A 55,883-nucleotide genomic window follows, 5' to 3' on the forward strand; every position below is an offset into this window, starting at 1 on the left:
CTCCGCTCGTTTTTGCAGGCGAGGCGCGGCGTCTGAAGGCCTCGCTCGCCAAGGTTTCCGAAGGTCAGGGTTTCCTGCTCCAGGGCGGTGATTGCGCCGAGAGCTTCGCCGAGCATGGCGCCGACACGATCCGCGACTTCTTCCGCGCCTTCCTGCAGATGGCCGTCGTGCTGACGTTCGGCGCACAGCAACCGGTCGTCAAGGTCGGCCGCATTGCCGGCCAGTTCGCCAAGCCGCGTTCGTCCGGCATCGAGAAGAAGGGTGACGTCGAGCTGCCGAGCTACCGCGGCGACATCATCAACGGCATTGAATTCACACCCGAGGCCCGCATCCCGGATCCGGAGCGCCAGATCATGGCATATCGCCAGTCTGCCGCGACGCTCAATCTGCTGCGCGCCTTTGCGATGGGCGGCTATGCCAATCTCGACAACGTCCACAAGTGGATGCTGGGCTTCGTCAAGGACAGCCCGCAGGGTGAGCAATACAAGAAGCTCGCCGACCGTATCTCCGAGACGATGGATTTCATGGCGGCGATAGGTATCAATTCCGAAAACAACCACGCGCTCCGCGAAACCGATTTCTTCACCAGCCACGAGGCGCTGCTGCTCGGTTACGAGCAGGCCTTCACGCGCGTCGATTCGACCTCGGGCGACTGGTATGCCACGTCTGGCCACATGATCTGGATCGGCGACCGCACACGTCAGCCTGACCATGCCCATGTCGAATATTGCCGCGGCATCAAGAACCCGATCGGTCTCAAATGCGGCCCTTCGCTGACAGCCGACGGCCTGCTTGAGCTGATCGACATCCTCAACCCGGCCAACGAACCGGGCCGGCTGACGCTGATCTGCCGCTTCGGCCACGACAAGGTCGCCGAGCACCTGCCGCGCCTCATCCGCGCCGTCGAGCGCGAAGGCCGCAAGGTCGTCTGGTCCTGCGATCCGATGCACGGCAACACGATCACGCTCAACAACTATAAGACCCGACCGTTCGACCGGATCCTCACGGAGGTCGAGAACTTCTTCGCGATTCATTACGCGGAAGGCTCGCATCCCGGTGGCATCCATATCGAAATGACCGGCAACGACGTGACGGAATGCACCGGCGGCGCCCGCGCGGTTTCGGCCGAGGATCTGCAGGATCGCTACCACACCCATTGCGACCCGCGCCTCAACGCCGACCAGGCACTCGAATTGGCCTTCCTGCTGGCCGAGAAGCTCAAGAGTGGCCGCGACGAGCGGAAGCTTGCCGTCAACGCCTGAGCGTCACGCAAACCAACGAGAGAAAGGCGCCTCTGGGCGCCTTTTTTGTTTCATCTCTTCCGTCGCGCTCAGTGGAAAACGGGTGGCGGGTTGAGGATGAAGTAGAAGCCCAACGCATGGACGGCTGCGACCACGGCGTAACCTGCTGAAATCAGCAATGTCTCATGGGTCGTGAGCTTGGGAAGCCGCGAGCGGGTGTTCAGCGATCTGAGCGAGATGAGCGCAAAGAGCGCGAGGATGATGCAGGTCTGGTAGTAGCCGGCATAGCCGATCGCCGCGATGCCGGCGACCGAGAAGGTCATCATCAGCGTCGGCACGTCGTTCGGCCGATAGGTCCGGAGGAAGGACTCGACCGCGTGACCGCCATCCAGCGGATAGATCGGCAGCAAATTGAGCAGGTTCAGCGCCGCGCTGAAATAGAGGGTGCGCCAGGCCCAGTCGGAAACGATGGGATTGTCCGTCCAGTACCACAGCCCGAAAGCGGCGGCTGTGACCGGCGCGCAGATGCCCGGGCCGGCCAGAGCGCAGAAGGCGCGCTCGAACTCATTCTTGTGCGGCGCGCCGGCGACCGCGACGCCGCCGAGGAACGGAACCAGCATCATGGAATTTCCGCGCCGTCCCGTGAGCTGATAGGAAAGCAGATGGCCATATTCATGCCAGAGGATCACGGCTGCCAGCACCACCGCGGACTGCCAGGAAAACTGGATGAGCAGGATTGCGAATGCGATGAGCGACATCGCCGCGTCACGCCCGAAATTGCCGCCGTTGAAGCCACTGCCCGGACGTCGGCGGGGTGATGGTCCTCCGGAAGTCGGGGGCTCATTCCGATCGTAGGCATTGACTATTCGGTATTTCAGCATGCTGTGAATCTCGATTTTTTGGTCGCAAGCGTGCACGACTAAGCGACTATGAAGTGAAACAACTTTCGAAAGAACAACATGGAGTCGTCCTGATCTGTGTCCCCGAGTGACGATCGGGCTTCTCGTCATACTCGCCCGTCCGGCCTCGCGGCGCGTCAACATTCAGCCATGCTGATTGTCTTCAGAAATATTGAATCGACTTTGATGGCAATTCATTTGACCTCAAGCGTCGGCCGAAGCAAATCCTTTGGAAACTGGAGGGTTTGGATATGGGTGAAGTTCATACGGGGGCGTGTCTCTGCAGTGCGGTCAAGTTTAGGGTCGACGGGCCGATGCGCGAGATCGTCTTCTGTCATTGCGGTCAGTGCCGGCGCCAGACGGGGCTCTATTACGCCTCGACCAACGTAGCTGACACGGATCTGACGATTGAAGGCGCGGAGAATATTACCTGGTATCAATCGAGCAAGGAAGGCAGGCGCGGCTTCTGCAAGCATTGCGGCTCGGCGCTGTTCTGGAAATATGACGGCCAGGAGCAGATTTCCATTCAGGCCGGCTCGCTCGACAAGCCGACCCAGCTGACGCCCGGCTATCACATTTTCTGCGCGGACAAGGGCGACTTCTATGAGATCAATGATGGCCTACCGCAGCACGCGAAGGGAACGCCTGCGCTGGTGACGAACACCGACTGAGCCGTCGCTACAGCCGGCTTCGAGCGCTTAGCAATGAAGCGCTCTAGGGCCGAAGCAGGATCTTTCCCGCACGGCCGGCTTCGGCGCTTGCAGCAGCTGCTTCGGCAATACGCTCCAGCGGGAATATGCCGCCGGTCTGCAAAGCGACTTTGCCCGACGCGATCAGCCGCACGAGTTCGCCCATCCAGCGGCCTATATCTTCGCGCTTGGCGGTCTGCATGATCTTGGCCAGCCAGAAACCCTTGACGACGGCCTGCTTGAAGACGAGATCGCTTCCGGAGATTTCGAGCGGCTTGCCGGACATGGCGCCGAACGAAACCAGCGTTCCGCCTTCGCCGACAAGCGACATCAGAGCGCCGGCCGAGGCGCCGCCGACACCATCGACGGCGGCAGCGATGGGGGCGCCTGCCGTGATCGCCCGCACCGCGTCCTCCCACCCCGCACTGGCGGATGATACCGCATTGCCGATGCCAAGTGCCTTGAGTTCCTCGATGCCGGCGTCCCGCCTGACAACATTGACGACATTGATACCACGGCTCTGTGCAATCATCGCCAGCACTTTTGCGACTGCTCCGGTGGCCGCGTTCTGGATGACCCATTGGCCTTGCTCAACCCCGAGAAACTCGAGCAGGACAAGTGCGCTCAACGGCATGGCGATCATCTGCGCTGCCGTCTCGTCACTGATGGAGTCCGGCAGTGGTACGACGGACGCAGCGGACGTAATGAAAAACTCGGCCCAGGCACCGCGCAGGCCGCTCGCAGCCACTCGCTGGCCGGTCTTCAAGCCCTCGACCCCGGGACCGAGTGCGTCCACTATTCCCATCGCCTCCGAACCGCCGATCGCGGGCAGATCGGGTTTGTAGCCATAGAGACCCGCCACCGTGAGGAGATCGTGGTTGTGGATAGCCGACAGTCCCATACGGATGCGGACCTCGCCCGGTCCCGGTTGCGGGGTGGGGCTTTTGCTGACCTTCAGGACTTCGGCAGGGTTTCCGAACGTGTCGTGGACGGCACTGCGCATTGGGGCGCTCCTTCATGCTCTTTGTCTGGCGAGGCCGCCTTTGACCTCCGGCGAGCGGCAATGTAGGCCGTGTTTGATAGCGGTGTAAGTGCTCTCGGAGGAATTCGTGGCGCGCGCTGCCTAAGACAGTTATATGAGCCTCGCCGATCCACAAATCTGCCGGAAAGAACCAGGACCCGATGAACTCCACAGACGAAAGCGTCGGTCTGATGTCCCGCACCGGCCTGCCCGACGATCTCAGGGTATTGTATGCAAAATATCCGCGCGGCGAGTGGAACACCGTCCACACGATCGGGCAGCTCGGATCCTTCTGGCTCCAGCGTCACGACATGTTCCGCGACTTTGGAGCGGCACTTGTCGAGGGTATCGAGCACCTCAAGAACGGCGAGGTGGCGGCGGAGCGGTTTGCCCGATGGTTTGCGCCGCGGCTCAATCATTTCCTCGGCGATCTCGAGGGCCATCACCAGGTCGAGGATCACCAGTATTTTCCGCTGTTTGCTGCGGCCGACCAAAGGCTTGCCTCTGGCTTCGAACTGCTTGAAGAAGATCACCATCAGATCCATGCCTTGCTGGAGCGCAATGCGGAGGCGGCCAATGCCTTCCACGAGGATCTGATGTCCGGCAGCGATCGCATGCCGTTTACGCGCGACGCCTATGCCGTGGAAGCAGGATCATTGCTCAAGGGACTGATGCGCCATCTCGAGGATGAAGAGGATTTGTTGATCCCGTTGCTTCTCGATCAGGGCGAACGCAAGTTCGGCGGCTATTGAGCTCCACTACCGCGCTTCACCTCCTCCGACAGCCTTGCTACATCAGCCCGCAGCCCCTGCAATTCCTTGAGCACGGCCTCGTCGATCTTGTGATGAAGCGCCATGACTTCGATTTCCGCCTTGAGGTTCACCTCATAGTCCTTGGCGGCGAAGAAGCGGTCGCGTTCGGACTGGCGGTTCTGGCTCATCATGATGATCGGCGCCTGGATGGCTGCGAGCATCGAGAGGATGAGGTTGAGGAAGATGAAGGGATAGGGGTCGAAGGCATCGCGTGACAGCAGGATCGCGTTGGCGATGACCCAGAGCGCGAGGAAGGTGAGGAAGCCGATGATGAAGGCCCAGGAGCCCCCGACCCGGGCGATCGAGTCGGCCAGGTGCTGGCCGTAGGTGGCTCCGGACTGGAAATCCTCGTGAACGTTGCTCGATACGATGCGATGCTCATGGGCGTGTTGCAGGACGCGCCGCTCGGCTTCCCCGAGCTCCTCGCGCGAACGGCCAAAAATGCGCTTCACAAATTCCGGCTGCATGACGGTTTCCTCGGGTCTTATTGATCCTCTCGTTCCATATAATCCCGGCACCTGCAATGGGTGCGGAAGTATGATCGAAGCGATCGGAAAGTTTGATGATTCCCGCATTGCAAGCCACAATTAGCCGCGCTACTTCTCAGCCATCATGACCCCGATCAAAGACACGCTCCGCATCGCCGTCGCCCAGCTCAATCCGACCATGGGCGATATAGCCGGAAACCTGGCGAAGGCCCGCGAGGCGCGCGCCGATGCTGCGCGCCAGGGTGCCGACCTGCTGCTGCTCACCGAACTCTTCGTCTCAGGCTATCCGCCCGAGGATCTTGTGCTGAAGCCGGCTTTTCTGGCCGCCTGCCTGTCAGCGGTCGAGACCTTTGCCGCTGAGACCGCCGATGGCGGCCCTGGCGTGGTCATAGGCTTCCCTCGGCAGGGTGAGACGGGGCGACACAATGCGGCGGCGGTGCTGGACGGCGGCAGGATCGTCGCGGTCTGCGACAAGATCGATCTGCCGAACTACGGCGAGTTCGATGAGAAGCGCGTCTTCGTCTCCGGCGGCACGCCGAAGGCCGTGGATTTTCGCGGCGTCCGGATCGGCGTGCCGATCTGCGAGGATATCTGGAACGATGCCGGCGTCTGCGAAGCGCTGGCCGCCGACGGTGCGGAGATTTTCCTGCATCCGAACGGCTCGCCCTATTATCGCGGCAAGATCCATGTCCGACACGATGTGGTGCTCCGCCAGATCGAGCTGACCGGCAAGCCGTTGGTTTTCGCCAACCAGCTCGGCGGCCAGGACGAACTGGTCTTTGATGGCGCGAGCTTCGCCTACAATGCCGACAAGTCGCTGGCGCTGCAGATGAGCCAGTTCGAGGAAGCCATCGTTCTCACGACCTGGAAGCGGCGCGGCAACACCTGGCATTGCGAACGCGGGCCGCACATTCCGCTGCCCTCGATCGACGAGGCGGACTACCGCGCCTGCGTGCTGGGCTTCAAGGATTACGTCAACAAGAACGGGTTCAAGAACGTGGTGCTCGGCCTCTCGGGTGGTATCGATTCGGCGCTCTGCGCGGCAATTGCCGTCGATGCGCTGGGCGAAGAGCGCGTCCGCACCGTGATGATGCCCTATCGCTACACCTCGAAGGACTCGCTCGTTGACGCCGAGGCCTGCGCCAAGGCGCTTGGCACGACCTATGACATCGTCGCGATCGAGGAGCCGGTGACGGGGTTCCTGTCGGCGCTGGCGGATATGTTCGAGGGCACCGAGTCCGGGATCACCGAGGAGAACCTGCAGAGCCGTGCGCGCGGCGTGATCCTGATGGCGATCTCCAACAAGTTCGGCTCGATGGTCGTGACCACTGGTAACAAGTCGGAAATGTCGGTCGGCTACTGCACGCTCTATGGCGACATGAATGGCGGCTTCAATCCGATCAAGGACCTGTACAAGATGCAGGTCTACGGTCTCTCCCGTTGGCGCAACGACCATGTGCCGCCGAATGCACTCGGGCCGTCGGGCGAAGTGATCCCGAAGAACATCATCGACAAGGCGCCGTCGGCGGAACTCAGGCCCAACCAGACCGACCAGGATTCGCTGCCGCCTTATCCCGTGCTCGACGATATCCTGGAATGCCTGGTCGAACATGAGATGAGCACCCAGGAGATCATCGCCCGCGGCCACGATACGACGACCGTGCATCGGGTCGAGCACCTGCTCTACATTGCCGAGTACAAGCGCCGGCAATCCGCGCCGGGCGTCAAGATTACGCGCAAGAATTTTGGTCGCGATCGGCGCTATCCGATCACCAACCGCTACCGCGACCGGGGCTGAGGCGCAGAACTGCGTCAAAAATAGTCGGTTCGACGTGGCTGTCTGTTTACGGACCTCCTACCGCTTCCTATGTTCAGGTGGACAGGAAGCGGAGCGGGCATGAAATTCGGAGAAGTGGCAATCGACGAGGCGGCCGGTGCGGTGCTGGCGCATTCGGTGCGCAGGGCCGAGGGAAGGTTCTCGAAGGGCCACTGTCTCTCTGCCGAGGATGTTGAAACGTTGAGGGCGATGGGGATCGCTTCGGTGATCGCCGCGCGCCTCGCACCTGATGATCTGATGGAGGACGAGGCGGCGAGCCGACTGGCAGCAGCCGTTCCGCCCGATCATCTCAGACTCTCTCCGGCGACGACTGGGCGTGTGAATTTATTCGCATCGGTGAATGGCCTGTTCCGGGCGTCGCGCGATGTCGTCGATCGCTTCAACCGCATCGATCCGGCGATCACGCTGGCTTGTCTCGCCGATCGCAGCGACGTCAAGGCCGGCGACATGGTCGCCACGATCAAGATCATCCCGCTCGCCGTCGCCGGCAGTGCGGTGGAGCGCGCAGCGGCACTGTTGACTGAGGGATCGTCCTTCGCGGTGAAACCCTATGGCGCGCGCAAGGTCGCGCTGATCGCCACCGAACTCCCATCGCTCAAGCGCTCGGTGATGGACAAGACTCGCGCCATCCTTGAAGCGCGACTGTCGTCATCGGGCAGTCTGCTCGCCGCTGAAGAGCGGGTTGCCCACAGCGCGACGGCCGTGACCGAGGCCATCCGCTCGCTCGTGACTGGTCATGACATGCTGATCGTCTTCGGTGCATCGGCCGTGGCGGATGCCGAGGATGTCATTCCCGCAGCGATTCGGGCGGCCGGCGGCGTGGTTGATCAGGTCGGCTTGCCGGTAGATCCCGGCAATCTGCTGGTGCTTGGTCATGTCGATGGCAAGCCGGTGATCGGTGCTCCGGGCTGTGCGCGAAGCCCGAAGGAAAATGGCTTCGACTGGGTGCTGAACCGGATCCTTGCCGGCGAGGCGCCGACGTCGGAAGAACTGACCGGCCTCGGCGTGGGAGGCCTGTTGATGGAAATTCCGACGCGACCGCTGCCGCGCCTGGGCAAGACGACAGCAGAGGAATTGCATGTCGCGGCAGTGGTACTGGCGGCCGGCAGCGCGAGCCGCATGGCCGGATCCGGACATCACAAGTTGCTCGCCCAATTCGATGGTGTGCCGCTCGTGCGGCAAAGCGTGGAGACGGTGCTCCGGTCGAAAGCCGACCGTAGCGTCGTCGTGACCGGTTATCGCTCCGAGGACATCGAAAAAGCGCTCTCGGCGCTCGATGCCGAAATTGTGATCAATACCGAATTCGCCACCGGCATGGCCTCGAGCCTTAAGGCAGGGCTCGCCGCCATGCGCGACGGCGCGGATGGATTGCTGGTCGTCTTGGCGGACATGCCGGGTATCCGCCGCGAGCATCTCGATGAGATGATCGCGGCTTTCCGCCGCGAGCAGGGCAGGGCGATCATACGCGCCGTCTCCGGCGGCAAGCGCGGCAATCCTGTGATCCTGCCGGCCTCGACATTTGATGCGATTTCCAAGCTCACCGGCGATATCGGCGCGCGGCCGGTGATCGAGCGCAGCGGCCTGGCGGTCGTCGATGTCGATATTGGCGAGGCGGCGCATATTGACACCGATACGCCGGAGGAAATCATTGCCGCGGGCGGCGTTCTGTCCGGATGAAATTTCCCCGGTTCGGATCAAGCCATTGAGTTGGTTTATAACTTGACATGATAAGTCAAGTTCTTCATTCGTAACTTCGCCTGGGAGCATCAATCCCGGGCATTTGTCCGCCACCGCCAGCGCATCGCGACGCAAGCCAGGCACGGGCCAGTATCGTGAATTTGGCGGGGGTATGCCGTGAAGCTGCATGTGGCTTTTGCCGCGGTGCTGATGTCGGGGACGACATCGGCATTGGTTCTGTCCGTTCCTGCAATGGCGCAGGAGGACGAGATGATCGTTCTCGATGACGACAGCGCTACCGACGTCAGCCCGGCAACGACGGACGCGGCAGCGGATAACGCAGCTGCGACCGACAGCGCTTCGACGCAGGATACGGCTGCCGATGATGCAACACCTGCCGCACCGGGCGAGACTAAGCTCAAACGCATCGTCGTTGGTTCCGATACTGCAGCACCTGCCGATATCGTCGACAAGCCGGCTGCCGTTTCGGTGATAGACGCCGAGACCGTGCGAGAGCGCATGACCGGCAAGATCGATACCGCGATCCGTATGACTCCCGGCGCATTTACCCGCCAGCTCGACGAGCAGCCGGGGGTCACCGTCAACATCCGCGGCATGCAGGGCATGGGCCGCGTCAACCAGATGATCGACGGCGTGCCGCAGACCTTCCGCAATCTGTCCGGTCATTCCGGGACGATGGACAACATGGTCTATATCGACCAGAACCTGCTGGCGGGCGTCGATATCACCCGCGGCGCAGCGCCCGGCGCCGACGGGATGGGTACGCTTTCCGGTGCCGCCAACTTCCGCACCCTCGGCATCGATGACGTTCTGCTGGCGGGCAAGGACTATGGTGGCATGGTCACGTTGCAGGCCGGCACCAATGGCTATGACTTCTCGCGCCTGACTGCAGGCGGCTGGCGCACCAATATCGGTATTGACGGCTCGTTTTCCGTGATGGGAGCGATCAGTGGCACCGACCAGTCCAACTTCAAGAACGGTGATGGCATCTGGTATCCCTATGATGCCTCGCAACATCCGCGTGGCGGCCTCTTCAAGGTCAATTACGCGCCGGATGCCGAGCAGACGCTCGAGCTCGGCGGGATCTTCTACAACAACGCCTTCGCCGTCGAGAGCGCAGGCTACAACTGGCAAATCAACAACCAGACCTATACGCTGAAATATGCCTACCAGCCGGGCGACAACCTGATCGATCTCAAGATCAATGCTTATGCCAATATCACCGATATCAGCATGGAAGGCATTGAGGACGATGCCGTGTCCGATGGTCGGCAAGGCACCAATACCGGGCTCGGCTTCGATATTTCCAATACCAGCACGGCACAGCTGAACGATTCGATGTCGCTCAAATTCTTTTATGGGGCGGGCATCAATTCCGATCAATATGAGAGCAATGACCAGCGTGGTGCCAATCCGCCCGGCCAGTTGATCAAAAGTGGCGCCTTCAACGACACGACCTTCACCTGGGGCATTCTCGGCGTGACGGCGGGTATGCGTTACGACTACTGGAATATCAACGGCAATAGCTGCCCGGAACCCGTCCTCGACTGCAAGCCGCGCCCGTTGGCGCGCGATGGCGGCGACTGGAATCCGAAGCTTGGCGTCACGGTCGATCCGACGCCCTGGATGCAGCTTTACGCAACCTATGCCCATTCGATGCGCCCGCCGACAGTGTCGGAAATGTTCTATCCCGGCGGTCACAATTTCGATGGCACGCTCGCGCCGATCGAGAACAATCCGAATCTCGTGCCTGAGCGCCAGAAGAGCATCGACGTCGGCATCAACCTGCGCGGCGACGGTCTGATCACGGCCGAGGATCTTGCCTATCTCAAGGTCGGCTATTTCAAGAACCGGATCGAAAACTACATCACCTATGCCACTGATCCCTTCGACGGCAAAACGCGCTGGGTGAACCTGCCCGGCACCACCACTATGGACGGCATCGAACTCGAAGGCGGTTATGACGCCGGAATGGTCTATGGCAAATTCGCACTGACGATCGCCGACACCAAGCAGCCGCTCGCCGAATTCGCCGGGATCGGCAACGATGTCGGCCGCCTGCCGGACGACTACGCCACTCTCGACGCCGGCATGCGCTTCTTCGAGCAGAAGCTGACGCTTGGTGGACGTGTCCGCTACACCGGTGAGAGCTTCCAAGTCTACAATGAAGATTCGATCAAGCGGCCGTCTTATACGTTGGTCGACTTCTACGGCTCGTTCAAGGTGACGGAGAATGCCAAGCTGTTCTTCACCGTCGACAACGCTTTTGACAAGCCTTACTTCGTCGCCGGTTCGGGTACGGCCAGCCTCACTGACATCACCAATGGCCGCGGCCGCACCATCATGATCGGGGCGACCACGCGGTTCTGATCGCTTGCCCAGCTTGACAGTCTCCGGACAATATTCCTAGATTGCATGGAATAATTTCCGGAGGCTTCCATGGATCCCGACGATATCCAGGATCTGTTCCGCGCCGTGGGACCGGTCGACATCAGGCGCATGTTCGGCGGCAAGGGCGTCTATGTCGATGGCCGCATCATTGCCGTGGAACTGCGCGGCGAGATGATGCTGAAGGGTGATGCTGAGGCCGGACCGCTCTATGAAGAGGCGGGCGGACGGCATTGGCGCTACAGCCACAGGAAGACAGGCAAAGAAGTTGCCATGCCTTATTGGACCATGCCCGAAAGCGCCTTCGACGATCCTGACGAGGCGGAGAAGTGGGTGAAGGTTGCCATCGGTGCGGCGATCCGGTCGGGGAAATAGAGCGTCAGGAAGCTTTGAGTGCCTTGACCGCATCAACGGTGAAGCGTGACAGCGGAGCAGGCAAGTCATCGAGCGGGAACCAGCCGAATTCCGGAAGCTTTTCCGGCTCGGTTACGCGAGGCTCGCCATTTATATCTCCGGTCCGGTAGATGACCGACACCCAATGATGCCGATCGGCTTCGAAGATCTGTTCTGACAGCGTGAGGAAGTGGATGCCGCCGATGGTCAGGCCGGTTTCTTCCTCCGCCTCGCGGCGGCAGGCGTCGGCCGAATGCTCCATATGGTCAACCTTGCCGCCGACAATATTCCAGTGGCCGGCCTCGGGCGGACGTGTGCGCCTGTACAAAAGCAGTTTGCCATCCCGAAGGATGGCAAGACCTGTTCCCACGCCGGGAAAATCTATGCCGGGCGTACCCTGCATATTATTTCAGGGCGGCGCTTGTCAGCATGAAAGCGGGCACATCATCGCCGAAGCCGACAGGCGTCGGGCCATCATCATTTTGATGATAGCGGCGATTTTCGCGTCTGCGATTGTCGTCGTTGGCAGGGGAATGCGGCCGGCGATCCGGGCGCGGCGCTTCGGTCTTCTTGGGGGCCTGGGCGGCTCTGGGCATTTCGGTCTCCGTCGCTTCGACTCGTTCGCGCACCGGTGCTTCTACATCGGTCGCAATGTCACTTTTATGAAGCGAGGCACCCTCGCGTCTGTTCCCACGGTCACTCGTGGTCTTGCGGCTCCGGTCGCGCTCGCGTCCCTTGGGGGCGGGACGGCGATCTCGGCGGCTGCTGTCTTCGCTCTCCACGCGCTCGGGCAGGGCCGCGATATCGCCGTGGTGCCATTCGATCTTTTCGCCGATCAGTTTTTCGATCGCGTCGAGATGCTTGCTGTCACGCTTGGTAACCAGCATGAAGGCGGCACCCAGGCGGCCGGCGCGGCCGGTTCGGCCGATGCGGTGGACATAGTCCTCGGCATGGATAGGCACGTCGAAATTGAAGATATGGCTGACGTCGGGGATGTCGAGGCCGCGGGCGGCGACATCGGAGGCGACCAGAATCTTGAGGTTTCCATCGCGGAAGCCCTGCAGCATGTTGGTCCGCGAGCGCTGGTCCATGTCGCCATGCAGGGCGCCGACTTCGAAGCCGTGGCGTTCGAGCGAACGGAACAGATCGGCGACATCCTTCTTGCGATTGCAGAAGATGATGGCGTTCTTGATGTCGGGCTCGACCTCGCGGATCAGGTCGCGCAGCGATGCGCGCTTTTCCCAATCCAGTCCATGGCTGGCGACCAACCGCTGGGTGATGGTCTTGGTGGTGGAGGCGGGTGCGGAGACTTCCACCCGTTCCGGATTCTGCAGGAAGGCGTCGGCCAGTTTCTGGATTTCCGGCGGCATGGTGGCCGAGAAGAACAGCGTCTGGCGGGTGAAGGGGATCATCTTGGCAATGCGCTCGATGTCAGGGATGAAACCCATATCGAGCATGCGGTCGGCTTCGTCGATGACGAGAATCTCGACGCCGGTCATCAGAAGCTTGCCGCGCTCGCAATGGTCGAGCAGGCGGCCCGGCGTGCAGATCAGCACATCGGCGCCGCGTTCGAGCTTGCGATTCTGGTCTTCGAACGAGACACCGCCGATGAGGAGGGCGACGTTCAGCTTGTGGTTCTTGCCGTATTTCTCAAAATTCTCGGCGACCTGGGCAGCAAGTTCGCGGGTTGGCTCGAGGATCAGCGTGCGCGGCATGCGAGCCCGGGCGCGGCCCTTTTCCAGAAGCGTCAGCATTGGCAACACGAAGGAGGCAGTCTTGCCGGTACCCGTCTGGGCAATACCCAGGATATCACGGCGCTGAAGTGCAGGGGGAATTGCACCTTTCTGGATCGGCGTCGGAATGGAGTAGCCGGCGTCAGTTACGGCATCGAGGACTTTTTGGCTCAGGCCAAGGTCTTGAAATGTGGTCAAAGGAAAGAGGTTTCCGGTTGTTCTGGTCGGGAAATACAGAATCGAGCGGAAGCAAAGCCGCGCAAGATTGGCGCAGCACTTAGGGCCTTACGGCTGAGAAGTCAAGAAAATCACCGGATTGCGGCGAATTACCACTACTGTTGGTAAATCTGCCACGCTTGGCTTTGCGAAGCTTTCGATTCCTCTCACAAGTAAGAGGTAAGCTTCAGCCCCGCATTAAGAAAACGCATTGGATCGATGGCACTGCCGTTGCGGCGCACCTCGTAGTGCAGATGCGGTCCGGTCGAGCGGCCCGTCGAGCCCGACAGCGCGATCAGATCACCGGCATCGACCACGTCACCTTCCTTGACTAGTATTTTGGAGAGGTGGCCGTAGCGGGTGGTGATGCCGTTGCCGTGGTCGATCTCGACCATCATGCCATAACCGCCGGCGGTACCGGCATGGATGACGACACCTGCGCCCGTTGCCTTCACCTCGGAGCCGGTCTTCTGGCGGAAATCGATGCCAGCATGCATGGCGAGCTTGCCGAAGAACGGGTCCATGCGGTTGCCGAAGAGGGATGTGATCTTGCGGTTCGGTGCGGGATTGGCAAAGGGGAACTTGAGTGCGAGTGCCTTGACGTGCTCGAGTTTGTCCAGCGCTATGTCGAGGTTGGCAATCGAATTCTCGAAGTCGGTCGCCGATTCGGGCTCCAGATAGGGGCCGCCGATCGCGTTCTCGTCATCCTCATCCACGCTGATATCGGCAAGCTTGCTCGGGAGCTTGAACCCGGTGTTGGTCAGGATCTTGCCGATATTGCGGGTTCGATCGTCGGCGTCTTCGGTCAGGCTGCGGATATGGGCAAGCTGCTCCTGCTCTATCCCTTTGAGCGACAGCGTCACATTGGAGAAAAGCTTGTCGGCCCGATCGGCGATCGTGCCTTCGGTCACCAGGTCGTCAACCGGCGCAAAGGCGAGCGCGCGCATTTTCGGCGCCTTGTCCTTGGTCTTGCCGAGCAGGGTGTCGAAACTGTCGATCGCGGCGCGCTTGTCGCTGCCTTCCTCGACAGCGTCGAGCGGCTGTTCTTCGGTTGTGTCGAGCGTGCCAGTGTCGAGGCCTGAATTCTCGGCGCGTTCGAGCACCGAGCCGAGCTTGCCCTGGCGATTGGTCAGCGCCATCTGCTGTTCCATCAGCTTCTCGACCTTGTCCTCCACGACCTGCTGGTCCAGGAGCTGGCGCGAGGTGATGCGATCGAGCTGTGCGCGGAGCGCTGCGATCCGGTCCTCGTATTCGTGCTGCATGCGGGCCTGTCGCGCCATGGACGCGCCGATCAGGTCATCACGAAAGACGAGATAGGCCGTCCCAGTGAGATAGCCGACGGTAAAGAGGCCGAAGAGAGAAACGGCAATCGCTGCCATCCAGGGGCGGATTGTCATGTGGCGTACCCTCTCGCCGCAGGCGAGAATGAGAACGTGGCTTTCCTTCCGTTTTCCGAAACTCCGGCTCGCTCTTACGCCTGACAACTCGATATCCTCCACGGGACCGTGCGAAATCGGGGGACTCGGACGTCCTTCACCGATGGAGGCGATTACAATCCATTAAGGTTAATAAAGCTTCTACGTCGAGATTTTCAGGCATTCGAGATGGAGGAGAGCGAGCGGTAGAAGCTCGGCGTCAGGCCGGCAGCAGCGCGAGCGAGATCGTTGAAGGGCGGCTTCAGCCCGCCGCGGAAATTGGTTCGGACGAGCGATCGGAAAGCTGCGGCCGGATCCTTGCGTTCGCGGGCGCAGAGGAAACGGAACCATTTGGCGCCGACAGCGACATGGCCCTTCTCGTCCTCATAGATCACCGAAAAGATCTCGGCGCTCTCGGTATCGCCGAGTTCCATCAGCTTGTCGCGCATGGATGGCGTGACGTCGAGGCCGCGGGCTTCGAGGATCAAGGGCACGACAGCGAGGCGGGCGGTCAGATCGTTTCGCGTTGAATGAGCTGCTTCCCAGAGGCCGTCATGCGCCGGCAGGTCACCGTAGTCGGCATTGAGATCCCGCAGCCGCTGGCGGACCATACCAAAATGCTTGGCCTCTTCCGATGCCACGAGCATCCAGCCATCGAAGAAGGAGCGCGGCACCGGCTGATCGGCGAAGCGGGCGACGATGTCGAGCGCCAGGTCGACCGCGTTGAGCTCGATATGGCAGATGGCATGGAGTAGCGCGATGCGGCCGTGCTCGGTGTGTAGCGAGCGCTTCTTCATCTTGTTCGGCGGCACCAGTTGCGGCTTCTCCGGCCGGCCGGGCCGTACAGGCAGCGGCGGATCGAGCGGCGAGCGCAGCGACAGCATGCGTCCATACCAGGCTTTGGCAGTTGCTTTCGTCAGGCGCACCTTCTCGTCGAGGTCGGCGGCAGAGACAGCGGCGATGGCCGCAGAGCGCAGGGTCGAATAGGGGAAATCGCCAGTCATCGGAATCGGTTAGCCTGATTTCTGCAGAAAATGAATCTGTTTTCTCAGAGAGCCTTCACGGCATCGAGCACGCCCTGGACATGCCCCTTGAGCCGTACATTGTCCCAGATGCCGGCGATCTTGCCATCCTTGTCGATCAGAAAGGTCGAGCGCACGATGCCCATATACGTCCGGCCGAATGTGGTTTTCTCGCGCCAGACGTCATAGGCGTCGATCGCCTTGTGCTCCTCGTCGGCGAGCAACGGAATGGTCAGATCGTGCCTGGCACAGAATTTTTCGTGCGACTTGACGCTGTCGGGTGAAATTCCGATCACGACGGCTCCCGCTTTCTTGAACGCCGCGGCCTTGGCGGAGAAATCGATGGCCTGCAGGGTACAAGTCGGCGTATTATCCTGCGGGTAGAAGTAGAGGACCACTTTTTTGCCCCGATAATCGCTAAGAGACAGCGCCGCCACGCCATTTCCGGGCAGCGTGAATTCCGGGGCTGGATCGCCGATCTTAAGTTGGGTCATATTGTCAATCGATCCCGTGTCTGGATAACTCCGCGCAAGTCGGAGGAATCATGGTCCCTGATGGGTCCTTCATAAGGGGTTCAGTCGTCAAGGGTATGCGTTGAATGGTCCATCACGTCCGCGGGGAAAAGGTCGTCTTCGGCAAAGGTGATTTCCGTCACCTCGATGCCATGCCGTCCTGCGAGCATGACGAGGCCACGGTGCTCGCCGCTCCACGACGCAAGAACTGGACCATGCGGCTGTTCAAGCTGTTCTTCCTGCTTTTCTTTCTTGCAGTTCTGAGCATTGGCGGGTTTTGGGTCGCACTTGAGAACGGCAGTCTCGACGAGACGCTGACGTCGCAGGCCGAGGCGGCGATGGCGCGCTCGCTCGGCAGCGATTTCTCGCCCGAGGTCAAAGCCGTCCGGCTCCGGTTCTCGAGCGACTGGATGCTGGCGCTCGAGGCGGCGGATGTCGAGATCACCCATGTGCCCTCGGGCGTGAAGGCGCTGAAGACCAATTCCATCAAGGCCGTGCTCGATCCCGTCGCACTCGCAGGCGGTAAATTCGTGCTGGCGCGCGCCGAGATCGATTCTGCGGAGGGAGACCTGAGCTTCCTTCCCGAGGGGCCGGGGATCGCGATCGCCGCGCCCCGGGTAGATTCCTTTCCCGTGCTGCTGGGCATCCTTTACAGTCGCCTCGATCAGGCAGCGGTTCAGCTTGACCGTGCGGGCACGCGGGCGGTCACTGCGCAGAACCTGTCGCTCAAGCTGCCGGGGCCGACGTCGCGGACCGTCAAACTCACCGGCTTCGACTTCAAGAGGGACGACGGCAGCTATCATCTTGCGACCAAGCTCGGCTTCGACCGAATCTCGCCCGACATTGCCTTTAGCTTCACGACATCGGGCGGCAAGGCACAATCGATCGAAGCCAAGATCAGCGGCGTCCAGACCGAGCCCTTTGCGATGAAATATAGCCGCGCAACCGGTGAGCGCCGCCAGGGCATCGATGTGCCGCTGACGTTCGCGCTCTCCTCCACGCGCGACAAGTCCCTGCGGCTGCTTGTCACCGCCGCGCAAGGCACCTTCCAGGCCGATGGCTCGGCGCAGCCGGTCAAGTCGGGCAGGGCGCTGTTCGATTATGACTTCGCCGAAAGCAAATTCGAGATCCGCGAGGGTGGGATCGATCTCGGCGAGACGATGATCCCCTTCGACGGCGCGATCACGGATCTTGACAAGGTGACGCCCGGTTCGCTGCCCGGCTATGCTTTCGAAGCGGTCGTCGAAAACGGTATCGCCACTGCGGAGAAGGCGGGCGAGGAGCCGCAGCCCTATAATGCCAAGCTGGCTGGCAGCTTCATTCCGTCGACGAAGGAAGTCCTGTTCGATACCATGTCCGTCGCGACCGACAGCGGCAGCATGACGGGATCGCTGAAGCTGGTCTTTGCCCAGGACAAGTCGCCCGCGATCACGTTCTCCGCGTCGTCGCAATCCCTTTCGACCAAATCGGTCAAGCAACTCTGGCCTTTCTGGTTTGCGGCCAAGCCGCGCGACTGGGTGCTCTCACGCATCCGCGGCGGCACGGTGAGCAATGCCGAAATCGGCGTGTCGCTCGTCGCCGGGCGGTTGCCGGAACATCCCGACCCGTTCCACTTCCAGGAAAACGAATTCACCATGAATTTTGATGCCGAGGGACTCGACATCAACTATCTCGGCGAATTGCCAGCGTCGACGTCGACGTCGGGCAAGTTCCGGATGAAGGATCGGCATCTCGTGATCGAGATCACCAAGGGCGAAATCCCGCTGCCATCGGGCAAGCTGCTTTCGGCAGCCAACGGGAAGTTCGAGATCGCGGATACGGCCCAGAAGCCGCTCATGGGCTCGCTCGACATCAAGGCCGGGGGCGACGCATCCGCCGCGTTGGAATATGTCAGCTTCAAGCCGATCGACGCCACCGCCAAGCTGCCGTTCACACCCGCCGACCTCAAGGGCAAGCTGACAGCCGATGTCTCGGCCGTGTTCGGCCTGAACCCATCCCAGAATCCGCCTAAACCGACGTGGGACGTGTCGCTTGGGCTCAACAATGTGGACGTCGGCAAGCCGATCGAGGGCCGCAAGATCGGCAAGATCAACGGAACGCTCAAAATCGACAACGCGGTGGCGGCGCTTGACGGCAAGGCCGACATCGACGGCATGGGTTTCGACGTCAAGCTCTCGCAGCCGGTAACCGGCGACACGACGGCGCGGCAATGGGAAGCCGAAGGCGACCTGAGCGAGGCGGAGATTCTGAAACTGGCGCCGACGCTGAAGCCCTATGTCCAGGGCGGGATCAAGCTCAAGCTCGAAGCGGCCAAGCAGGGCCAGCACGCGACCGTATCGCTCAGGAATACGACGCTCTCCATTCCCTTCATCAACTGGCGCAAGGGATCAGGCGTGCAGGCGACGGCCGAATTCGTCATGCTGGTGAAGGACGGCCAGACTCGCATTACCGACTTCACGCTCGACGGTGACGGTTTCGGTGCGAAGGGCGAGATGCTGCTCGACAAGCGCGGTCTCGTGTCCGGGAAATTCAATCGGGTCAAACTCTCGCCGGCCGACAATTTTTCGATCACGCTGCAACGCAGGAGTGGTGGGCTCTCGATCGATGTCACTGGCAACTCGATCGATGCGAAACCCTTTATTGCGCAAGCAAAGTCCACGGACAGCAATGAAGAGGGCGAGAAGGCATCCAACATCATCACTGCGCAGATCGACAAGGCGGTCGGCTACAACAAGGAATCGCTACGTGGGCTCGATCTCAGGCTGGTGACATCGTCGGGCCGGATTTCGACGCTCACCTTGTCTGCCGTTACAGCCAGCGAACAGGCGCTCGTCATCCGCAAGGATACCGACAGCGGCGCCATGGAAATCACCAGCGGCGATGCCGGGGCCGTTGCGCGTTTCGCCGATCTCTACCGAAACATGACGGGCGGCTTGCTCAACATCACGCTCAAGGCGCGCGATGCCGATTCATGGCGCGGCTCGATCGATATCCGCAATTTCGCGCTGATCAACGAAGCTCGCCTCAAGGCCATCGTCTCGGCGCGCGGTGGCAAGGATGGACGTAGCCTCACTGATGCGCTCAAGACGGATATCGATACGAGTTCGCAAAAGTTCCGCCGCGCCTTTGCGCGTCTCATCCTGGATGGCGGCACGATCAAGGTCGAGAACGGCATCGTGCGGGGCGATCAGTTGGGGGCGACATTCCAGGGCACCGTGCGGTCGCGTCGCGGCAATATGGATATGACCGGCACTTTCATGCCGGCTTATGGCATCAACAGCCTGTTTGGACAGTTGCCGGTCATCGGTGCGATTCTCGGCAACGGCCGCGACCGGGGCCTGCTCGGCATCACGTTCAAGCTGGAGGGCCCCTATGAAGGGCCGAAAATGACAATCAACCCGCTCTCGCTGATCGCGCCGGGCGTGTTCCGCAATATCTTCGAATTCGGTGAATAGCGTTCAATCGCGGCGCCGGGTCACCAGAATTATCTCGCGCGAGGTTTCGGCGTCGAAGGGGGATTGGTCCCAGTCGCCGTAGAGGGACTGCGTTTCGAGGCCGGCATCCTCGAGGAACTCCGTCAGGCGATCGAGCGGCAGGAAGCGCAGAGTGCTTTCCGAGATGCGCTCTCCATCAGGCAGCTTGTAATGGGTGTCGAAGCGCACCAATTCGCCCCGCCGCCAGAGAACGCGCCATTCGACCGGCACCGGACCGGTTTCGGTCTGCAAAGTCTCTGCGCTCTCGAAGATCGTCTCCCAGGGTAGAGCGGGATTGCGAGTCTCGAAGGCGAAAATCCCGCCGGGTTTGAGATGGCGGCGGATATTTGCGAGGGACTGGCTGACGTCGTCGTCCTCGAGCAGCACCTGGAAGGCGTGGCCCGTCACGAAGATAAGGTCGAAGCTGGTTTCGATCGCGAAATCCTGTGCTGTGCCCTTCAGCCAACGGATACGGTCGCCGAACTGTGAGTGCCTGCCGACGGCGAGCATGGCGGCTGCGGGATCGATCCCGGTGACATCATGCCCGGCCTTCGCCATGGCGCGCGCGACCAGACCAGTGCCGCAGCCAATCTCCAGCACGCGGATCGGTTCGGTTCCCGCGAGCTTCAGATAGAAATCGCGATCATCCGACCACTCGCTCTCGATATCATAGAGGGCCGCGAGTTCCGGAAGCTCATAATGGGCGTCAGGCATCGCGGCACCTTGTAGGTCAGATCGGCTTCACAAGAACGTGCTTCTTCTTGCCAAGCGAGAGCTTTATCACGCCGTCGGCATTGACGTCGGCCGAACCGATCACGCGCTTCTCGTCGGAGACCGCGGCGTCATTGATACGCACGGCGCCACCCTGGACGTGTCGGCGCGCTTCGCCGTTTGACGCGGCAAGGCCGGCCTTGACGAAGAGTACGAGAACGCCGACGCCAGCTTCGATCTCACTTGCAGCGACCTCAACCGTGGGCAGGTTGGCGTCGATTGCCCCTTCTTCGAAGACTTTTCGGGCGGTTTCGGCCGCCTGGTCGGCAGAGGCGCGGCCATGCAGGATCGCGGTGATTTCGGTGGCCAGCAACTTCTTGACCTCGTTGATCTCGGAGCCGGCGAGCTTTTCGAGCCTGATGATTTCGTCCATCGGCAGCGTCGTGTAGAGCTTGAGAAAGCGGCCGACATCGGCATCTTCCGTATTGCGCCAGTACTGCCAGAAGTCATAGGCCGAGAGCATGTCCGGATTGAGCCAGACGGCACCGGTCGCCGACTTGCCCATCTTGGCGCCGGAGGATGTTGTCAGCAGCGGTGACGTCAGCGCGTAGAGTTGTGGCGTGCCCATGCGGTGGCCGAGGTCGATGCCGTTGACGATGTTACCCCACTGGTCCGAACCGCCCATCTGCAGGCGGCAGCCGTAGCGCTTCGATAGTTCGACATAGTCGTAGGCCTGGAGGATCATATAGTTGAACTCGAGGAAGCTCAGCGACTGTTCGCGGTCGATGCGCGTCTTCACGCTGTCAAAGGACAGCATGCGGTTGACCGAGAAGTGGCGGCCGACATCACGCAGGAATTCGAGGTAGTTGATCTTGGTGAGCCAGTCGGCGTTGTTGACCATCAATGCATCGCGGGAGCCGTCGCCGTAGGTCAGGTAGTTCGAGAACACCTGTTTGATCGAGTCGATGTTGGACTGGATCGTGTCGACGGTCATCAGCTGGCGCGCCTCGTCCTTGAAGGACGGGTCACCCACCATGCCGGTGCCGCCGCCCATCAGCGAGATCGGACGATGGCCGGTCTTCTGCAACCAGTGCAGCATCATGATCTGGATCAGCGAGCCGGCATGGAGCGAGGGCGCGGTCGGATCGTATCCGATATAGGCCGTCACGGTCTCCTTCGACATGAGGTCGTCGAGGCCGGTCTCATCCGAAATCTGGTGGATGAAGCCGCGCTCGCTGAGCGTGTGGAGGAATTCGGACTTGAAGCTTGCCATGGAGGATACTCTCGGACATATCGGATGCGAAACTGGCGCGCCTTTAGCAAAGTTTTCGCGCGCGTGCACGTCCTTCAACGACGAATGTTTGAAATGGGACCCATCAATGGCTGAGCTCAAGACTGCGATCGGTTTGATGAGCGGCACATCGATGGATGGGATCGACCTTGCGTTAATTCGGACGGACGGCGAGGGGCTCGTTGAGCGAGGGCCGGCCATGGGGGTCGCCTACGACGCAGCTTTCCGCAGGGTTCTGGCGGAATCGCTCGAGACGGCCAAGTCGATCCGCAAGCGCGAGGAGAGACCGGGCAATCTCACCGAAATTGAGCGGGAACTGACGTTACGTCATGTCTCGGCCGTGCAGGATTTCCTTGGCAAGTTCGAGGTCGCGGCAAAAGATGTTGATTTCATTGGATTTCATGGGCAGACGGTGTTGCACCGGCCGCTGGAAGCACTGACGGTACAGATCGGCGACGGGAGGCTGCTCGCGCAGGAGACCGGCATTTCGGTCATCTACGATATGCGTGCCAACGACATGCTCCATGGCGGGCAGGGTGCGCCACTGGTGCCGGTCTATCATGCGGCGCTGGCGGCCGGGATTACCGACTTTGCCGGCAAGCCGGTCATGTTCGTCAATATCGGCGGTATATCGAATCTCACTTTCATTGGATCGGAAGGCGAAATCATCGCGTTCGATTCCGGACCAGGGAACACGCTGATCGACCAGTGGGTCGAGGCGGAGGCAGGCGTCCCTTTCGACGCAGGTGGTTCGATCGCCTCCGAGGGCGGTGTGATCGCGTCACTCGCGTCACGATACCTCGGTCATCCCTTTTTCACCTCTGAAAAGCGCATGTCGCTCGACCGCAACGATTTCCGGCCGCCAGCGCCAGGCGAGGTCGGATTGCACGACGGGGGGCGGACACTGGCGCATGTCACCGCGGCCGCGATCGTGAAATCGATGCGGCACCTGCCCGAGAGACCCGAACTGATCATCGTCTGCGGCGGCGGTCGGTTGAATCGGGTTGTTATGGCTGATCTCGCGGACTTGGCTGATGGCGCCCGCGTGGAGCCGGCGGAAACCTTTGGCTTCAATGGCGACTCGATGGAGGCTGAAGCCTGGGCCTATCTCGCCGTCCGCTCGTCCAGGGAACTGCCTCTGACTTTTCCGGGTACGACCGGCGTCCGTGAGCCGGTCACTGGCGGAGTGTCGGCGAAGGCGCCGTTTCTGACCACGGCCAGGCTCGCGCTGCATGAATGGCAGCCGGGTGATGCCGAGCATGTCGCCGCCCTGCATTCGAGCTTCGAATCATCACGCTATGTCAGCACAGGAGAGGTGTGGTCGGCGGACTATGCCGCAGAGCGCATCAGCGGCTGGATGGCCGACCTCGAGCGCCGCGGCGTAACAAAGCTCAAGATCCTTGCCCGCGACGACGGACGCTTCATCGGCCGCGCCGGCTTCACGCTGATGGAAGAGCAGAATGTCTTCGAACTCGGCTATGCAATCATGCAGGAGGAGTGGGGCAAGGGCTTTGCGACGGAGATTTCGGAGGGGCTTGCGCGCTGGTTCTTCGCGAACCGGCCCGAACCACGTTTCGTCGCCTTTGCCTATTCGGAGAACGAAGCCTCGATCAAGGTCATGCTGAAAATGGGCATGACGGAGATCGAGTCGCGCGACATTCCGCGTGGCCGGGCGAGGTTCTTTGAGAAGAAGCGCTGATCAGAGACGGTCTTCGGCGATTGCCAGCTTTGCGGCCTTGAGCAACAAGCCAGAGCGCGACAGCCCGTGTGACTGTGCATAGGCGTCGATTGCTTTCAGTTCCTTCTCGGGAATACTGACATTGATCCGAATAGCACGTTCGGCAATCTTCGCCTCGACCAGGAAGGCGACCGCGTCCTTGTTCTCCCGAACCTTCATGATGTCGTCTAGAGGCGAGGGAGGTGGAATGGCTTCATTGTCTTCGACCATGCCCTCAATGTGCATCGCCAGCGCCTCATTGGCCACAAGCCGCGCTTCGTCGAGCGTCTCTCCGGCGGTGACACAACCCGGAAAATCGGGAAACGACACGCTGAAGTCGCTGGAAGCGTCTTTATGGATGAGAGCGACATAATGGGTCATGGCGACTATCTCAACTTCACCCCGGATTGCTGTTCAATGCTGCGAAGAGTACCGATAGCCAGATCCCGCTTAGGATGAGGCAATGTCACCCGACCGGACTTGTTGGGGTGCTTCAATTGAAGATGCGAACCCTTCTGAGCCACTTCGACCCAGCCGTCCGCTTTCAGCAATCTCAGAACCTCGCGACTGTTGATGCTGAGTGTGTATCACACACACTCAAGTCCAACAACCAAGAGCGTTTGAGGCAAGTTACCGAATCCGCTTGGCCGCTGGTTCCGGCACCAGTTCGCCGGCCATGCGGCGATCGAGGTAGTCGCCGCATTCGTCGATCAGAGTGTCCATCTGGCCGGAGAAGAAGTGGTTCGCGCTCGGGATGACGCGATGGGTGATCAGGATGCCCTTCTGCTGCTTGAGCTTATCGACCAGGCCGGAGACATCCTTTTCCGGCGCGACCTTGTCGGTGTCGCCGTTGATGATCAGGCCGGAGGAAGGGCAGGGGGCGAGGAAGGAGAAGTCGTAGGTATTCGGCTGCGGCGCGACAGAGATGAAGCCCTCGATCTCCGGGCGGCGCATCAGGAGCTGCATGCCGATCCAGGAGCCGAAGGAATAGCCGGCGACCCAGCAGCTCTTCGAGTCCGGATGCAGGCTCTGCACCCAGTCGAGCGCGGATGCGGCATCGGAGAGTTCGCCGGCGCCGTGGTCGAACTCGCCCTGGCTGCGGCCGATGGAGCGGAAATTGAAGCGCAGCGTCGTAAAGCCGCGCTTCTGGAACATGTAGAACAGCTGATAGACGATCTGGTTGTTCATCGTGCCGCCAAACTGCGGATGCGGATGCAACACGATGGCGATCGGCGCGCTCTTCTGCTTGGACGGCTGATATCGGCCTTCCAGCCGACCGGCCGGACCGTTGAAGATGACTTCAGGCATTCTCACTCCAGGGTAATCGAGTCATAAAATCCGGCTCCTGACGCAAACGAGTCTTGACGAAACCAGTCAGCTTTTCTAAGAGCTAGTTTAGAACCATTCGAAAGTTTGGCCCGATATCGATCCGACAACGTCGATCTGACCTGGGCCGGCTTTGATGCGTGACGCTTCATAGGACAGGCAGGGCCGGAATTTCAAGGAAAATGCGATTCCGGCGCATGACCAAGCAAAGAACCCAGACGAGCAAATGGAAAAGTCCCGCGCCTATATGGACTGGAACGCCACCGCGCCGCTTCTGCCCGAAGCGCGCGAGGCGTTCCTGCGCGTCGGGCTGATGGCGGGCAATCCGTCCTCCGTTCATCGCGAGGGCAGGGCTGTCCGTGCCGAAATCGAGGCTGCTCGCCGCAAGCTGGCGGCAGCGGTCGGCGCGAAGCCTGCCGATATCATCTTTACATCGGGCGCGACGGAAGCGGCCAATCTGGTGCTGACACCGGATTTCCGCATGGGTCGTGCGCCCCTTCGGATCGGGAAACTCTACGTCTCGGCCATCGAGCACAAGGCCGTGTTCGAGGGCGGACGCTTCGCCAAGGCCGATATCGAGACTATCCCGGTTCACGCCGATGGCACTGCCGACATGGCGGTCCTGGCTGCAATGCTTGAAGGTCATGACCGGTCGCTCGGCTTGCCGATTGTGGCGCTGATGTCCGCCAATAACGAGACGGGCGTCGTTCAGCCGATCACGGCGGCCGCGAAGCTCGTTCATGGCGCCGGGGGCATTCTCGTCGTCGACGCAGTGCAGGCCTTTGGCCGTATTCCCCTTGATATCGCAGAGCTCGATGCTGACTTTATGATCGTCTCCTCGCACAAGATCGGTGGCCCAAAAGGTGCCGGCGCGCTTGTTTCGCGCGGCGAGGCGATGATGCCCTCGGCGCTCATCCATGGCGGCGGCCAGGAAAAGGGTCACCGCTCGGGGACCGAGAACGCGGCTTCCATCGCGGGCTTCGGCGCAGCGGCTGAGGTGGTCGCTAGCGACGTTGCCGCCCGCGCGGATAGGCTTCGAGGCGTCCAGCAAACGATCGAAGCGCGGATGCGCGAGATAGCGCCGGAACTGGTGGTTCACGGCATCGACAGTGAACGCCTGCCGAACACGACTTTCTTCTCCCTGCCTGGCCTCAAGTCGGAAACCGGTCAGATCGCCTTTGATCTCGAGGGCGTGGCGCTGTCCGCCGGTTCGGCCTGCTCTTCGGGCAAGGTTGGCGAGAGCCACGTGCTGAAGGCCATGGGCCTCGATCCGCGCATGGGCGCTTTGCGCATTTCGATCGGGACTTCGACGACGGAACGGGATATCGAGCGGACCATTGCGGCCTTTGCCAAGATTGCCGGGCGGCTCCGGGCGTCGCGCGCCGCATAGACAAAATTGCGGAAAAGCATTTTTCCGCTTGCCAGAACAACGGAAATCCGGTTCTGGCGCACCTATATGAAGATGGCGCAAGCTATCAGGAAGACGACAAGCTGCCGGCCTTGACCCGGCGAGATTGGAGACGAGAATGCCTGCGGTTCAGGAAACCATAGAGCAGGTCCGCGCAATTGACGTGGACCAGTACAAATACGGCTTCGAGACCGACATTGAGTCCGACAAGGTCCCGCCGGGCCTCAATGAAGACGTCATCCGACTGATCTCGGCCAAGAAGAACGAGCCTGAATGGATGCTCGAATGGCGGCTCGAGGCCTACAAGCGCTGGCTGACCATGGAAGAGCCAGCTTGGGCGCGCGTCGAATATCCGAAGATCGATTTCAATTCGATCAGCTACTACTCGGCGCCAAAGGGCACGTCCGGTCCGAAATCTCTCGACGAAGTCGATCCGGAACTTCTCAAAGTCTACGAGAAGCTCGGCATTCCGCTGCGCGAGCAGGAAATCCTCGCCGGCGTCGAGAACCGACGCGTCGCCGTCGATGCCGTGTTCGATTCCGTGTCTGTCGTGACCACCTTCAAGGAAGAGCTCAAGAAGGCAGGCGTGATCTTCATGTCGATCTCGGAGGCTCTCCAGGAGCATCCCGATCTGGTGCGGAAATATATCGGGACCGTCGTTCCGGCCACCGACAATTACTACGCCACACTGAACACGGCCGTGTTCACCGACGGCTCATTCGTCTTCGTGCCGAAGGGCGTGCGCTGCCCGATGGAGCTGTCGACCTATTTCCGCATCAACGAGAAGAATACCGGCCAGTTCGAGCGGACGCTGATCATCGCCGAGGAGGGCGCTTACGTGTCCTATCTCGAAGGCTGCACCGCGCCGCAGCGTGATGAGAACCAGCTTCATGCTGCGGTGGTCGAGCTCGTTGCGCTCGATGATGCCGAGATCAAGTATTCGACAGTCCAGAACTGGTATCCTGGTGATAAGAACGGCAAGGGCGGCATCTACAACTTCGTCACCAAGCGTGGCGATTGCCGGGGCAGGAATTCCAAGATCTCCTGGACGCAGGTCGAAACCGGTTCGGCGATCACCTGGAAATATCCGTCCTGCATCCTGCGTGGCGACGGCTCGCAGGGCGAGTTCTACTCGATCGCCGTTTCCAACGGCTATCAGCAGGTCGATAGCGGCACCAAGATGATCCATCTCGGCAAGAACACCAGGAGCCGGATTATCTCCAAGGGCATCTCGGCCGGCCACTCGAACAACACCTACCGCGGCCAGGTCTCCATGCACCGCAAGGCGGAGGACGCGCGCAACTTCACCAATTGCGACTCGCTGCTGATCGGCGACAAGTGCGGTGCGCATACCGTGCCCTATATCGAGGTGAAGAACGCCACCGCCAAGGTGGAGCACGAGGCGACGACGTCCAAGATCTCCGAGGACCAGAAGTTCTACGTGATGCAGCGTGGCATTCCCGAAGAGGAAGCCATCGCGCTGATCGTCAATGGCTTCGTCCGCGACGTGATCCAGCAGTTGCCGATGGAATTCGCTGTCGAGGCCCAGAAGCTGATCAATATCAGCCTCGAAGGAAGCGTGGGCTAGGCCCACTTCGGAGTAGAGCGGGTGATCATTACAAAGATCAAGCTGGTAAACTGGCGGAACTTTAAGCGCGCGGAGGCTTCTTTGCGCGAGACCAGTTATATTCTCGGAATAAACGCTTCTGGCAAATCAAATTTCCTGGACGCTTTCAGGTTTCTTCGTGACATTGCCAAACCCATTGGTGGGGGATTGCAAAAGGCTATCAAGGATCGGGGTGGGTTAAAGAAGTTGCGTTGCCTGCACGCACGGAACCATCCGGAGGTTTCAGTTGAGATCGAGGTATCCAATTCAGTAGGAGATGAACATCCCGCGTGGCGGTATGAACTCGAGTTTTCTTCGGAGGGAAAGGGAGCGCAGCGTCCGATCTTGAAGAAGGAGAGAGTGAGCCGCTTCAATGCAGACGGAGATATCGATTTTTCATTCACCCGTCCTGATGACTTGGACGGAAAGGACCCTGAACGTCTGACTGCTACGGCTATTGAACAAGTGCAGGCAAATCGCGATTTTCGTGTGCTAGCAGAGTTTCTTGCGAATACGACTTATCTGCACGTTGTTCCACAACTTCTTAAGTTTGGCGACTTGATTGGCGGTCGCACGATAGAGAACGATCCTTTCGGGCAAGCATTTATGGAACGATTGGCAAAGACGCCGGAGAAAACGCGAAATTCTCGTCTAAGAAAAATAGAGGCTGCTCTCAAAAAAATTGTTCCGCAATTGAATGATTTAAGTTTTTCGCCGGATGAGACAGGAAGACCTCATCTGGAAATTCGATATGAACATCATCGACCACACGGTGCACGGCAACTTGAGGATCAGTTTTCTGACGGCACGTTGCGTCTAATTGCGCTTTTCTGGCTTTTGCTAGATGGCGATTCTCTTCTTTTGCTGGAAGAGCCAGAACTCTCGCTCAATGAAGAAATAGTTAACCAAATTCCCTATTTGATAAGTTCGATCTATCGCGGTAGCAAGAAAAAGCGGCGTCAAATCCTGATTACGACACATAGTAAATCGATGCTCGACAATGCTGGAATAGACGGTCGTAGTCTGTTTGTTTTGGAACCATCTGATGAAGGGACCATCATTCGCGGAACGAACACAGCTGAAGATGTTGCGTTGGAAGCGGGCTTAACTCCTGCGGAAGCTGTCCTTCCCAACGCACAAAGAATAGGTAGCGCGAAAATACAGCTGGAGCTCAGCTTATGAGTTTTATGTATCTAGCGGTGGAGGATGAATTAAGCGAGGCGGTTGGCATCAGAATCATACGCGAGACATTGGGGAGCGATGTCGGGGTCCACGTCCTACGGAAAGGTGGTTTCGGCTATCTCAAATCAAAACTCCGCAGCTTCGCTGACATGTCGAGGCGCTTTGCGGTTTTAATGATTACCGACCTTGATAGGGAGTCTTGTGCACCTAGCTTGAAGACCAAGTGGTTCGCGGGCATCGAACAGCCCGAGAAATTCGTATTTAGGGTCGCGGTTCGCGAGGTTGAATCGTGGCTCCTCGCCGACACTCGGAAATTGGCGGGATTCTTGGGCGTCCAAGAGGCTGTTATCCCTCGCAATCCGGATTCTGTTGATGATCCTAAAGCTTCGTTGATCCAGATCGCTAGAAAGGCGAAACGCGAGCTTCGAAACGACATAGTTCCGGATCGGGGTGTCAAAGCAAAGCAGGGGTTGGGCTACAACAAGGCACTTTGCCCGTTTGTTGTAGCTGATTGGAATATTCAACAGGCTGCTAAGAACAGCGAAAGCCTGAGGCGAGCTTGCCATAGAGTGGCCGAACTTGCCGACCGGATCTAAAGGAAGAATGAAATGCTTGAGATCAAGAACCTGCATGCCCGCATTGCCGAAGACGGCACCGAGATCATTCGCGGCCTGAACCTGACCGTGAACAAGGGCGAAGTCGCCGCCATCATGGGACCGAACGGCTCGGGCAAGTCTACGCTCTCCTACATCCTCGCCGGCCGCGAGGATTACGAGGTGACTGAGGGCGAAATCCTGCTCAACGGCGAGAGCATTCTCGAACTCGATCCGTCCGAGCGCGCTGCCAAGGGCGTGTTCCTGGCGTTCCAATATCCGGTCGAGATCCCGGGCGTCGCCACCATGCAGTTCCTCAAGGTCGCGATGAACGAGCAGCGCAAGGCACGCGGCGAGCCCGAACTCCTGACGCCTGATTTCATGAAGCGCGTCAAGGCCGCTGCCACCGAACTCAAGATCAATCCGGACATGCTGCGCCGGCCGCTCAATGTCGGCTTCTCCGGCGGCGAGAAGAAGCGGGCCGAGATCCTGCAGATGTCGCTGCTCGAGCCCTCGCTCTGCGTCCTCGACGAAACCGATTCCGGCCTCGATATCGATGCGCTGAAGGTCGTCGCCGATGGCGTCAATGCGCTGCGGTCGCCGGACCGTGCGATCGTCGTCATCACCCACTACCAGCGTCTGCTGGACTATATCGTGCCGGACTCGGTGCACGTCCTCTACAAGGGCCAGATCATCAAATCGGGAAGCAAGGAGCTCGCGCATGAGCTTGAGGCCAATGGCTATGCCGACGTCATCGGCCAGGCAGCCTGAGCGGAGGTGACGCCATGACCGTTCATACCCTCCTTAAGCCGACCAATGCCGAGCAGGCATTGCTCGACACGTTCGGGCAGAGTGTTGGCATGCTGCCCGGCGACGCTGCGGTGACCACGCAACGCTCGACGCTGCTCAAGGGCCTGCGCGAGATCGGCCTGCCGACCCGCCGCCGCGAAAGTTGGCACTATACCGACTTGCGCTCGCTGCTTCGCACCGTGCCGGCCAATCAGGCGACTGCCGCCAAGGGCGTCGATCCATTGGTCAGCGGCTCGCGCGTGTTTTCGATCGTCAATGGCGCTGCGCAGGACGCAGATGGGACCGCTGGCGTATCGGTTCGCTCCTATGCGGAAACACTGAGCGACGGTTCCGCGCTGAAGGGCCTGTCGCTGCGCGACAACGACGATCTCGTCGGCCGCCTCAATGGCAGCTTCGTTCGCGATGGTTTCGTGATCGATGTCGCCGATGGCGCCGAGGTCGCAGACATGATCGAGATCCAGTCCGTGCAGGGTGGTGGCCAGCACCACAATCGCTTCCCGGTTCGTTTCGGTAAGGGCTCGAAGGCGACCGTCATCGAACGCCATGTGGCGGCATCGGAGACGGCGGCGCTCGTGTCCTCGGTAAGTGACATCACGCTCAACGAAGGCGCCCAGGTGACCTGGATCGTCATGCAGCAGCAGGGCAGGGATGACACCCATTTCGGCCAGTTGCGTGTGAAGCTCGGCCGCGACGCCAAGCTAACCCTCTATGTCATCAATGCCGGTGGCCGGCTCGTCCGCCAGGACCTCTATATCGATGTCGATGGCGTCAATTCCGAGCTGATGCTTCGCGGCATCAACCTGCTCGGCGGCGACAGCCACACGGATGTCACCCTGGTGCTGGGCCACAATGTCGAGCACACATCGTCGACCGAGACCATTCGCAATGTGGTGTTCGACAAGGCCAAGGGCGTGTTCCAGGGCCAGATCCGCGTCGCCAATGCCGCGCAGAAAACCGACGCCAAGATGGCCTGCAACACGTTGCTGCTGTCGGACGATGCGGAATTCTCTGTGAAGCCCGAACTCGAGATCTTCGCCGACGACGTGATCTGCGGTCACGGCGCGACGGTGACGGATATCCATCCGACTCATCTTTTCTATCTCAGGTCGCGCGGCATCCCGGAGAATCTTGCGCGGCATCTGCTGGTGCAGGCCTTCGTTCAGGAGACGGTCGAAGAGCTGGAGGATGAGGCGCTGATCGAGGCGCTGGAGGCGGTGATCCAGGCGTGGCTTGAGAAGCACGCCTAGAACTTAGAACCCCTCATCCGGCCCTGCAGGCCACCTTCTCCCCAAGGGGAGAAGCGGGAAATCGCGGGACCGGATCCATCTCGATCCGACCATACTTGGTTGAGGTGAAGACGCGAGGGTGCGGCAAGACTCTTCTCCCATTGGGGAGAAGGTGGCCCGCAGGGCCGGATGAGGGGTTCCCCTCGCGAATACGGAAAGATGGCCTATGTCCACCAATGCCACTTATGACGTCGAAGCGATCCGCAAGGATTTCCCGATCCTGTCCAAAACGGTCTATGGCAAGCCGCTGGTCTATCTCGACAACGGTGCCTCGGCCCAGAAGCCGCAGGCGGTCATCGACGCGGTCAGCCACGCCTATTCGAACGAATATGCCAATGTGCATCGCGGGCTGCATTTCCTCTCCAATGCCGCTACCGACGCCTATGAGGCGGCGCGCGAGAAGGTGCGGAAGTTTCTCAACGCTGGCTCGGTCGACGAGATCATCTTCACCAAGTCCTCGACAGAGGCGATCAACACCGTCGCTTATGGCTGGGGCATGCCCAATATCGGCGATGGCGACGAGATCGTCATCTCGATCATGGAGCACCACTCCAACATCGTGCCATGGCACTTCATCCGCGAGCGGCAGGGCGCCAAGCTCGTCTGGGCGCCGGTTGACGACGAAGGTGCGTTCCATCTCGACGATTTTGAGAAGTGCCTGACGGACAAGACCAAGCTTGTCGCCATCACGCACATGTCGAATGCGCTCGGCACTGTGGTCAATGTCAAGGAAGTCTGCCGGATCGCGCATGCGCGCGGCATTCCGGTGCTGATCGACGGCAGCCAGGGCGCCGTGCATATGCCGGTCGATGTTCGCGACATCGATTGCGACTGGTATGTCATGACCGGCCACAAGCTCTATGGGCCGTCTGGCATAGGCGTGCTCTATGGCAAGATGGATCGCCTGAAATCCATGCGGCCGTTCCAGGGTGGCGGAGAGATGATTGCCGAAGTCACGATGGACGAGGTCACCTACAACGATCCGCCGCATCGTTTCGAAGCTGGAACGCCGCCGATCGTGCAGGCGATCGGGCTCGGTTATGCGCTCGACTATATCGAAGGTGTCGGACGGGCGGCGATTGCCGAGCATGAGGCAGGGCTGGCACAATACGCCGCAGACCGCCTGCGCTCAGTGAACTCGCTCAGAATCATCGGCAACGCGCCGGGCAAGGGCGGCATCTTTTCCTTTGAACTCGAAGGCATCCACGCCCATGATGTCTCGATGGTGATCGACCGGCAGGGTGTCGCGGTGCGCGCCGGCACGCATTGCGCCCAGCCGCTCTTGAACCGCTTCGGCGTCACCTCCACATGCAGGGCAAGTTTCGGCCTCTATAATACCAAGGCCGAGGTGGATGTGCTGGTCGAGGCGCTGGAACACGCTCGCAAGTTCTTTGCGTAGGAGAATGGATCATGGCTGATAGCGATATGGCTGTCGAAAAGGTGGATGTCCGGACAGGACTGGTTCAATCGGCGATGTCGTCCGACGAGATCGCGCGTCTCTCCGACGATATCATCGCGGCGCTGAAGACCGTCTACGATCCGGAAATTCCGGCCGACATCTATGAACTCGGCCTGATCTACCGCGTTGACATCGAGGACGACCGGACGGTGAAGATCGTCATGACGCTAACCGCGCCGGGCTGCCCGGTTGCCGGCGAGATGCCAGGCTGGGTCGAAAATGCCGTTGGTGCGGTGGAAGGCGTGATGGGCGTTGAGGTCGAAATGACCTTCGACCCGCCATGGTCGGCCGATCGTATGAGTGAAGAGGCTCAGGTAGCCCTCGGCTGGTATTGAAGGTTTAACCGACCGGAATTACATTCGATTCGAAACATTGGGCCTTGAACCCGGTCGTGGAAGGAGAATGAGCCCATGGGCTTTGCAGTGATGACCATGACGGATGCCGCCGCGGAGCGCGTCCGAGAGATAGTCGAGAATGGCTCCGGGGAAGCCCTGGGCATTCGCGTCGGCATCAAGAAGGGTGGCTGCGCGGGGATGGAATATACCATCGGCCTGGTCACCGAGCCGAATGCCAAGGACGACCTGATCGAGCGCGATGGCGCCAAGGTCTGGGTCGAGCCTGCTGCGGTTCTTTATCTGCTTGGTACGCAGATGGATTTCGAGGTGAGCACGCTGCGCACCGGCTTTACCTTCAACAATCCCAACCAGACTTCGGCATGCGGCTGCGGCGAAAGCGTCGAGCTGAAGCCTGCCGATCTTGCGGCGTTGGCTGCACGTGGCGACGCTGTCGTGCGCGCCTGATCCAATTTCGTTTTGAGTTGAATGAGAACGGGCGCCTTCGGCGCCCGTTTTCGTATGAACTGACGAGAGACGACGTTCAGTCGATACTGTCTTCCGGCTTCGGCTCGTTACCGCCGAAGCCATGCATCCGGGCAGCCCATTGCAGGCCGATGACGGCACCCTTGATCGGTTGGATCGTCGCGAGGGCGAGCAGAACCGTGAGCGGTGTCCAGATTGCCAGATGCGTCCAATTGGAAAGCGTCCAGACCATATCGGTCATCATGAAGCCGCCGACCACGATATGACCGACCACGACGATCGACAGATAGGCGGGCAGGTCATCGGCACGCTGGTGCGTGTAGTCGGCGTTGCAGTTTGCGCAATGGTCGACCGGCTTGAGGAATGCCCGAAAGAGCTTACCCTCGCCACAGTTCGGGCAGCGGCAGAACAAGCCACGCTTCATCGCCTTGGCGACGTCGCGTTTCTCGCTCCCGTCTTCCGCTGGAGTCTTCCATTCTATCGGCATCGATTGAGCCTGCATCATATCCATCCTGGCGCCTTCCGATGGGGTATAGCGCTGTGTGATGGAAGGTTCATCACCTGCGCCCGCGCGGCGGTCTGGTTCCGGGTTTCTTGCGCACCGCATCACGCGAGCTACGGCGGCCGGACTTGTGGAAGGATCGCGTTGCCGGCGGCAGCTTGCGTCCTTCGCTCAAGACATCGAAACGGAGAGCACCCGCAAGCGGGATGGCATCGGCAAGACGAACCCGGACAGAGTCTCCGAGCCTGTATCCAAGACCGGATTTCTCTCCGGTCAATGCCTGATGCGCTTCGTCATAGATGTAATAGTCGTTGCCCAACGTAGATATGGGAACGAAGCCGTCGGCGCCATACTCCGGCAGTGAGACAAATAGTCCCGACTTGGTGACACCCGAGACGCGACCATCGAATTCCTGGCCGATCCGGTCGGCGAGGTGGTGGGCGATCAGCCGGTCGACGGTCTCGCGTTCCGCGGCCATGGCGCGACGCTCGAAGGTCGAGATCTCGGCGGCGATGTCATCGAGCTGGCCTTCTTCCTCCGGCGTCATTCCGCCGGGCCCGAAGCCGAGCGACGCCACCAGCGCGCGATGGACGATCAAGTCGGCATAGCGACGGATCGGCGAGGTGAAATGGGCATATTTCAAGAGATTGAGGCCGAAGTGCCCGATGTTCTCCGGGCTGTAGATCGCCTGGCTCTGCGAGCGCAGCACCATCTCGTTGACCATCGTCTCGTAGGGTTTGCCGACGACGCGGGTCAGGATCTGGTTGAAATGGTTAGAGCGAAGGTTGCCATGCGCCAGCGACATTTCGAGCGTGCCGAGGAATTCGCGCAGCACCTCCTGCTTGGCCAGCGACGGCGCATCGTGGACGCGGTAGATCAGCGCCTGCTTCTTCTGTTCCAGTGTCTCCGCGGCCGCGACATTGGCCTGGATCATCATCTCCTCGATCAGCTTGTGCGCATCGAGGCGAGGGGGGACGACGACCTTGTCGACCGTGCCATCGGATTTGAGCAGGATCTTGCGCTCGGGCATGTCGAGTTCGAGCGGCTGTCGTTTCGCCCGGCCCTCGCGCATCAGACCATAGGCGTGCCACAGGGGCTTCAGGATGGGCTCCAGCATCGGGCCGGTCTTGTCATCCGGTTGGCCGTCGATCGCTGCCTGTGCCTGCTGGTAGCTCAGCTTGGCGGCACTCTTCATCATGATGCGGTGGAAGGTGTGGCCAGCCTTGCGGCCTTCCTTCGAGAACACCATGCGGACGGCGAGCGCCGGGCGGTCCTCGCCTTCGCGCAGCGAGCAGAGGTCGTTGGAGATACGCTCGGGCAGCATCGGCACGACGCGATCGGGGAAATAGACCGAGTTGCCGCGCTTCAGTGCCTCGCGGTCGAGCGGCGAGCCGGGGCGGACATACCAGGAGACGTCGGCGATCGCGACGACGACGATCACGCCGCCGGGATTATCGGGCGACGGGTCAGGTTCTGCATAGACTGCGTCGTCGTGGTCCTTTGCGTCGGCCGGGTCGATGGTGATCAGCGGCAGCTTGCGCCAGTCTTCGCGATGCGCCATGCCGGCCTGTTCGGCGGCGTCGGCCTCGCGCAGCACATGCGGCGGGAAGATGTGGGGAATGCCATGGGCATGGATCGCGATCATCGAGATCGCTTTCTCGGTCGCTACCGAGCCAACGACCGAGAGCACCTTGGCGCGCTGCAGGCCATACTGACCGATGCGCACGGTGTCGACCTCGACGAGATCGCCGTCCTTGGCATCGCCGCGGAATTCGGGATCGACTTCCATCTCGATACCGCGCCGTTCGATCGGCAGGATTCGGCCTTTGCCGTCCTCCATCTCGCGATAGACACCGAGGCCGGCATTTTTGCGCTTGTCGATGATCTTGATGATCCGACCGGTATAGGCGGGGCCGCCGCGCTCCTTGTTGGTGAAGATCTTGGCGACGACGCGGTCGCCGATGCCACCGATCGGCGCCTTGGTTTTCGAGCGGTCCGAACCGGAGGACTGCTTGATCAGCACTGCCGGCGCGACACCATTTTCTTCGAGCCACTCCGCCGGCCGGCCGATCAACTGGCCGTCGACGTCGCGCGTGGTGATGTCGAGCACTGTCACGGGCGGCAGGGCGCCGGGGCGCGTCAGCGACTTCCGGCTTCTTTCGAGCAGGCCATCTTCTTCGAGCGAGCGGAGTGCCGCCTTAAGCTCGATGCGCGCGTCACCCTTTAGGCCGAAGGCCTTGGCGATATCGCGCTTGTTGGCGCGGTCCGGATTGTCCTGGATGAACTCGAGCAGGATCTCGCGCGGTGGAACCTCGCCATGGATGATGCCGGGAATCTTGCCGCCTTGGGCGCCTCCGGCTTTCTTCGCCGGCTGCCGTCTGTCATTCGACTTTTGTGGTCTTGCCACGTCCTTCAGGCCTTCTTGGCTTTCGCAGCCGCCTTGGGCTTCGCTTTCGCCTTCGGCTTTGCGGTTTTCTTGTCTGCGCCGCTATCGGCGGCGGCAGCCTTCGTCTTTGCCGGGGCCTTCCTGCCCTTTGCCGCCGGCGCCTTTCCGGCACGTTCGGTGATCAGGGCAATAGCCTCTTCGACGGTGACCGACTGTGGATCCTTGCCCTTCGGAAGCGTGGCGTTGACCTTCTCCCAGTTGACATAGGGGCCATAGCGGCCGTCACGCACGGTGATCTTGCCGCCGCCGTTCGGATGCTCCCCGAGGTCCTTGAGTGCGGCCGGCGCGGAGCCGGAGCCCCGTCCACCGGGACCCTTCGCGGCCTTTTCGGCAATGACGACAACCGCGCGGTTGAGGCCGATCGAGAAGACATCCTCGATCGATTCGAGATTGGCATATTTGCCGTCATGCAGCAGGAACGGCCCGTAGCGGCCAAGTCCCGATGAGATCATCTTGCCGGTTTCCGGATGCGCCCCGATGTCGCGCGGCAGGTTCAGCAATGCGAGTGCTTTTTCCTGGTCCATGCTTGCCGGTGCCCAGCCCTTGGGCAGGCTGGAGCGCTTGGCGTCCTTGCCGTCGCCGCGCTGGACGTAGGGTCCGAAACGGCCCGAGCGCAGCGTGATTTCCTCGCCGGTTATCGCGTCGGTGCCGAACGACATATTTTCGGCGTTCGCCGCCGCTTCGCCATTCGCAGCCTCTGCGCCGAATGGGCGGGTGTAGCGGCATTCGGGATAGTTGGAACAGCCGATGAAGGCGCCGCTCGCCCGGCCGAGCTTGAGCGACAGCCGTCCGATGCCGCAAGTCGGACAGGAGCGCGGATCGCTGCCGTCCTCGCGCTTGGGGAAGGCGAGCGGAGCGAGGGCCTCGTTGAGTGCATCAAGGACGTCGGTGACGCGCAGTTCCTTTGTGTCCTCGATCGCCTTGAAGAACTGGGTCCAGAAGTCCCGGAGAACGTCTTTCCAGTTGAGTTCGCCGGCCGAAATGCTGTCGAGCTTTTCCTCGAGCGAGGCCGTGAAATCATATTCGACATAACGGGCGAAGAAGTTTTCGAGGAAGGCGGTGACCAGGCGGCCCTTGGCATCCGGAATCAGCTTGCGCTTGTCGATGGTGATGTATTCGCGGTCACGGAGCGTCGCGAGCGTCGAGGCGTAGGTCGAGGGACGGCCGATGCCGAGCTCTTCCATCTTCTTGATCAGGCTTGCTTCCGAATAGCGCGGAGGCGGTTCGGTGAAATGCTGCGTGGCGTTGATCTTTTCCTTGGCGAGTGCCTCGTTCGCCCGGATTTCCGGCAGGCGGCCATCTTCCTCGTCCGCCGCGTCGAGGTCTTCCTTCTCCTCGCGCTGGTCCGTATAGGCCGCAATGAAGCCGTCGAACTTGACGACCGAACCGACGGCGCGAAGTCCGACGTTGCGAGCGCCGTTGGTTGCGGTGATTTCCGCCGTCGTGCGTTCGATATCGGCCGAAGCCATCTGGCTTGCAATGCCGCGCTTCCAGATCAGGTCATAGAGCCTGAACTGGTCGGCATCGAGATATTTGCGAACGCTATCCGGCGTGCGGTTGAAGTCCGTCGGGCGGATGGCTTCGTGGGCTTCCTGGGCGTTCTTGGCCTTGGTCGCGTAGAAGCGCGGCTTTTCCGGCAGATAGTGGTTGCCGAAGACATTGCCGATCGCAAGGCGTGCGGCATCGATCGCCTCGGGCGCGATCTGCACGCCATCGGTACGCATATAGGTGATGAGGCCGGTCACTTCGCCGCCGATATCGAAGCCTTCGTAGAGCTTCTGCGCGACCTGCATGGTGCGCGAGGCATTGAAGCCGAGGCGCGACGAGGCGGCCTGCTGCAGGGTCGAGGTGGTGAAGGGCGGGCCAGGATTTCGCTTGACCGGCTTGGCTTCGACGCTGTCGACCTTGAAGCTCGCGCCTTCGAGAACAGACTTGATATCCTTGGCGTGCTCGCCATTGGCAACCGCCTTGGCCGTCAGCCGCTTGCCGTCGGCGGCCACGAGCCTGGCTTCGAACGTATCGTTGCGCGGCGTACGCAGCAGGGCCGAGATATTCCAGTATTCCTCGGCGACGAATCTCTCGATCTCGTTTTCACGGTCACACACAAGTCGCAGGGCAACCGACTGCACGCGGCCGGCAGAGCGAGCGCCCGGCAGCTTGCGCCACAGCACCGGCGAAAGGGTAAATCCGACGAGGTAATCGAGTGCGCGGCGGGCGAGATAGGCGTCGACCAACGGAACATCGATGTCGCGGGGATCCGCCATGGCGTCGAGCACGGCCTTCTTGGTGATGGCGTTGAACACCACGCGCTTGACCGGCTTGTCGCCGATCGCCTTCTTCTTCCTGAGGAGATCGAGAACGTGCCACGAAATCGCTTCGCCTTCGCGATCCGGGTCGGTCGCAAGGAAGAGAGCATCGGAATTCTTCACCGCTTCGGCGATCTCGTTGACACGCTTGGCGGAAGCCGAATCGACTTCCCAAGTCATCGCGAAGTCGTTGTCGGGCTGAACCGAACCGTCTTTCGCCGGCAAGTCGCGGACATGGCCGAAGGACGCCAGAACTTTATAATTCGGGCCAAGATACTTGTTGATTGTCTTCGCCTTTGCAGGCGATTCCACGACGACGACGTTCATTACTTCCTTCCGTCCGTTGCGATCACGGACTTGTCCTTACGCATACGCGCATTGTTCCAGAGCCGTTTGCGGCATGGCAAGCCTTTTCGGGGTTGCGGCCGCGCTTATAGCTCTGCGGCGCCGGCTATTGCAATAATGCAACAGCGTGATCCCGCCATAGATCGTGACGACCCATCGGGCATACAAGGCTTGTCTTGCAACGGGATACAACCTAAATGCGCAACGAAACCTGTTGCAATTATAGATATTTAATGTAGAGTTGCTTGCGTGTAAGAACGAAAATTGATCGTTAACTCGATCACAGGTTGTGAGAAGCGACCCCATGACGGGAAAGATGGATTTTGGCGGAGCCGCCAGCGGCTCCTCGCGGGAAAGTATTGCCTATATCAGGCAGATGCTGGCTGAGCTTGCGCAGGTGGCTCGCAAAGAGCGGGCAGATCTGCTCGCCTATCTGCTCGAAATGGCTTTTACCGAAGCGACGGATCTGCTCGGCGACCAATCAGGGCTCGTCAAGGGCGAGCGAGATCAGACCGCCCGGATGGCGGTAAAGCCGGCCCGCAAGATCTAGTTCCAGGAGAACGAGATAGACCGACTGCGCCGGCAAGCCGGTGTGTCGCATGAGTTCGTCGATTTCGATGGGAGAAGGACCGAGGGCCGTGACGATGGCGTCACGATCGTTCTCGCTCGGCGGCAGGGCCATTTCCCGATCATCTTCAATGATCGGCTCGCTGATCTGTTGGGGAGAAAACAGGTCCATTCGGGTCAAGGGGGCCATCGCTTCGATGACATCGGCCGCGCCCGTGATGAGCGTTGCGCCATCCTTTATCAGCCCATTGGCACCCTCCGAGCGCGGGTCGAGCGGCGAGCCGGGCACGGCGAAGACCAGCCGACCGAAATTCCCGGCATAGCGGGCGGTGATCAGCGAGCCGGATCGCGCTGCGGCCTCCGTCACGACGAGCCCGAGAGAGATGCCCGCTATCAGCCGGTTGCGACGCGGAAAATCCTTGGCACGTGGTTCCCAGCCGAAAGGCATTTCGGAAAGCAGCAAGCCGTTGGCGGCGAGCAGTTCGCCGATCAGCGGTTCGTTTTCGGGCGGGTAGGGGTGGTCGAGTCCGCCCGCCAGTACCGCTATAGTCCCCGTATCGAGGCTCGCGCGATGGGCTGCGGTGTCGATACCACGAGCGAAGCCGGAGACGATGGTGTAGCCGGCGCGACCGATATCGCGGGCGACCATGGCTGCGAATTTGGCTCCGGAGACCGAACAATTCCGGGCACCGACAACGCCGATCGCCGGCTGCCTCAGAGCCGCGCTGCTGCCCTTGATCGCAATGATGGGTGGGGCGCCTTCGATCTGGCGGAGCGCCGAGAGGTAGTCCGGCTCGCCGATGCCGACGAAGCGTGCTCCGAACCGCGCCGCGAATTCGAGTTCGGCGAGCGCTTCCTCGCGACTCGCGACGCGAACCGGCTTGGTGGAGCCACCGCGCCGGGACAGTTCCGGCAGCGCTTCGAGTGCTATCTCGGCAGAGCCGAAATGATTGATGAGATCGCGGAACGTAGCTGGGCCGACATTGTCGGAACGGATGAGGCGGAGCCAGGCGAGCCGCTGGCGATCGGTAAGCGCTATGCCTTTCTGACCCGCGCCCGTTTCCAATGCGCTATCCCTTGCTGCCTATCCTGCTTTCGTTACCGGCGAGGAGCCGGCTGATATTCGCGCTATGCTTGATCCAGACGATGACCGACATGAGGACCGCGAGCGCCGCGATCTTGATGTCGCCGACGAAGAACTCGACGACCGGTATCGCAACCGTGGCAACCAGTGCGGACAAGGAAGAGTAGCGTGTGATGACGGCTGTTGCAATCCAGACGATCAGTAACAGTAGGCCCATGCGCCAGTCCAGCCCGAAGAGCACGCCAATATAGGTCGCGACACCCTTGCCGCCCTTGAAGCCGAGCCAGACCGGGAAGATGTGGCCGACGAACGCGGCAAAGCCTGCAATCACGCCACCCTCGACGCCGAGGAAATGATAGCCAAGCGCCGCCGGGACGGTGCCCTTCAGTGCGTCGAGCAACAGCGTCGCCGCGGCGAGCCCCTTGTTGCCGGTGCGCAGAACGTTGGTGGCGCCGATATTTCCCGATCCGATCGAGCGGACGTCGCCAAGGCCTGCCATCCTGGTGAGGATCAGGCCGAAGGGTACGGAGCCGGAGAGATAGCCCAGCAGGGCCGCGATGATCGCGGGGAAGACTGCGATGTGCCAGGTCGTCAGTGAATCCATGAGTGCCCCCTCCGGACTATAAGGAAAACACAGATTCGCCGTCGACGTAAGTGGCGACGGCGCGGCCCGAAAAGCGGGCATCTTCGAAAGGGGTATTCTTTGAGCGCGAGACCAATTGATCCTTCGCGCAGATCCAAGGCTCGTCGAGATCAACAAGCGTGATGTCGGCCGGTGCACCCGGCTTCAGCGTGCCGCCGGGCAGGCCGAAAATGCGGGCCGGCGCGGTCGACATGGCGTCGATCAGACGCATCAGCGGCACCGAGCCGTCGTGATGCAGGCGGAGCGCCGCGGCAAGCATGGTTTCGAGGCCCACCGCACCATCCTCGGCCTCACCGAAGGGCAGGCGCTTGGTATCGACATCCTGCGGGTCGTGGGAGGAGACGATGATCTCGATCTCGCCCTTCGCCAATGCGTCCACCATGCCCACGCGATCATCCTCGGCGCGGAGTGGCGGATAGAGCTTGAAGAAGGTGCGGTACTCGCCGATGTCGTTTTCGTTAAGCGCCAAATTGTTGATCGAGATGCCCGAGGTTACGCGGGCGCCACGGGACTTTGCGGCATTGAGCGCTTCGACCGAACCCGGCACGGAAATCTGCGCGGCATGGTAGCGGCCCTTGGTGAGCGCGGCGATGCGGAGGTCACGTTCGAGCGGGATGATCTCGGTCTCGCCGGGAATGCCTGAGAGGCCGAGCCAGGAAGCGAGCAGGCCTTCATTCATCACACCGCCAGCGCCAAGATGCTTGTCGCGTGTCACCATGCTGATCACGGCGTCGAACTCGCGCGCATAGGTCAGCGCCCGGCGCAGCACCTGGGCATTGTGGAGCGGGTGACGGCCATTGGTGAAGGTGACGGCGCCTGCTTGCTTGAGAAGGCCGATTTCCGTCATTTCGTCGCTGGTCAAACCCTTGGTCAGCGCCGCGGCGGGATAGACATGGACCGGGGAGGCATCACGCGCTGTCCGGCGAACATACTCGACCAATGCGATGTCGTCGATCACAGGGTCGGTATCCGGCATCATGACGAAGCCGGTGACACCACCGGCGGCTGCCGCTTTGCAGGCCGAGGCAATAGTTTCACGATGCTCGCCACCCGGTTCGCCGGTGAAGACCCGGGCATCGATCAAGCCCGGCACGGCGACGAGGTTGCGGCAATCGCGGACGATGGCTGCTTCGGGAACGCCCTGGTTGAGCGCATCCCTGCCGGCCGCGAGGATCTTGCCGTTGCGGACGATGATGGTGCCCACTTCGTCGAGATTGCGGGAGGGATCGATGATGCGGGCATTCTGGAGAACGGTCGTGGTCATGCGCGCTCTCCCATATTCTGGCCAAGCAGCAGCGCTTCCATCACCGCCATGCGCACGGCGACTCCCATTTCGACCTGTTCGCCGATCACGCTCTGCGGGCCGTCGGCGATCTCGGAGGCGATCTCGACGCCGCGGTTCATCGGGCCGGGATGCATGACGAGCGCACCCTCTTTTGCCACCTTCAGCTTCTCGGCGTTGAGGCCATAGAAGTGGAAATATTCTCGCACAGACGGCACGAAGGCGCCGGACATTCGCTCGCGCTGCAGGCGCAGCATCATCACGACATCGGCGTCCTTCAGGCCCTCCTTCATGTCGTGATAGACCTCGCAGCCCATATCGGCGATGCCCGACGGCAGCAGCGTGGCTGGTGCCACGACCCGAACGCGGGCGCCCATGGCGTTCAGCAGCAGGATGTTGGAACGAGCGACGCGTGAATGGAGCACATCGCCGCAGATCGCGACGATGATGCGCGACAGCTTGCCCCGGGCGCGACGGATGGTCAGGGCGTCGAGCAGGGCCTGGGTGGGGTGCTCATGCTGCCCGTCGCCGGCATTGACCACTGCACAGGAGACCTTCTGGGAAAGAAGGGCGGCGGCGCCTGCTGCGGAATGCCGGATCACCAGCACATCGGGCCGCATGGCGTTCAGTGTCATCGCCGTGTCGATCAGCGTCTCGCCCTTCTTCACCGACGAATTGCCGACGGACATATTCATGACATCAGCGCCGAGGCGCTTGCCCGCAAGCTCGAACGAAGCCTGCGTCCGGGTGGACGCCTCGAAGAAGAGGTTGATCTGGGTGAGGCCGCGCAGCGTGGAGGTCTTCTTCTCCCGCTGCCGCGATATCTTCACCGCCTCGTCGGCCTTGTCGAGCAGATAGACGATATCCTGTTCCGTCAGCCCCTTGATGCCAAGCAAATGGCGGTGCGGAAAAAAGACCATTGGACGGCGCCCTTCTCGATATTTCGAGGCTCTATAAGGCGGGTGCGGGGGTGGGGCAAGCGAAGATGCGGCGCAAACCTGTCTGATCCCCAGCCGACTTGATAGAGCGCGTCGAAGACGGTATATTTGCGGAGTGGGAGATGGGCTTGCGCCCATCCCCCGTCGTTTACTAGGCGATAGAGATCCGGATCGACAGTGACCAGCTGGTCCGGGTCTTTCTCACAGTAAACGTGACAGCAAATGGTTTTCTGACCATAGCAATCACCTCCGTTGATCAGCGAGGCTGTCGCCACAGCCGGGGGAGCCTGTCTTCCCCGGCAGCGCCTGCTGGCAAGGCGCATCTGCTTTCGCCGATTTTGCAATCCTGGAATGCAATTGCTTGTGAATGCAAGCGGGCGCCAAGCCGCGCGGCATGGACAATAGTTTCGTTTTCAACACATAGTATTGGCATGGGATCGGCGGGCCCATGCCATCCGGGGACGAATCCGCTTATGTAGCCTTCATGGACAGAATTTCGCACGCCGACCTCACGCCCGAGGAACTCAATCAGCCGGAGCCCTGGACGGGCATCAATGCCTATCGATCCGATCCGCTACTGGTCGATATTTCATCGGCGATGCCGCGGGCGGTCCGCGAAGAGTTTGACGTTATCGGCCGCTATGCGACTGCGCACGAGGCGCAGGAACTGGCGCGCATGGCAAACCAGAACCCGCCTGAATTGCGCACCCACGGTCCGCGAGGCGAGCGGCTAGACGTGGTCGATTTTCACCCGGCCTGGCATGCCTTGATGCGGCGTTCGGTGTCGAGCGGACTGTCGTCCTCGGTCTGGGAGGGCAAGGAGGACGAGAAGGGCATTGCGCACCAGGCGCGCGCCGTCCGGTTCTACCTTACGTCGCAACTCGAATGCGGGCATCTCTGCCCGCTGACCATGACCTCAGCCTCGGTTGCAGCGCTCAAATCCAATCCGGCAATCCTCAAGAGCTGGCTGCCGCGGATCACGGCGCGTCGCTACGATTCGGCCAACAAGGCGGCGCAGGACAAATCGGGCGTTACCATCGGCATGGGGATGACCGAAAAGCAGGGCGGCACCGATGTACGCGCCAACCGCTCGGTCGCCGAGCGTGTCAGCGAGGGCATCTACCGGCTGCATGGCCACAAATGGTTCATGTCAGCGCCGATGAGCGACGCCTTCGTCATGCTGGCGCAGACCGAACAGGGTATCGGCTGTTTCATGGTGCCGCGGCTGCTCGAGGACGGGAGCCGCAATGGCCTCCGTTTCCAGCGCCTCAAGGACAAGATCGGCAACCGGTCGAATGCGTCGAGCGAGGTCGAGTTTACCGACAGCTATGGCTTCCTGCTTGGCAGCCCCGAGCATGGCATCCGCACGATTCTCGAGATGGTGACTTTGACGCGGCTCGACTGCGCGCTAGCCTCGGCAGGCATCATGCGGGCGGCGCTGGCGGAGGCCGTGTATCACATCCGAGGCCGGTCGGTTTTCGGCAAGGACCTGATTGACCAGCCGCTGATGACGCGGGTCGTCGCCGACATGGCGCTTGATGTCGCTGCGGCCGGCGCATTGGTCTTCCGCCTTGCGAGCGCCTTTGACCACGCAGCGTCAAGCGACGAGGAGAGGGCGTATCAGCGGGTCATGACCCCCGCGATCAAATACTGGGTGTGCAAGCTGGCTCCGTCGCTGATTTACGAAGCGATGGAGTGCCTCGGCGGATCCGGCTATGTCGAGGAGCGGCAGATGGCGCGGCACTATCGCGAGGCGCCGGTCAACGCGATCTGGGAGGGTTCGGGCAATGTCATGGCGCTCGATCTGCTCCGGGTGCTGTCTCGTGATCGCAACCAGTTCGACTTGGTGTTCGCCATGCTTGATCGCGATCTTGGCCCGTCCGGCGGCAAGACCGTCGACGTGCTTCGGGCAGCAGCGGCACTCTGCGAGAGAGATGAAGGATCGGCGCGATTCTTCATCGAACAGCTTGCTTTGGCGGCCGGCGCCGCAGAACTGATGCGGCTCGGTGCGGGCAGGGTGGCCGATGCCTTCCTCGAGAGCCGGCTCGCCGGCGGATGGCGCTCGACCTATGGCATGCTCGACTCGCGCTTCGATGCACGCTTCATTGTCGACCTGCTTTATCCCGCCGCCGGGCATTGAACCGGGCAATTTGAGAGAGCACAAATATGGCTTGTTATTCAGCGCTCTGCATGCTTCCTTCCTGAATGGGAGGTGCCGGGACGACGGGAGTCGGAGCGGTGCCGGTAGGACGGTCAACCCTGTTCCGGGAGGAAGACATGAAAAGACGCGATTTCATCAAGATTTCAGCCATGCTCGCCGCATCGACTGCATTGCCTTGGGCGACCGAGGCGCAGGCTGCGCTTGAAAGCCTGCGGGTGATTGCGCCGGCCAAGCCCGGCGGCGGCTGGGACCAGACGGCGCGCGCGATCGAGGAAGTCGTACGCGGCCTCAAGCTCGCGGATGCTGTTTCCGTCGAAAATGTGCCTGGCGCAGGCGGCACGATCGGTCTTTCGCAGCTCGCCAGCAAGGAAACGGGCGATCCCAAGGTCCTGATGGTCATGGGCCTCGTCATGGTCGGCGCGATCCTGACCAACCAGTCGCCCGCGACGCTGGATCAGGTCACACCGATCGCGCGGCTCACGGGCGAGTTCGAAGTGGTCGTCGTTCCGGCGGCATCGGAATTGAAGTCGATGGCGGATCTGACCGCGAAGCTGAAGGCCGACGCTGCTGCGGTGGCGTTTGGCGGCGGCTCGGCCGGCGGTACGGACCATATCCTCGCAGGGCTCATCACCAAGGCCGCCGGTGCCGATGTGGCAAAGCTCAACTACATCCCCTATTCCGGTGGTGGGGAAGCGTTGGCCGCAATTCTCGGCGGGCATGTCGCGGCCGGCATTTCCTCGCTCTCGGAGTGGGAAGGGCAAATCAAGTCGGGCGAACTCCGCGTGCTCGCGATCTCCTCCGGCACGAAGGTCGAAGGCGTTGATGCCCCGACCCTCAAGGAGCAGGGCCTCGACGTGGAACTTGCGAACTGGCGCGGCGTTGTGGCGCCCCCTGAGCTCGACGATGCCGGCAAGGCGGCACTACTCGATCTCGTCAAGCAAGTCCATGACAGCGCGGAATGGAAGAAGATTCTCGCCGACAAAAAATGGACGGACCTCTACCTTGCCGGCGACGAATTCGCCGCGCTCGTAAAGGAGGAAAACCAGCGGACGACTGACGTGCTCAAGGCGATTGGCCTCGTGCAATAGGCGAGGTCGATCATGGAACGGGAATCGAAGGTGGCCGGCATCGTTGCCGGCCTGCTGCTCGCCATCATCGGCATTCTTGTCGCCTGGAACACGTCGCAGATGCGGGTGCCGCCCATGCATGCGAAGGTGGGGCCTCAGGTGTTCCCCTATTTCGCGGCGGCGGCGTTGGCCTTCCTCGGCCTTTGCTTCATCGTGCAGGCGCTGCGGGATGGTCCCGCCAAGCTGGTTGCAGACACCGAGGATACCGGATGGGTTTCGCTCGTCTTCGTCGTCATCGGCTTCGTTATCGAAATTGCGCTCATCAAGACGCTCGGCTTCATATTGGCTTCCACCCTACTTTTCCTCTGTGTGGCGTACGGTTTCGGCAGCCGGCACTATCTCCGTGATGCCGTCGTGGCGCTGCTCCTGAGCTCAGCCGCCTATTTCACATTCACGAAGCTGCTGAACCTCCAGCTTCCCGCCGGCATCTTCGGAGGACTGATCTAATGGACGCCTTTCAGTCGCTTCTCGGAGGTTTCGCGACCGCTTTTACGCTCACCAATTTGATGTGGTGCCTGGTGGGCACCACGCTGGGCACGCTGATCGGCATCCTGCCCGGTATCGGGCCGGCCATGACAATCGCACTCCTCCTGCCAGTGACGGCCAAGCTCGATCCGACTGGCGCCTTCATCATGTTCGCCGGCCTCTATTACGGCGCGATGTACGGGTCTTCCACCACGTCGATCCTGCTCAACACACCAGGTGAATCCGGATCGATCATCACGGCCGTGGAAGGCAACCAAATGGCGCGCCAGGGCAGGGGTGCTGCGGCGCTCTCCACGGCGGCCATCGGCTCCTTCATCGCCGGCACGATCGGTACGCTATTGCTCACCTTTCTTGCGCCAGTCTTCGTCAAGATCGCGCTGAGATTCGGTCCGGCCGAATATTTCGGGCTGATGATCTTCGCCTTCACGGCCGCCTCGGCGCTATTGGGTTCGTCGCTGCTCAAGGGGGTTACAGCGCTGGTTCTCGGTCTTACCGTCGGCCTGATGGGCCTCGACGAGTTGACCGGTCAGGCGCGGCTCTCCTTCGGCGTGATGAGCCTGCTCGACGGCATCGATATCGTGGTCATCGCGGTTGGCCTCTTTGCCGTCGGCGAGGCGATGCATATCGCATCACGCAAGGATCTTCGCGAGGCGGAGGTGTTCGCCGTGAAGGGATCGCTGTTCATGAGCCGGGAGGAATGGTCCCGATCCTGGAAGCCCTGGCTGCGCGGTACTGGACTGGGCTTTCCCTTCGGCGTGCTGCCGGCGGGTGGCACGGAAATCCCGACCTTCCTTTCCTACTTCCTCGAGAAAAAGCTTGCAAAGAATCCGGAAGAGTTTGGCAAGGGCGCCATCGAGGGCGTGGCCGGGCCGGAAGCCGCCAACAATTCGGCGGTGGCGGGCGTGTTGGTCCCGCTTCTGACCCTCGGACTGCCTACGTCGGCGACGGCGGCAATTCTCCTCGTTGCGTTTCAGCAATACGGCCTGCAGCCGGGACCCCAGCTCTTCACCAATTCCGGGCCGCTGGTCTGGGCTCTGATCGCCAGCCTCTATATCGGCAACGTGATGCTGCTCGTTCTCAACCTGCCACTCGTCGGTCTGTGGGTGCGTCTGCTCTCCATCCCATCGCCATTGCTCTATGGCGGGATCATGGTCTTCTCCTGCCTGGGCGTCTACGGCCTGAACCGGTCGGTCACCGATCTCTTCATCCTGTTCATCGTCGGCTTTGTCGGCTTTCTGATGCGGCGCTACGGATTCCCGATCGCTCCCGTCATCATCGGCCTGATCCTCGGGCCGATGGCGGAGGAGCAATTCCGGCGGGCGATGATGATCAGCCAGGGCGATCCGAGCGTGTTTTTCACCCATCCGATCTCGCTCTTCTTCCTGATCCTCGCGGCGGCAATCCTGCTCCTGCCTTGGATCATGCGGAAGCTGGGCGCCGGAGCGAGCCTCGGGGAAGCGGCGAGCTGACGATCGATCAGACGAGGGCGATCACGGCCAACACGATGGGCATGGTGATGAAGGCTGCGAGGGTCTGCAGTGTTGAGATCGCCGCATAAAGCGGTGCGTCTCCGCCCATCTGCTTGGCGAGGAGATAGCCGTTCATTGCGGTCGGCACGCTGGCTGACAGGCCGAGCAGCATGACGGTGGTGTGGCCGAGTCCGGCGACCAGACCGAAGCCAACCACCAGCGCCGGAAACGCAAGCAGCTTCAATACGACCGGGATCAGCATGACCGGCCGCGGCTTCAGCACATCGGCAATGTGCAGGCCGGCGCCGACGATCAGCAGGCCAATGCCCAGGGCGCAACGCGCGAGCAGATCGAGGGCGGTCATCAGCGGTGCATAGATCTGAAAGCCCAGCGCCGAGGCGAGCACGCCGAGCAGGCTCGAGAAAACCAACGGATTGGTGACCAGTCTGCGAACCACAGTCAGCAGATCGCGATTGCCGCCGAACCAGATCAGCAGGCCGATATTGATGAAGTTGATCGGGATGATGATCGCGCCCATCAGAAAGGCGACCATGGCCACGCCGGGCTTGTCCGCGATTCGCTCTGCGATGGCGAGTGCGACGAAGCCGTTCCAGCGGGTTGCAGTCTGGAACACGGATGTAAATTGCGGCCCACCGATGCCCCGGGCGCGGAAAACCGGCCAGGCGGCCAGCAGCAAGGCGGCCAGAAGCAGGATCGAGCCGAGATAGACGAGGCTGACCGGACCGATGTCGATGCTCGTGTAATCGGCCGTGGCGAGCGTCAGGAAAAGATAGCAGGGAAACAGAACATAGAAGCCGAGTTGCTCCAGTCCGTTCCAGAGACCCGGATCAAAGACCGGCACGCGCCGCAGCACCACACCGGTCGCAACGATGAGAAAGATCGGCAGGATGCTCTCGAAGATGATCTGCATGCAGAAGACGCCTCGGCGAAGAGACCGGTCGTTCACGACTCTTTGGTCGGGCCGGCCGCTCGGGCTCGTTTAGGGCCGGTCCCTTCGCGGCGCAAGCATTTAGGCGATCACGGGCTTGCGTTCGTCAATCGTAGCAGTGCCGCGCAGCAGGGAACTGCCGGTCAAGATCAACCAGACGGTGAAGGCCATGTAGCCGATCATGGTGAAGAGGCCCAGCATGCCGGGATCCGTGCTGGTCGCGAGCGCGATGCCTTCGCCGAGGCCGATCGCGATCATCAGCGCAGCAAGAAGCCCCGTTGCGCCAGCAACCATGTCGAGGCGAGATTTCCGGACCAACTGAGCGGCGGCAACGGCGAGAACGAAGGTCACGGTGAGGATCTGTCCGAGATGCTCGCCGATCGCGACGCCACCCCAATTGTTAAGCATTTCGAATGTCGTTTGCGCCTGGGCGCGGACCGCATCGGTTGCGATAGGATCGGTCTGAATTCGGGCCAAGGCGGGTACTGCAAACACCCAGCGAGAAAGGCCGATCGCCTGAAGAAGACCAGCCGCACTACCAGAAAGCAGTGTGAGCATGCGCGCGGTCGGTCGGTCCGCCAGAGCGGGCAGCTGGGTTGCGAGCGCAGCGGCGACGGGAACCATGAGCACGGCCGACAACATGAAAGCATACCAGGTCAGGACGAGCCCGGCGCCACCAGATTGAAAGCGGTCGAGCACGATCGCTGCCGGCTCGCGGAGAATGTCCGGATAGTGAAACGTTCTGCCTAGGATGGCGAAGGGGATGTTGAAGCCGACGGCGAGTGCGATGGTTGCCATGCCGGTCAATCTGGCGGAAGCGGACATGAAGATCTCCTGTTTGTCACTTGATGGTGACGTAAATCACCGATCGGTGACATGTCAAGCTCTTGTCACTGTGCGGTGAGAAAATTATGGTGCCGCCCGAATCTCATGGAGAGAATGCATGACTGCGGAAACTGCGGCGCCGGAGACACCGACGCGCGACCGGGGCGCCACGTCGGCGCGGATATTGAAGGCGGCCATCGAGCTTTTGGCCGAGGGCGGTTTCCAGAATTTCGGCGTCAACGCCGTGGCACGTCGCGCCGGCTGCGACAAGCAGCTGATCTACCGCTACTATGGCGGCATGGACGGCCTGGTCGATGCGATCGGAGGCGAGCTGGCGCATTGGATCGAGGAGAAGATGCCGGTCGGCGGCAGCAGCGGCTTCATGCTCACCTATGGTGATCTCGTCGAGCACATGATGATGCTGTTCATGCAGGCGCTGCGCGACGATCCGCTGACGCGGAAGATCATCGCCTGGGAAGTGTCCGACAATTCTCCACAGGTGCGCCGCCTCTCGGAGGCGCGGGCCAAGGCGCTCGGCCTCTGGATCGAGAAGGTGAGGGGCGCGATGCCGCCGCCCAAGGGCATCGACCATTTTGCAGTCAATGCCGTGCTGCTCGCGGCCGTGCAGCACGTCGTTCTGGCCGGGGCGACTGCCGGCCGCTTTGCGGGCCTCGAGCTTGAAAGCGCGAAGGACTGGTACCGGGTGGGGCAGGCGGTCAAGAAGCTGGTTCGCGGCGTTTATCCCTGATTCCAGAGGCTGCTTTACGGGCAGGCTGGCAGATAGCCTGTTGAAGCTCGCACTGCCGGCACGGCCGTTAACCTTAACAAATGGTTTACGTTGCGTCCGATCCCCTAAGCTGGGACAGTCGCTCCATCCGGTTCGATGGAGTCATGCATTGAGGATCGCGGGTGCAAAGCACAGTGGAATGATGGTTGCAGGGCTCGGTTTCGCCCTGGCGCTCGTCGCGCACGACCTGGCACTGCCGCTGTTCGCGATCTCGGTCTTCGGCCTTTTCGACCGCTTCGTCGGCGAGCCGTTCATTCGGTCTCGCGCATCGAACTAAAAAGACTAGACCGGTTGGTGAATTGGCCGGGGACAGGCGGATCGGGCGGGGGACAACAGCCCGGTCCGCTGGCGGCCAATGCTGGGTCGAGGTGATGTGAATGCGTTGGATTTTGATATTCTGGGCCATGCCGATCGCCATTCTCGGCACGTGGTACGGCCTTTCGATTAACGACATAAATTTCGGCTATCTCATTCTGAGCCGGCAGATGAACGAGTTCGTCTTCCAGCTCTACGGCCAGATCCTCGGCATACCGCCCGAAGACATTCCAGGACTCGTGGTTCGCGCGATCATCGTGGATTCCCTGCTTCTCTTCTGCATTCTTGCCTTCCGTCGCCGCAAGCAGATTGCCGCATGGTGGGTTTCGCGTCAGAAGCCCCCGTCCGAAGCTCTGGCAATCGACGACAGCCTGTCAAGCGCACCTTGAAGAATGAAGGAGGCCGCGGCGGAATCGATCCGCCCGCTCCGCTTCTTCCGCGACACATCCATCTCGATCAGCGCCCGTTCCGCCGCGACCGTGGACAGCCTTTCGTCCCAATAGACGAAGGGAATGGCGGTCTTACTCTCCATATTGCGCACGAAAGCGCGCGTCGCCTGCACCCGCGGCCCTGAACTGCCATCCATGTTGATCGGCAAGCCGATGATGAAGGCCTTCACCTCTTCCTTCGCTGCGAAGGCGAGCAGTATGTCAGCGTCAATTGTGAATTTCTTGCGATTGATGACGGGTCGAGGGGTGGCGAAGCGCCGGCCGCGGTCGGAGAGCGAAAGGCCGATCGTGGTCGTGCCGAGGTCGAGGCCGGCGATGATATCGTTAATGGCGAGGTGGTTGGACAAGTCTTCAATGGAGAGAATGGTCATGCGGAGCGGCGCTGAACGGCCTCAGAAAGGACCTCTTCGGCCCACTGGTTGAGACTTTTTCCCTCCAGATTCGCGGCGCGGACAGCTCCGGCATGAAGTTCAGGCTTCACGCGAAACATCAGCTTCCCCGAATATGGCTTATTGGGATCCTTGCCAATTTTTCGGCAGGTTTCCAGATAATCGTCAACCGATTCCTGAAATGCGACCTTCAATTCGGAGACGCTAGCGGCGTGAAAGCTAACGAGATCGCGGATGCCCAGTATCTGGCCAAAGAAAATTTCGTCATCATCGTCGTATTCTATACGCGCGGTGTATCCTTTGTAGTTCATCGCATTCATTGCTTGATCCCCAATTCGATCAGGAAGGCTCGTACGATTTTGACCTGGTACTTCTTCGTTTCCTTCGCCGGATGTGGACGATGAAAGTTGCCTAAAACACCTTCCTTCTCGAATCTTACGCGAGAACCGCTTCCTTCGATGACGCGACAACCGCAGGCGAGCAACAAGGACTCGACATCGTTCCACTCGATCGAACCGGACACTGGGTAACGAAAGACGGCCGCAAGTGTTTTCCGGTGCCGGTTGTTCATGCCTCAATGTAATCCTTGCTAGCAGAAAATGCAAGCACCTCCACCCTTGGCATTCCTGCTCAGGTGCGTTACGTTGCCGGCAAACAAAATAGGGAGATCCGCCATGAAACTCCGTTGGCTTGGCCATGCGGCATTCCGCGTCGAGACCGCCAGGGACACGATCCTGATCGATCCGTTCCTGACGCATAACCCTGCCTTCCAGGGGCAGGACCGGAAGGAAGCGATCAAGGGCGTGACCCACATATTGCTGACACACGGCCATATGGATCATGTCGGTGACACGATTGAAATTGCCAAGGAAACGGGTGCCATCGTGGTGGCCAATGCGGATCTCGGCGACTGGCTGCAATTCCGTGGTGTCGAGAAGCTCGAGCATGGCAATACCGGCGGCACGATCCACACCGGCCGCTTCAGCGTGACTTTTACCAATGCGCTTCATTCGTCGGCACATGTCACCGAGGACGGCATCAGCCATGCGCTCGGCAACGCCAATGGATTGATGCTGCATTTCGACGACGAGCCCTCGCTGCTGCATATGGGCGACACCGACATTTTTGGCGACATGGCGCTGATCGAGGAACTGCATAGCCCGGACATCGGCATCGTGCCGATCGGCGACCGCTTCACCATGGGCGGCGCGGTCGCGGCTCTGGCCTGCCAACGCTACTTCAACTTCAAGACAGTCATTCCCGGCCACTACAAGAGCTATGGCATTCTCGATCAAACAGCAGACAAGTTCGTGGCCGGGATGGAGGGCGCGAAATCCAAGGTCGCAGTGCCCGATATCGGCGGCGCCGTAAGCCTCTGAGCGGCCGGGCCACTATACGTCAAAAACCGATTGCACGCCCTGCCTGCCGCCTTTATAGCGGGCAGGGAAACCTGACTGGAGTTTGCATGTCCGTAGATGTTGCAACAGTGAAGCGCGTGGCTCGACTGGCCCGCCTGGCCGTCACCGAAGACGAGGCGGTACGCATGACCGGCGAGCTCAACGGCATCCTCGGCTTCGTGGAACAGCTGTCGGAAGTTGATGTCGCCGGTGTTGAGCCGATGACCTCGGTAATCCCGATGGCGATGAAGATGCGCCGTGACGAAGTCAATGATGGCAACATGGCAGACCGTATCGTCGCCAACGCCCCGTTGACCGAACAGAATTTCTTCGAGGTGCCGAAGGTCGTCGAATAGCAGACGGTGCAACCAGAATGGAGTCGCTGATGGCCATTACGATTGCGATCGAAAGCCCGTTGCAGGACGAAGTCCGCGCATTGGTGTCGGAACTCAACGACTATCTTTTGGACCTGACCCCGCCGGAATTCAGCTATCACCTGACCGTGGAGCAGATGGCGGAGCCCGGCGTGACGGTCTGGGTGGCCCGCGACCATGGTATTGCGATCGGTTGCGGGGCGCTCAAGCGTCACGACACCAGGATCGCCGAGGTCAAGCGCATGTTCATCCGCGAGACCCATCGCGGTCAGGGCATCGGCCGGCGCATTCTGGGCGAGATCTTGAATGCCGCGCTCGACGAAGGCATTGAAGAACTCGTCATCGAGACGGGCGACCGCCACCAGGCCGCCTGGGCGATCTACGAGAAGGCCGGCTTCATGCGCTGCGGGCCGGTTCTGGATTACCCGGATTCCGAATATTCGATTTTCTATCATAAGCAGCTTCTTGCTGCCTGACCGTTCAAAGTGAAGCCTGATGAGTGAACTGACCCGACTGACGATCGCCGACGCCCGCAGACAACTCCTCGCCAAGGAGATTTCCGCGGTAGAGCTTACCAATGCCTATCTCGAAGCGATCGATGCGTCGAATCCGCAGTTCAATGCCTATGTTACCGTGACACATGACATTGCGCGCGAGCAGGCCAAGGCTTCCGACGCGAGAATCGCAGCTGGCACGGCCGGCGCCCTCGAGGGCATCCCGCTCGGCATCAAGGACCTCTTCGCGACAAAGGGCGTGCATACCCAGGCTTGCAGCCATGTCCTTGATGGGTTCAGGCCGGAATATGAATCGACCGTCAGCCAGAACCTGTTCAACGACGGCGCAGTCATGCTGGGCAAGCTCAACATGGACGAGTTCGCCATGGGCTCGTCCAACGAGACCTCTTACTACGGCGCGGTGAAGAATCCCTGGCGGGCCAAGGGCTCCAACGCCGATCTGGTGCCGGGCGGTTCTTCCGGTGGTTCCGCCGCGGCCGTCGC

The 55,883-nt window shown here is 60.9% G+C and carries 55 protein-coding genes and 1 pseudogene (2 of these 56 running past the window's edge); 31 read left to right on the forward strand and 25 right to left on the reverse strand.

Annotated elements, in window-relative coordinates; genetic code table 11:
- Positions 1-1,262 carry the 3' portion of a class II 3-deoxy-7-phosphoheptulonate synthase gene (locus AC2YI2_RS09350; protein ID WP_487386193.1) on the forward strand. 112 nt of this gene lie to the left of the window's left edge, so the window shows 1,262 of its 1,374 coding nt (coding positions 113-1,374); its start codon lies off the left edge, out of view; its stop codon occupies positions 1,260-1,262.
- Between the two features lie 68 nt (positions 1,263-1,330).
- Here AC2YI2_RS09350 and AC2YI2_RS09355 read toward each other — a convergent pair whose 3' ends face one another.
- Positions 1,331-1,999 carry a M50 family metallopeptidase gene (locus AC2YI2_RS09355; protein WP_487386194.1) on the reverse strand — a complete coding sequence of 223 codons (669 nt, stop codon included), beginning with the start codon at positions 1,997-1,999 and terminating at the stop codon, positions 1,331-1,333.
- A gap of 392 nt (positions 2,000-2,391) precedes the next feature.
- On the opposite strand from AC2YI2_RS09355, the gene AC2YI2_RS09360 reads away from it, so the two are divergent.
- Entirely contained in the window at positions 2,392-2,811 is a 420-nt protein-coding gene (locus AC2YI2_RS09360; protein WP_487386195.1) for a GFA family protein, read from the forward strand.
- A 43-nt stretch (positions 2,812-2,854) separates the two neighbouring features.
- Here the strand turns inward: AC2YI2_RS09360 and AC2YI2_RS09365 are convergent, their stop codons facing one another.
- On the reverse strand, positions 2,855-3,832 hold the full coding sequence (locus AC2YI2_RS09365) for a zinc-binding dehydrogenase (protein WP_487386196.1): 978 nt from the start codon (positions 3,830-3,832) through the stop codon (positions 2,855-2,857).
- 179 nt (positions 3,833-4,011) lie between these two features.
- On the opposite strand from AC2YI2_RS09365, the gene AC2YI2_RS09370 reads away from it, so the two are divergent.
- Positions 4,012-4,602, forward strand: coding sequence for a hemerythrin domain-containing protein (locus tag AC2YI2_RS09370; RefSeq protein WP_487386197.1), 591 nt, complete (start codon positions 4,012-4,014; stop codon positions 4,600-4,602).
- Here AC2YI2_RS09370 and AC2YI2_RS09375 read toward each other — a convergent pair.
- Positions 4,596-5,129 (reverse strand): DUF1003 domain-containing protein, encoded by a 534-nt coding sequence (locus AC2YI2_RS09375; protein ID WP_487386198.1) that lies wholly within the window; start codon positions 5,127-5,129, stop codon positions 4,596-4,598. The two genes, AC2YI2_RS09370 and AC2YI2_RS09375, sit on opposite strands and share 7 nt — an antisense overlap.
- A 145-nt stretch (positions 5,130-5,274) precedes the next feature.
- Here AC2YI2_RS09375 and AC2YI2_RS09380 point away from each other — a divergent pair, with 145 nt between their 5' ends.
- The 4 genes from AC2YI2_RS09380 (at position 5,275) to AC2YI2_RS09395 (ending at position 11,448) form a co-directional block, all read left to right on the forward strand.
- Positions 5,275-6,948: an NAD+ synthase gene (locus AC2YI2_RS09380; RefSeq protein WP_487386199.1), complete on the forward strand. Its 1,674-nt coding sequence runs from the start codon at positions 5,275-5,277 to the stop codon at positions 6,946-6,948.
- Positions 6,949-7,047: 99 nt separating this feature from the next.
- Positions 7,048-8,664, forward strand: coding sequence for an NTP transferase domain-containing protein (locus AC2YI2_RS09385; protein ID WP_487386200.1), 1,617 nt, complete (start codon positions 7,048-7,050; stop codon positions 8,662-8,664).
- 177 nt (positions 8,665-8,841) lie between these two features.
- Positions 8,842-11,055, forward strand: a complete 2,214-nt coding sequence (locus AC2YI2_RS09390) for a TonB-dependent receptor domain-containing protein (RefSeq protein ID WP_487386201.1) — start codon at positions 8,842-8,844, stop codon at positions 11,053-11,055.
- Positions 11,056-11,124: 69 nt separating this feature from the next.
- On the forward strand, positions 11,125-11,448 hold the full coding sequence (locus tag AC2YI2_RS09395) for a TfoX/Sxy family protein (RefSeq protein WP_487386202.1): 324 nt from the start codon (positions 11,125-11,127) through the stop codon (positions 11,446-11,448).
- A gap of 4 nt (positions 11,449-11,452) precedes the next feature.
- Here the strand turns inward: AC2YI2_RS09395 and AC2YI2_RS09400 are convergent, their stop codons facing one another.
- The 5 genes from AC2YI2_RS09400 to bcp form a co-directional block, all read right to left on the reverse strand.
- Positions 11,453-11,869 carry an NUDIX domain-containing protein gene (locus tag AC2YI2_RS09400; RefSeq protein WP_487386203.1) on the reverse strand — a complete coding sequence of 139 codons (417 nt, stop codon included), beginning with the start codon at positions 11,867-11,869 and terminating at the stop codon, positions 11,453-11,455.
- Position 11,870: 1 nt separating this feature from the next.
- Positions 11,871-13,397 carry a DEAD/DEAH box helicase gene (locus AC2YI2_RS09405; protein ID WP_487386204.1) on the reverse strand — a complete coding sequence of 509 codons (1,527 nt, stop codon included), beginning with the start codon at positions 13,395-13,397 and terminating at the stop codon, positions 11,871-11,873.
- 185 nt (positions 13,398-13,582) lie between these two features.
- Positions 13,583-14,899 (reverse strand): M23 family metallopeptidase, encoded by a 1,317-nt coding sequence (locus AC2YI2_RS09410; protein ID WP_487386205.1) that lies wholly within the window; start codon positions 14,897-14,899, stop codon positions 13,583-13,585.
- Positions 14,900-15,006: 107 nt separating this feature from the next.
- A complete protein-coding gene (locus tag AC2YI2_RS09415; protein ID WP_487386206.1) occupies positions 15,007-15,834 on the reverse strand; it encodes a ferritin-like domain-containing protein in 828 nt (275 codons plus the stop codon).
- A 44-nt stretch (positions 15,835-15,878) separates the two neighbouring features.
- The gene (gene bcp / locus AC2YI2_RS09420; protein WP_487386207.1) at positions 15,879-16,346 is read right to left on the reverse strand and encodes a thioredoxin-dependent thiol peroxidase; all 468 of its coding nucleotides are present in this window, start codon (positions 16,344-16,346) and stop codon (positions 15,879-15,881) included.
- A gap of 104 nt (positions 16,347-16,450) precedes the next feature.
- On the opposite strand from bcp, the gene AC2YI2_RS09425 reads away from it, so the two are divergent.
- Positions 16,451-19,819: a YhdP family protein gene (locus AC2YI2_RS09425; RefSeq protein WP_487386208.1), complete on the forward strand. Its 3,369-nt coding sequence runs from the start codon at positions 16,451-16,453 to the stop codon at positions 19,817-19,819.
- 3 nt (positions 19,820-19,822) lie between these two features.
- Here AC2YI2_RS09425 and AC2YI2_RS09430 read toward each other — a convergent pair whose 3' ends face one another.
- Together AC2YI2_RS09430 and tyrS are read right to left on the reverse strand one after the other, a co-directional pair.
- Entirely contained in the window at positions 19,823-20,551 is a 729-nt protein-coding gene (locus tag AC2YI2_RS09430) for a class I SAM-dependent methyltransferase (RefSeq protein ID WP_487386209.1), read from the reverse strand.
- 16 nt (positions 20,552-20,567) lie between these two features.
- Entirely contained in the window at positions 20,568-21,821 is a 1,254-nt protein-coding gene (tyrS, locus tag AC2YI2_RS09435) for a tyrosine--tRNA ligase (protein ID WP_487386210.1), read from the reverse strand.
- A 106-nt stretch (positions 21,822-21,927) separates the two neighbouring features.
- On the opposite strand from tyrS, the pseudogene AC2YI2_RS09440 reads away from it, so the two are divergent.
- Positions 21,928-23,043, forward strand: a pseudogene (locus AC2YI2_RS09440) (anhydro-N-acetylmuramic acid kinase); the annotation flags it as partial.
- On the forward strand, positions 23,026-23,538 hold the full coding sequence (locus AC2YI2_RS09445) for a GNAT family N-acetyltransferase (RefSeq protein ID WP_487386356.1): 513 nt from the start codon (positions 23,026-23,028) through the stop codon (positions 23,536-23,538). The pseudogene AC2YI2_RS09440 and the gene AC2YI2_RS09445, both read left to right, overlap by 18 nt.
- Here the strand turns inward: AC2YI2_RS09445 and AC2YI2_RS09450 are convergent, their stop codons facing one another.
- The 3 genes from AC2YI2_RS09450 to AC2YI2_RS09460 are packed head-to-tail and all read right to left on the reverse strand — an operon-like array spanning position 23,539 to position 24,864.
- Entirely contained in the window at positions 23,539-23,937 is a 399-nt protein-coding gene (locus AC2YI2_RS09450; protein WP_487386211.1) for a type II toxin-antitoxin system HicB family antitoxin, read from the reverse strand.
- Between the two features lie 5 nt (positions 23,938-23,942).
- Positions 23,943-24,131, reverse strand: a complete 189-nt coding sequence (locus tag AC2YI2_RS09455) for a type II toxin-antitoxin system HicA family toxin (RefSeq protein WP_487386357.1) — start codon at positions 24,129-24,131, stop codon at positions 23,943-23,945.
- A 55-nt stretch (positions 24,132-24,186) separates the two neighbouring features.
- The gene (locus AC2YI2_RS09460) at positions 24,187-24,864 is read right to left on the reverse strand and encodes an alpha/beta hydrolase (RefSeq protein WP_487386212.1); all 678 of its coding nucleotides are present in this window, start codon (positions 24,862-24,864) and stop codon (positions 24,187-24,189) included.
- Between the two features lie 244 nt (positions 24,865-25,108).
- Between AC2YI2_RS09460 and AC2YI2_RS09465 the strand changes: the two genes are divergently transcribed.
- The 9 genes from AC2YI2_RS09465 (at position 25,109) to sufA (ending at position 34,026) form a co-directional block, all read left to right on the forward strand.
- Positions 25,109-26,272, forward strand: coding sequence for a cysteine desulfurase family protein (locus tag AC2YI2_RS09465; RefSeq protein ID WP_487386213.1), 1,164 nt, complete (start codon positions 25,109-25,111; stop codon positions 26,270-26,272).
- A 136-nt stretch (positions 26,273-26,408) separates the two neighbouring features.
- The gene (gene sufB, locus AC2YI2_RS09470; protein WP_487386214.1) at positions 26,409-27,878 is read left to right on the forward strand and encodes a Fe-S cluster assembly protein SufB; all 1,470 of its coding nucleotides are present in this window, start codon (positions 26,409-26,411) and stop codon (positions 27,876-27,878) included.
- A gap of 21 nt (positions 27,879-27,899) precedes the next feature.
- Positions 27,900-29,078: an AAA family ATPase gene (locus tag AC2YI2_RS09475; RefSeq protein WP_487386215.1), complete on the forward strand. Its 1,179-nt coding sequence runs from the start codon at positions 27,900-27,902 to the stop codon at positions 29,076-29,078.
- The gene (locus AC2YI2_RS09480) at positions 29,075-29,674 is read left to right on the forward strand and encodes a hypothetical protein (protein ID WP_487386216.1); all 600 of its coding nucleotides are present in this window, start codon (positions 29,075-29,077) and stop codon (positions 29,672-29,674) included. The genes AC2YI2_RS09475 and AC2YI2_RS09480 overlap by 4 nt, the downstream gene beginning before the upstream one ends.
- Before the next feature lie 12 nt (positions 29,675-29,686).
- Complete coding sequence (gene sufC, locus AC2YI2_RS09485) at positions 29,687-30,442, forward strand: Fe-S cluster assembly ATPase SufC (RefSeq protein ID WP_487386217.1); 756 nt, start codon at positions 29,687-29,689, stop codon at positions 30,440-30,442.
- 14 nt (positions 30,443-30,456) lie between these two features.
- Positions 30,457-31,728 (forward strand): Fe-S cluster assembly protein SufD, encoded by a 1,272-nt coding sequence (gene sufD / locus AC2YI2_RS09490; RefSeq protein WP_487386218.1) that lies wholly within the window; start codon positions 30,457-30,459, stop codon positions 31,726-31,728.
- A gap of 205 nt (positions 31,729-31,933) precedes the next feature.
- On the forward strand, positions 31,934-33,166 hold the full coding sequence (locus AC2YI2_RS09495; protein ID WP_487386219.1) for a cysteine desulfurase: 1,233 nt from the start codon (positions 31,934-31,936) through the stop codon (positions 33,164-33,166).
- Between the two features lie 11 nt (positions 33,167-33,177).
- On the forward strand, positions 33,178-33,561 hold the full coding sequence (locus tag AC2YI2_RS09500; protein WP_487386220.1) for an SUF system Fe-S cluster assembly protein: 384 nt from the start codon (positions 33,178-33,180) through the stop codon (positions 33,559-33,561).
- Between the two features lie 75 nt (positions 33,562-33,636).
- Positions 33,637-34,026 carry a Fe-S cluster assembly scaffold SufA gene (gene sufA / locus AC2YI2_RS09505; RefSeq protein WP_487386221.1) on the forward strand — a complete coding sequence of 130 codons (390 nt, stop codon included), beginning with the start codon at positions 33,637-33,639 and terminating at the stop codon, positions 34,024-34,026.
- A gap of 76 nt (positions 34,027-34,102) precedes the next feature.
- On the opposite strand, the gene AC2YI2_RS09510 is transcribed toward sufA, so the two are convergent.
- The 3 genes from AC2YI2_RS09510 to topA all read right to left on the reverse strand — a co-directional run bounded on the left by AC2YI2_RS09510 (position 34,103) and on the right by topA (position 39,625).
- Entirely contained in the window at positions 34,103-34,546 is a 444-nt protein-coding gene (locus AC2YI2_RS09510; protein WP_487386222.1) for a DUF983 domain-containing protein, read from the reverse strand.
- Positions 34,547-34,601: 55 nt separating this feature from the next.
- Positions 34,602-36,881, reverse strand: a complete 2,280-nt coding sequence (gene rnr / locus AC2YI2_RS09515) for a ribonuclease R (protein WP_487386358.1) — start codon at positions 36,879-36,881, stop codon at positions 34,602-34,604.
- Between the two features lie 77 nt (positions 36,882-36,958).
- On the reverse strand, positions 36,959-39,625 hold the full coding sequence (gene topA, locus AC2YI2_RS09520; RefSeq protein ID WP_487386223.1) for a type I DNA topoisomerase: 2,667 nt from the start codon (positions 39,623-39,625) through the stop codon (positions 36,959-36,961).
- A 322-nt stretch (positions 39,626-39,947) separates the two neighbouring features.
- Between topA and AC2YI2_RS09525 the strand changes: the two genes are divergently transcribed.
- The gene (locus AC2YI2_RS09525) at positions 39,948-40,193 is read left to right on the forward strand and encodes a hypothetical protein (protein WP_487386224.1); all 246 of its coding nucleotides are present in this window, start codon (positions 39,948-39,950) and stop codon (positions 40,191-40,193) included.
- On the opposite strand, the gene dprA is transcribed toward AC2YI2_RS09525, so the two are convergent.
- From dprA to AC2YI2_RS09545, 4 genes are read right to left on the reverse strand one after another with little or no spacing between them, the layout of a single operon-like run.
- Positions 40,125-41,276 carry a DNA-processing protein DprA gene (gene dprA, locus AC2YI2_RS09530; RefSeq protein WP_487386225.1) on the reverse strand — a complete coding sequence of 384 codons (1,152 nt, stop codon included), beginning with the start codon at positions 41,274-41,276 and terminating at the stop codon, positions 40,125-40,127. The two genes, AC2YI2_RS09525 and dprA, sit on opposite strands and share 69 nt — an antisense overlap.
- 4 nt (positions 41,277-41,280) lie before the next feature.
- A complete protein-coding gene (plsY, locus tag AC2YI2_RS09535; RefSeq protein ID WP_487386226.1) occupies positions 41,281-41,898 on the reverse strand; it encodes a glycerol-3-phosphate 1-O-acyltransferase PlsY in 618 nt (205 codons plus the stop codon).
- Between the two features lie 16 nt (positions 41,899-41,914).
- Entirely contained in the window at positions 41,915-43,201 is a 1,287-nt protein-coding gene (locus AC2YI2_RS09540; protein ID WP_487386227.1) for a dihydroorotase, read from the reverse strand.
- On the reverse strand, positions 43,198-44,139 hold the full coding sequence (locus AC2YI2_RS09545) for an aspartate carbamoyltransferase catalytic subunit (RefSeq protein ID WP_487386228.1): 942 nt from the start codon (positions 44,137-44,139) through the stop codon (positions 43,198-43,200). The genes AC2YI2_RS09540 and AC2YI2_RS09545 overlap by 4 nt, the downstream gene beginning before the upstream one ends.
- Positions 44,140-44,641: 502 nt before the next feature.
- Here AC2YI2_RS09545 and AC2YI2_RS09550 point away from each other — a divergent pair.
- The 4 genes from AC2YI2_RS09550 (at position 44,642) to AC2YI2_RS09565 (ending at position 49,400) form a co-directional block, all read left to right on the forward strand.
- A complete protein-coding gene (locus AC2YI2_RS09550; RefSeq protein ID WP_487386229.1) occupies positions 44,642-46,297 on the forward strand; it encodes an acyl-CoA dehydrogenase family protein in 1,656 nt (551 codons plus the stop codon).
- 137 nt (positions 46,298-46,434) lie between these two features.
- Positions 46,435-47,406, forward strand: coding sequence for a Bug family tripartite tricarboxylate transporter substrate binding protein (locus tag AC2YI2_RS09555; protein WP_487386230.1), 972 nt, complete (start codon positions 46,435-46,437; stop codon positions 47,404-47,406).
- A 12-nt stretch (positions 47,407-47,418) separates the two neighbouring features.
- Entirely contained in the window at positions 47,419-47,892 is a 474-nt protein-coding gene (locus tag AC2YI2_RS09560; protein ID WP_487386231.1) for a tripartite tricarboxylate transporter TctB family protein, read from the forward strand.
- Positions 47,892-49,400 carry a tripartite tricarboxylate transporter permease gene (locus AC2YI2_RS09565; RefSeq protein WP_487386232.1) on the forward strand — a complete coding sequence of 503 codons (1,509 nt, stop codon included), beginning with the start codon at positions 47,892-47,894 and terminating at the stop codon, positions 49,398-49,400. The genes AC2YI2_RS09560 and AC2YI2_RS09565 overlap by 1 nt, the downstream gene beginning before the upstream one ends.
- Before the next feature lie 7 nt (positions 49,401-49,407).
- Here the strand turns inward: AC2YI2_RS09565 and AC2YI2_RS09570 are convergent, their stop codons facing one another.
- Both AC2YI2_RS09570 and AC2YI2_RS09575 read right to left on the reverse strand, forming a co-directional pair.
- Entirely contained in the window at positions 49,408-50,331 is a 924-nt protein-coding gene (locus AC2YI2_RS09570) for an AEC family transporter (protein WP_487386233.1), read from the reverse strand.
- A gap of 99 nt (positions 50,332-50,430) precedes the next feature.
- Positions 50,431-51,174 carry a DUF4386 family protein gene (locus AC2YI2_RS09575; protein ID WP_487386234.1) on the reverse strand — a complete coding sequence of 248 codons (744 nt, stop codon included), beginning with the start codon at positions 51,172-51,174 and terminating at the stop codon, positions 50,431-50,433.
- Positions 51,175-51,292: 118 nt separating this feature from the next.
- On the opposite strand from AC2YI2_RS09575, the gene AC2YI2_RS09580 reads away from it, so the two are divergent.
- The 3 genes from AC2YI2_RS09580 to AC2YI2_RS09590 all read left to right on the forward strand — a co-directional run bounded on the left by AC2YI2_RS09580 (position 51,293) and on the right by AC2YI2_RS09590 (position 52,665).
- Positions 51,293-51,922, forward strand: a complete 630-nt coding sequence (locus AC2YI2_RS09580) for a TetR/AcrR family transcriptional regulator (protein ID WP_487386235.1) — start codon at positions 51,293-51,295, stop codon at positions 51,920-51,922.
- Between the two features lie 178 nt (positions 51,923-52,100).
- Complete coding sequence (locus tag AC2YI2_RS09585; protein ID WP_487386236.1) at positions 52,101-52,238, forward strand: hypothetical protein; 138 nt, start codon at positions 52,101-52,103, stop codon at positions 52,236-52,238.
- A 100-nt stretch (positions 52,239-52,338) separates the two neighbouring features.
- Positions 52,339-52,665, forward strand: a complete 327-nt coding sequence (locus AC2YI2_RS09590) for a DUF6105 family protein (protein WP_487386237.1) — start codon at positions 52,339-52,341, stop codon at positions 52,663-52,665.
- Here AC2YI2_RS09590 and ruvX read toward each other — a convergent pair.
- The 3 genes from ruvX to AC2YI2_RS09605 are packed head-to-tail and all read right to left on the reverse strand — an operon-like array spanning position 52,608 to position 53,685.
- On the reverse strand, positions 52,608-53,096 hold the full coding sequence (gene ruvX / locus AC2YI2_RS09595; RefSeq protein WP_487386238.1) for a Holliday junction resolvase RuvX: 489 nt from the start codon (positions 53,094-53,096) through the stop codon (positions 52,608-52,610). The two genes, AC2YI2_RS09590 and ruvX, sit on opposite strands and share 58 nt — an antisense overlap.
- Positions 53,093-53,434 (reverse strand): type II toxin-antitoxin system HicB family antitoxin, encoded by a 342-nt coding sequence (locus AC2YI2_RS09600; RefSeq protein WP_487386239.1) that lies wholly within the window; start codon positions 53,432-53,434, stop codon positions 53,093-53,095. Before AC2YI2_RS09600 ends, ruvX begins: the two co-directional genes overlap by 4 nt.
- Complete coding sequence (locus AC2YI2_RS09605; protein WP_487386240.1) at positions 53,431-53,685, reverse strand: type II toxin-antitoxin system HicA family toxin; 255 nt, start codon at positions 53,683-53,685, stop codon at positions 53,431-53,433. Before AC2YI2_RS09605 ends, AC2YI2_RS09600 begins: the two co-directional genes overlap by 4 nt.
- A 103-nt stretch (positions 53,686-53,788) precedes the next feature.
- Between AC2YI2_RS09605 and AC2YI2_RS09610 the strand changes: the two genes are divergently transcribed.
- The 4 genes from AC2YI2_RS09610 to gatA all read left to right on the forward strand — a co-directional run.
- Positions 53,789-54,493, forward strand: a complete 705-nt coding sequence (locus AC2YI2_RS09610; RefSeq protein WP_487386241.1) for a metal-dependent hydrolase — start codon at positions 53,789-53,791, stop codon at positions 54,491-54,493.
- 86 nt (positions 54,494-54,579) lie between these two features.
- Positions 54,580-54,867, forward strand: a complete 288-nt coding sequence (gene gatC / locus AC2YI2_RS09615; protein WP_487386242.1) for an Asp-tRNA(Asn)/Glu-tRNA(Gln) amidotransferase subunit GatC — start codon at positions 54,580-54,582, stop codon at positions 54,865-54,867.
- Positions 54,868-54,896: 29 nt separating this feature from the next.
- A complete protein-coding gene (locus AC2YI2_RS09620; RefSeq protein ID WP_487386243.1) occupies positions 54,897-55,361 on the forward strand; it encodes a GNAT family N-acetyltransferase in 465 nt (154 codons plus the stop codon).
- Between the two features lie 19 nt (positions 55,362-55,380).
- On the forward strand, positions 55,381-55,883 hold the 5' end (the start) of the coding sequence (gene gatA / locus AC2YI2_RS09625) for an Asp-tRNA(Asn)/Glu-tRNA(Gln) amidotransferase subunit GatA (RefSeq protein ID WP_487386244.1). It continues 979 nt past the right edge of the window; only the first 503 of its 1,482 coding nucleotides appear in the window; its start codon is at positions 55,381-55,383; its stop codon lies off the right edge, out of view.

Source organism: Rhizobium sp. SRI_017 (assembly GCF_057586295.1).

Excerpts from the sequence above, each read along its gene's own strand:
- AC2YI2_RS09355 (WP_487386194.1), bottom strand. The coding sequence starts at position 1,999 with ATGTCGCTCATCGCATTCGCAATCCTGCTCATCCAGTTTTCCTGGCAG.
- AC2YI2_RS09360 (WP_487386195.1), top strand. The coding sequence starts at position 2,392 with ATGGGTGAAGTTCATACGGGGGCGTGTCTCTGCAGTGCGGTCAAGTTT.
- AC2YI2_RS09365 (WP_487386196.1), bottom strand. The coding sequence starts at position 3,832 with ATGCGCAGTGCCGTCCACGACACGTTCGGAAACCCTGCCGAAGTCCTG.
- AC2YI2_RS09370 (WP_487386197.1), top strand. The coding sequence starts at position 4,012 with ATGAACTCCACAGACGAAAGCGTCGGTCTGATGTCCCGCACCGGCCTG.
- AC2YI2_RS09375 (WP_487386198.1), bottom strand. The coding sequence starts at position 5,129 with ATGCAGCCGGAATTTGTGAAGCGCATTTTTGGCCGTTCGCGCGAGGAG.
- AC2YI2_RS09380 (WP_487386199.1), top strand. The coding sequence starts at position 5,275 with ATGACCCCGATCAAAGACACGCTCCGCATCGCCGTCGCCCAGCTCAAT.
- AC2YI2_RS09385 (WP_487386200.1), top strand. The coding sequence starts at position 7,048 with ATGAAATTCGGAGAAGTGGCAATCGACGAGGCGGCCGGTGCGGTGCTG.
- AC2YI2_RS09395 (WP_487386202.1), top strand. The coding sequence starts at position 11,125 with ATGGATCCCGACGATATCCAGGATCTGTTCCGCGCCGTGGGACCGGTC.
- AC2YI2_RS09400 (WP_487386203.1), bottom strand. The coding sequence starts at position 11,869 with ATGCAGGGTACGCCCGGCATAGATTTTCCCGGCGTGGGAACAGGTCTT.
- AC2YI2_RS09415 (WP_487386206.1), bottom strand. The coding sequence starts at position 15,834 with ATGACTGGCGATTTCCCCTATTCGACCCTGCGCTCTGCGGCCATCGCC.
- bcp (WP_487386207.1), bottom strand. The coding sequence starts at position 16,346 with ATGACCCAACTTAAGATCGGCGATCCAGCCCCGGAATTCACGCTGCCC.
- AC2YI2_RS09425 (WP_487386208.1), top strand. The coding sequence starts at position 16,451 with ATGGTCCATCACGTCCGCGGGGAAAAGGTCGTCTTCGGCAAAGGTGAT.
- AC2YI2_RS09430 (WP_487386209.1), bottom strand. The coding sequence starts at position 20,551 with ATGCCTGACGCCCATTATGAGCTTCCGGAACTCGCGGCCCTCTATGAT.
- tyrS (WP_487386210.1), bottom strand. The coding sequence starts at position 21,821 with ATGGCAAGCTTCAAGTCCGAATTCCTCCACACGCTCAGCGAGCGCGGC.
- AC2YI2_RS09450 (WP_487386211.1), bottom strand. The coding sequence starts at position 23,937 with ATGACCCATTATGTCGCTCTCATCCATAAAGACGCTTCCAGCGACTTC.
- AC2YI2_RS09460 (WP_487386212.1), bottom strand. The coding sequence starts at position 24,864 with ATGCCTGAAGTCATCTTCAACGGTCCGGCCGGTCGGCTGGAAGGCCGA.
- AC2YI2_RS09465 (WP_487386213.1), top strand. The coding sequence starts at position 25,109 with ATGGAAAAGTCCCGCGCCTATATGGACTGGAACGCCACCGCGCCGCTT.
- sufB (WP_487386214.1), top strand. The coding sequence starts at position 26,409 with ATGCCTGCGGTTCAGGAAACCATAGAGCAGGTCCGCGCAATTGACGTG.
- AC2YI2_RS09480 (WP_487386216.1), top strand. The coding sequence starts at position 29,075 with ATGAGTTTTATGTATCTAGCGGTGGAGGATGAATTAAGCGAGGCGGTT.
- sufC (WP_487386217.1), top strand. The coding sequence starts at position 29,687 with ATGCTTGAGATCAAGAACCTGCATGCCCGCATTGCCGAAGACGGCACC.
- sufD (WP_487386218.1), top strand. The coding sequence starts at position 30,457 with ATGACCGTTCATACCCTCCTTAAGCCGACCAATGCCGAGCAGGCATTG.
- AC2YI2_RS09495 (WP_487386219.1), top strand. The coding sequence starts at position 31,934 with ATGTCCACCAATGCCACTTATGACGTCGAAGCGATCCGCAAGGATTTC.
- AC2YI2_RS09500 (WP_487386220.1), top strand. The coding sequence starts at position 33,178 with ATGGCTGATAGCGATATGGCTGTCGAAAAGGTGGATGTCCGGACAGGA.
- sufA (WP_487386221.1), top strand. The coding sequence starts at position 33,637 with ATGGGCTTTGCAGTGATGACCATGACGGATGCCGCCGCGGAGCGCGTC.
- AC2YI2_RS09510 (WP_487386222.1), bottom strand. The coding sequence starts at position 34,546 with ATGCAGGCTCAATCGATGCCGATAGAATGGAAGACTCCAGCGGAAGAC.
- topA (WP_487386223.1), bottom strand. The coding sequence starts at position 39,625 with ATGAACGTCGTCGTCGTGGAATCGCCTGCAAAGGCGAAGACAATCAAC.
- AC2YI2_RS09525 (WP_487386224.1), top strand. The coding sequence starts at position 39,948 with ATGACGGGAAAGATGGATTTTGGCGGAGCCGCCAGCGGCTCCTCGCGG.
- plsY (WP_487386226.1), bottom strand. The coding sequence starts at position 41,898 with ATGGATTCACTGACGACCTGGCACATCGCAGTCTTCCCCGCGATCATC.
- AC2YI2_RS09540 (WP_487386227.1), bottom strand. The coding sequence starts at position 43,201 with ATGACCACGACCGTTCTCCAGAATGCCCGCATCATCGATCCCTCCCGC.
- AC2YI2_RS09545 (WP_487386228.1), bottom strand. The coding sequence starts at position 44,139 with ATGGTCTTTTTTCCGCACCGCCATTTGCTTGGCATCAAGGGGCTGACG.
- AC2YI2_RS09550 (WP_487386229.1), top strand. The coding sequence starts at position 44,642 with ATGGACAGAATTTCGCACGCCGACCTCACGCCCGAGGAACTCAATCAG.
- AC2YI2_RS09555 (WP_487386230.1), top strand. The coding sequence starts at position 46,435 with ATGAAAAGACGCGATTTCATCAAGATTTCAGCCATGCTCGCCGCATCG.
- AC2YI2_RS09560 (WP_487386231.1), top strand. The coding sequence starts at position 47,419 with ATGGAACGGGAATCGAAGGTGGCCGGCATCGTTGCCGGCCTGCTGCTC.
- AC2YI2_RS09565 (WP_487386232.1), top strand. The coding sequence starts at position 47,892 with ATGGACGCCTTTCAGTCGCTTCTCGGAGGTTTCGCGACCGCTTTTACG.
- AC2YI2_RS09570 (WP_487386233.1), bottom strand. The coding sequence starts at position 50,331 with ATGCAGATCATCTTCGAGAGCATCCTGCCGATCTTTCTCATCGTTGCG.
- AC2YI2_RS09575 (WP_487386234.1), bottom strand. The coding sequence starts at position 51,174 with ATGTCCGCTTCCGCCAGATTGACCGGCATGGCAACCATCGCACTCGCC.
- AC2YI2_RS09580 (WP_487386235.1), top strand. The coding sequence starts at position 51,293 with ATGACTGCGGAAACTGCGGCGCCGGAGACACCGACGCGCGACCGGGGC.
- AC2YI2_RS09585 (WP_487386236.1), top strand. The coding sequence starts at position 52,101 with ATGATGGTTGCAGGGCTCGGTTTCGCCCTGGCGCTCGTCGCGCACGAC.
- AC2YI2_RS09590 (WP_487386237.1), top strand. The coding sequence starts at position 52,339 with ATGCGTTGGATTTTGATATTCTGGGCCATGCCGATCGCCATTCTCGGC.
- ruvX (WP_487386238.1), bottom strand. The coding sequence starts at position 53,096 with ATGACCATTCTCTCCATTGAAGACTTGTCCAACCACCTCGCCATTAAC.
- AC2YI2_RS09600 (WP_487386239.1), bottom strand. The coding sequence starts at position 53,434 with ATGAATGCGATGAACTACAAAGGATACACCGCGCGTATAGAATACGAC.
- AC2YI2_RS09605 (WP_487386240.1), bottom strand. The coding sequence starts at position 53,685 with ATGAACAACCGGCACCGGAAAACACTTGCGGCCGTCTTTCGTTACCCA.
- AC2YI2_RS09610 (WP_487386241.1), top strand. The coding sequence starts at position 53,789 with ATGAAACTCCGTTGGCTTGGCCATGCGGCATTCCGCGTCGAGACCGCC.
- gatC (WP_487386242.1), top strand. The coding sequence starts at position 54,580 with ATGTCCGTAGATGTTGCAACAGTGAAGCGCGTGGCTCGACTGGCCCGC.
- AC2YI2_RS09620 (WP_487386243.1), top strand. The coding sequence starts at position 54,897 with ATGGCCATTACGATTGCGATCGAAAGCCCGTTGCAGGACGAAGTCCGC.